We start from the raw sequence: 55,631 nt of genomic DNA, 5'->3' as shown, positions 1-55,631 counted from the left end.
ATATTCCTGAGCAGCATTGGTCACATTTGTGGCTCCGTTGATAACGTTATCAGCCACATCCTGTGTGGTGTTGCCAACCGCATTGAAGAGGTCGGAAAAAACGCCGTTGTTGTTTTCTGCCATAGCTGTATCTGTTAATGGTTTGAAATGCTGTTGAACCGAGCTATGCTGGAAATATAGCACAATTGGCCAAAGAAATTATGCGGATTTTTTCGTGTTGCCAAAACATCTTCCTGTATATTAATAAGATACCTCTAATCAGAGGTCAAAATCAGGGGATGAATCAGCTATGAGTGAAGATATTCTCGGATTGGATCCACAGGAAGTCTGGAAGTATTTCTACAGTCTGACAAGAATTCCTCGCCCATCCGGCCATGAAGAAAAAATCAGGTCGTTCATGGCTGATTTTGGTAAAAATCTCGGATTGGATACCATTGTTGACGATGTTGGAAACGTTGTCATCCGAAAACCCGCCACAACTGGCATGGAAAACCGAGAAAGGGTTGTGCTGCAAGCGCATCTCGACATGGTGCCTCAGAAGAGAAGTGGTATGGAGCATGACTTCGAGAACGATTCGATCAAGGCGGTAATCGATGGTGATTGGGTGCGCGCCGATGGAACTACTCTTGGAGCTGACAACGGCATTGGGGTTGCAGCAGCAATGGCAGTGCTCGCATCGACAACGCTGGAGCATGGTCCCATAGAGGCTTTGTTTACCTGTGAAGAGGAAACCGGTATGACCGGTGCTTTCGGTTTGAAGTCCGGACAACTGAACGGCGGGATCCTGATGAACCTCGATTCGGAAGATGAAGGTGAGCTTTTTACAGGTTGTGCCGGCGGCCTGGAGATTACGGTGGTACTCGATTACGATAAAAGCCCTGTTTCCGAGGATTTCACTGGACTTTCGATCAGGGTTTCGGGACTGAAAGGGGGGCACAGTGGCATGGATATCGATCTTGGGCGTGGCAATGCTAACAAGATCATGAACCGTCTCCTCTATTACGGTCATAAACGTCATGGCCTGAAGCTGGCCTCAATCGAGGGCGGCTCTCTCGGTAATGCCATTCCTCGTGAATCGATGGCTACCGTTGCTGTTCCTGCTCAACAATCCGGTGACTTTCTCGAAGACCTTGCGATGTTGTCTCAAAATGTACAATGTGAACTTGCGGTTGCAGATTCAGGGCTTCGTGTCACAACGGTTCCTGTCGAGAAACCCGAATATTGTATCGAAGCCTCTGCCGTTTCCCGCCTCCATAATATGCTTTATGCATTGCCGAACGGTGTGATGCGAATGTGCGACGAGATACCCGGTCTTGTAGAGACTTCCAATAACCTTGCTGTCGTTGCTTCTTGCGATGGAGTGTTGAAGGTTGACTGTTTGCTGAGAAGCTCGGTGGAATCAGCTCGGGATGATCTTGAGATGATGATCCGAAGTATTGCAGAGCTTGCCGGAGCCGAACTGGTGCCTGGTGGAAGCTATCCGGGGTGGAAGCCTGATCCTGAGTCAATGATTCTCAGGAGCATGCGTGAGGTCTATAAAGCGAAATTTGGAAAAGTTCCAAAGATCAAAGCGGTTCATGCCGGTTTGGAATGTGGTATTATCGGGGCGACCTACCCTGAGCTTGATATGGTTTCTTTTGGGCCGACAATTCGTTATCCTCATTCTCCGGATGAAAAGGTCCACATCACCTCTGTAGGGAAATTCTGGGATTTCCTTGTGGAATCGCTCCGAAACGTGCCGGGTGTGTGAATTGCTAAAAAATCACTGCCATTTTGGGAAAAGAAAGCTGGTTTATCGTTGAGAGGTAGTTAACTGGCATGTGATTGGATGGGAGAGGTTCTCTATTACTTTTCTCTCTATAAGCTTGTTTTATAACGGATTGCTTTTTTTGTTCTGTTGTTTCACCTGTTTTTTTACTAGAGGGTTGTTCTGTGGAGACGTAATTGCTCAAGAACCGGTTTTCCGTGCTGCTACTGCCGAGTAAAGGGTACGCTTCACTAAGGGACGAAAAAGGGCAAGGGGTTACAGCTCTGATTTTTTTTCAAAACCCAAAAAGGAGGCGTGCTATGTCACCAAGCGAAAAGAACAATTTCGAGAGCATGACAAACGAAGAGTTGGAAAGACTTCTCGAAACAACTGTGGCGAAAAGACTCGAGGATGGAAGCCGGAAATGTTCCTATACAGAGGGGCCGGTTAATCACAAGATTAAAGGTTCTCCCTGGTTTGAGTGGTTCAAGGATGTCCAGACCGCATGTCAATTATGTGGTAAGCCTGCGGTTGAAAAGCATTACAAGAAGATGTCGAAAGCAAACTGTTATCAGTGGCAATGCACTGAAACTCAGCCGCATGCAGATCATAACGTTGAGCTTGTTGTCTGGGATTGTGTCCAGGATCTTAACGAAAACAAAAAAGAACTGGAAAAGACGTGTAATTGCAAATGAACAAGCAAATTGATTGCTCAGAGGTGTTTTTTTCAGAACCTTCTTAGGAAACGGAGAGATTGAACATCCGGTTTGCTCGAAGTTATACCTGGCACAAAATGTGGTATCCAGACTTTGCGAAAGTCATGCCGGACTATATCCGGCATCCATAGTGAAAAACAGGGATGTCGCTGGATCCCCGGGTCAAGCCCGGGGATGACGAGAAAAGGGGCTTGTGCCAAGCATGATGCGGGTATCATTCGGTTCCCTCGAAGTCATGCCTGGCACATAATGAGGTATCCAGACTTTACGAAAGTCATGCCGGACTAGATCCGGCATCCATAGTGAAAAACAGGAATGTCGCTGGATCCCCGGGTCAAGCCCGAGGATGACGAGAAAAGGGGCTTGTGCCAAGCATGATGAGGGTATCCGGTTCCCTCGAAGTCATACCTGGCACATGATGAAGTATCCAAACTTTACGAAAGTCATGCCGGACTAGATCCGGCATCCATAGTGAAAAACAGGGATGTCGCTGGATCCCCGGGTCAAGCTCGGGGATGACGAGAAAAGGGGCTTGTGCCGTCCATAATGGAGGTAGTCAACTCCCTCCAGAGTCAGCCATGGAAGTAGCTGTGCTATTGAAAGAATGCTTAGTTTCGCCGGTTCATTATCGTAATGAAGTAAAGCAGTTGCATGATGGCCTGTGCCGCTGCGGCGACGTAGGTGAGGGCTGCAGCATCGAGCACGGCATTGACTCCTTTGAGCTCTTGTCTGGAAACAATGCCTTGAGAAACGAGGATTTCTTTGGCCCGTTTACTGGCGTCAAACTCGACCGGCAGGGTTACCAGCGCAAAAAGAGCCGTTGCTGCAAAAAGCAGTATTCCAGTCCAGGCAAGAGTGGTTCCGAAAGATCCTGCCATGAACATGCCGACAATGAAAATTATCGGTCCGAGGTTGCTGCCAATGGAAACAGCCGGAACCATTGCTGAACGTATTTGAAGAGGAATGTATCCTTTTTTGTCCTGCAATGCATGCCCTGCTTCGTGGGCGGCTACACCGACGGATGCAATGCTGGGAAGCTCGTAAACCTGTTCACTCAGGTGCAGCTTTTTGCTGCGTGGATCGTAATGATCGGAAAGCATGCCGCGAGTTTCTTCAACATCGACATTTCCGAGACCGCTTCTGTCGAGAATCATACGGGCAGCCTGCGCTCCGCTGATGCGGTTTGAGAGTGTGACCTGGGAATATTTATTGAATGCCGATTTTACTCTGAACTGTGCCCAGAGGCCCAAGAGCAAGGGTGGCAGCGCGAATAGAAAGTATAAAGGATCGAAATAAAACATATATCTGATATAGGTTATGTTATAAAATGTACTGCCTTATCTGATGCAATAATTCATTAAAAACTTTCCAAATTACTTTTAAATATTAGACGATGGAAAAGAGGTATTCCAGCGGCTCTTATATCGAGTCTATAAGGTTTGCAAAGGATCACTGGGTTGTGAGTGTTTAATCTTGGACTTTTTTCGTCTGGTCAATACCAAAGCAAATTTCAACATGACGGATCTTGGAAGAACTCGTCCGACATGTATCAATATCTTGTTTGCAAACCCTGGAACGGTATATGGCTTGTTTTTATTCAGAGCATTTATTGCTGTTTTTACGACCTGTTCGGGTGGCCCGACAGGCATGAACGTCTGGTGAGGATCGATCCCGGTTTTATCGAAAATATCGGTTTCGGTTAGACCGGGGCAGAGAGCCAAAACCCGTATACCCGAGTTTTTGAGTTCCTCTCTGATCGATTCTGAAAAGCTGAGAACGAATGCTTTTGTGGCGGCATAAACCGCGTTATACGGTACGCCCTGGAATGCAAGAACAGAAGAAAGGTTGAGGATTTCTCCCTGGTTTCTGAGTTTCATCTCAGGCAGAAAAAGATACGTAAGCTTGATGAGCGTGAGCGTGTGCAGCACGATCATCTTTTCGTGGCTTTCAAGAGGCTGGGCGTCAAATGTTCCGTCAAGAGCGAAGCCGGCGTTGTTTACCAGTGTTCTTACCATAAGCTGTTCACGTTTGCAGAAGTCAAAAACCTTCTCTGCGCTGTCTGGTAAGGAAAGGTCCTGTTGGCAAGTTCGGACATCAATCTCGTACGTGTTGCGGAAAGTGTTTGCCAGGGCATCGAGTTTTTCGCTCGATCTGGCGACAAGGACAAGGTTGTTTCCGCGAGATGCATACTCTTGCGCAAAAACTTTTCCAATTCCTGATGAGGCTCCGGTTATCAATATGTGTTCCATATGTTTTTTTGGTGTGACTCAGGTGTCGATACCCTGATGATATCAGGATGATAGGGTGCAAGCTAAAACAGATAAAAATGGAAGATAGCAAATATCCTAAAGCGGATGATAACATTTGCAGGAACAGAATGTGTGTACAAAAGGTTTGATTATATTTACATAGAGATTCACAGCGTTACTGCTGTTCAAAAGAGATAAAATCGTTTTTTCTGCCACCATGAGCCGAATTCTTTCACGAAAATTTTTTCTCTCGTTTGCGTTCATACTATCGCTTGGGGTTGTTTTCAGCAATAGCGATTTGTCTTACGCAGCAAGAGATGATGGCCGAAAGGTAGTGTATCTGCTCTCTCTTCAGGGAACGGTGAATCCTGGCAGTGCTGATTTTTTCGAACGTGCCATTGATGAAGCTGAAAAACAGGGGGCTCATGCAGTACTTGTGGAGCTCGATACACCGGGGGGGCTGGTTTCTTCTCTGCGAAGTATGATTCAACGTGTTCTTGCATCGCGTGTTCCGATAATCGTCTATGTTGCTCCCCAGGGAGCTCAATCAGCTTCAGCGGGAGCTCTACTGACTATTTCCGCGCATGTTGCTGCGATGTCGCCGGGAACGGAGATCGGCGCTGCAAGCCCGGTCGGTCTTGGAGGTGGCGGGGGAGACGGTGATGGTACCATGAAAAAGAAGGCGGAAAACGATCTGGCGGCATTTGCAAGAAGCATAGCCGAAGAACGGGGAAGAAATGCGGACTGGGCCGAAAGAGCGGTGCGCGAGAGTATTGCTTCCAGCGCGAATGAAGCGCTGAAAGAAGGGGTCATCGATTATGTTGCAGCCGACCGTAACGAACTTTTTACCATGCTGGATGGCAAGCAAGTCGAAACAGTCGCTGGCAAGGTGACGCTTGACTTGACGACCGTCGTTGTCGAAGCGTTCACACCTACCCTGCAGGAACAGATACTTATCAAACTGGCTGACCCTAATCTTGCCTATATTTTCATAATGGTTGGTTTGGCAGGGCTTTATTTCGAGCTTGCCAATCCAGGATCGATATTCCCTGGTGTGCTGGGTGCGATATCTCTTCTCCTTGCCCTTTTTGCGCTTCAGGCTTTGCCGGTCAATGTTGTTGGCTTGTTGCTTATTGTACTTGCAGTGGTGTTTTTCGGATTGGAGCTTTTTGTCGCAAGCGGAGGAATTCTTGCTTTAGCGGGTCTTGTCGCATTGTTTGTCGGATCTCTCATGCTTTTTAATACTGCTGAAACCGGTGTATCCATTTCCCTGGCGGTATTTCTGCCGGTGTATATCACCGTTTCGGTTGCTATGCTCGTTATTGTTTGGCTGGTGGCTAAATCAACGAGAATGAAGCTGACTTCCGGACCTGAACAGCTGCTTGGCGAAGAAGGTAGCGTGATTCACGGGATCTCTCCGGGTGAACCTGGAAAGGTTTTTGTTCACGGTGAAATTTGGGAAGCGGTAAGTGATGAGGCGATTCCGGAAAAGGAGGCTGTAAGGGTGAACGGCTTGAAAGGGCTTGTGTTGCAGGTAACCAAAAAACAGGAGAAGGCATAATGTCCACCATCAATCTTATACCAATCATTTTTCTTGCAGTGGCGTTTCTTGCTTCTGCAATCAAAATTCTCAGGGAATACGAACGCGCCGTTATATTCAGGCTCGGGCGTGTTATCGGTTCAAAAGGGCCCGGAATCATTATTCTCATTCCTTTTATCGATAAAATGGTCCGAATCGATATGCGTACCGTGACCCTGGATGTTCCTCCTCAGGACGTCATCACAAAAGATAACGTCACGGTTAAAGTAAGCGCTGTGGTTTATTTCAGGGTAATTGATTCCATCAAGGCTATTGTCGATGTCGAGGATTTTCATTTTGCGACCTCCCAGCTTTCTCAGACGACCCTCAGAAGCACATGCGGCCAGGGAGAGCTGGATCACTTGCTTTCTGAGAGGGATGAGATCAACGAACGGATCCAGACAATTCTCGACAAGGATACCGAGCCTTGGGGCGTGAAAGTGAGTAAAGTGGAGATCAAAGAAATTGATCTTCCGATAGAAATGCAGCGTGCCATGGCCAAACAGGCGGAAGCCGAGAGAGAGCGGCGTTCAAAGGTTATCAATGCAGAGGGTGAGTTTCAGGCTGCAAAACGTTTGAACGAAGCGGCTGGGATCATCGCTGAAAACCCGGGTGCTTTACAGTTGAGGTACCTGCAAACCCTCCAGGATATTGCGGCAGAAAACAACTCAACGACTATTTTCCCTATACCGATCGATCTTCTGAAACCTTTCATGGAAAATGGAGGCGGAAAGTGAAGAGTGGTATCGATTTGATTTTCCAACAATGAAAAACCTCTGACCATGATAAAAATCCGTAGAATTCTTTGTCCGGTTGATTTTTCCGATGCATCCCGTAAGGCTGTTCGTTATGCCCACGAGTTTGCTAAAGGGATGGGCGCGTCGCTTGTCCTGCTCAATGTTGTCGAGCCCAGGCCGATGGCGGTTGATATGTCTCTTTCCTATGTTCCGTTGGAAGAGGATCTTGAAAAAGCAGCCAAAGAGGACCTTGAAGAAATCATACGGACCGAGCGTGAGCAAGGTGTTGAAGTGCAGGCCGATGTGCAGATTGGAACGCCTTCCGAAACCATTCTTGAAAAAGCGGAGGAACTCGATGTCAACCTGATTATTGTCGGTTCTCATGGAAAAACAGGATTGAGTCGAATCCTTATGGGAAGCGTTGCCGAGTCTGTGGTGCGCAAGGCGAAGTGCCCTGTTTTAATTGTCAAGGCAGAAGAAAAGGAGTTTATCGAGGAGGGCGAATAACTTTTTCCACCAGCTTTTTTGCCCCGGTGAACGGACTGATACTTTGTTCTTCTACGGCTGCTGTAACCTTTCCAAGCCATGACTGGGTCTGCGGGTGGTTATGAAACATTTGTTTCAGTTGCAGGTCTACCTGTTCGTAAAAAAGCTGGCGGAGCTGTTTTTTGCGAGTTCCTTCAAAAATTCCGTTTCCCCTGAGTATTCGGTTAAACTTGAGAATATTGTTCCAGATATTCCCGATGCCTTCTCCTGTAACTGCGGAGGTAACCGCTACATGGGGTTCCCATGCGGTATTCTTTTTCGGTAGAAGTTTCAAGGCAGATTCACATGCAGCCTGAGAGTGAAGGACGCTTTTACGTGAAGCTTCATCGCTTTTGGTGATTGCGATGTCGTCAGCTATTTCCATTATGCCCCGTTTTATTCCCTGCAGTTCGTCGCCCGACCCTGGCAGCATAAGCAGCAAAATGTAGTCCACCATTGATTCGACAAGAATCTCCGATTGACCGACACCGACGGTTTCAACGATAATGATATTGTATCCGGCAGCTTCACAGAGGAGAATCGTTTCGTGAGTTTTTGGTGATGTTCCCCCAAGATACCCCGATGATGGAGAGGGGCGGATGAACACCTCTTTTCGTCCGGAAAGCTTTTCCATACGAGCCTTGTCACCGAGGATGCTTCCACCGGAACGTTTGCTGCTCGGATCGATGGTAAGAATGGCGATTTTATTATAGGGGCTGTTCAGGATTTCGAGACCCAAAGCTTCTATGAAGGTACTCTTTCCTGATCCGGGAGGACCGGTTATTCCTATTCGGAGTGATTGGTGCCCTGATTGAAGACAGTTGTCGAGGATCGTATAGGCCAGTTCCTGATGGTCGGTTTTTGTTGATTCAACAAGCGTAATTGCCCGGCTCAATGCATTGCGGTCGCCTTGCTTTATTTTTTCTGCAATCTTTTCGGCGGAAATATGTCTTGTCGGTTCTGACATTATTTCCTGTTTACTGTAGTGTGGACTCATCGACTGCTGAAGATCTGTCGATCAACATTTGCAGGATTGTTGCGGCTGCCTCGGTGATGACCGTGCCCGGTCCGAAAACTTTCGTGACTCCCGAATCGAGCAGAAATCCATAGTCTTTTTCCGGAATCACTCCTCCGGCAATTACGAGAATGTCGTTTCTTCCCGCTTTTTTCAGTCCATTGACTATTGCCGGGACGAGGGTTTTATGACCTCCGGCAAGACTTGAAATGCCGACAAGATGTACATCGTTGTCGAGCGCTTGCTGGACGACCTCTTCAGGTGTTTGAAACAGCGGACTGATATCGACGTCAAAACCAATATCGGCAAATGCAGCAGCAATGACTTTTGCGCCGCGGTCATGGCCGTCCTGGCCGACTTTTGCCACCAGGATTCTCGGTCTGCGGCCGGCATTGTGGGCGAATGCTTCTGCAAGCTCATGTGCTTTCATAAAGAGTTTGTTGTCGTTCATCTGAGATTGATAAACATTGGTACTGAGCCGGACGGATGAGCGATGCCTGCCGAAAGACTCTTCACAGGCGTTTGATATTTCACCGAGAGTCGCTCTTGCTCTTGCTGCAACCACAGCGGCATCGAGGAGGTTCCCCGTGCTGTTCCATGCAGCGTTCTTGAGCTGTTCAAGTGCAGCATCGACTGCAGTTTCGTCTCTATTCTGTCTGATTGTTGAAAGTTTGTCCAACTGGTTTGTGAGCACTTTCGTGTTGTCCACTTCCAGAATTTCTATGTCAGTGCCATCGGAGCTGTTTGTTTGGCAGTTGACTCCGACAATGAGATCTTGTACGCTGTCTATTCGAGCCTGGCGTTTTGTGGCGGCTTCCTCGATGCGTCGCATTGGTAGGCCTTGTTCGATTGCTTCGACCATACCGCCCATCTGTTCGATTTCCTCGATGAGGTTCCATGCTTTTCCGGCAAGCTCTGTAGTAAGGGTTTCGATGAAATAGGATCCTGCCCAGGGATCGATCGCTCTTGTAATATCGGTTTTTTTCTGCAGGAAAAGTTGTGTGTTTCTGGCAATGCGGGCGGAAAAAACCGAAGGCAAAGCGATAGCTTCGTCAAGGGCATTGGTGTGCAAGGACTGCGTATGGCCTTGCACTGCTGCAAGTGCCTCTATACAGGTTCGGGTGATGTTGTTGAATGGGTCCTGTTCGGTCAGGCTCCATCCTGACGTTTGACAGTGGGAGCGCAACATCAGGGATTTCGGATTCGAGGGGTTGAACCGTTTGACAATCTTTGCCCAGAGCATTCTTGCAGCTCTGAGCTTGGCGATTTCCATGAAGAAATTCATGCCGATACCCCAGAAAAACGAGAGGCGTGGGGCGAAGTCGTCTATGCCAAGTCCTGCCTCGATGCCGGTTCTCAGGTATTCAAGGCCGTCTGCAAGAGTATAGGCTAGTTCGAGATCAGCCGTTGCGCCGGCTTCCTGCATGTGATATCCGGAAATGCTTATGGAATTGAACTTCGGCATATTTTCGGCAGTATAGCGGAAAATATCCGAAACTATGCGCATTGACGGTTCTGGGGGATAAATATAGGTGTTGCGGACCATAAACTCCTTGAGTATGTCGTTCTGGATGGTGCCGCTGAGTTTGTCCGGAGCAACCCCCTGTTCTTCGGCTGCAACGATGTAGAATGCCATGATGGGAAGTACAGCGCCATTCATGGTCATCGATACCGACATCGTGTCGAGAGGTATCCTGTTGAAAAGAACTTTCATGTCTTCAACCGAATCGATGGCGACTCCAGCCTTGCCTACATCTCCTACTACACGGGGATGGTCCGAATCATAGCCGCGATGTGTCGGCAGGTCGAAGGCTACGGACAAACCTTTTTGCCCTGCTGCAAGGTTTTCCCGGTAGAACTCGTTCGATTCCTCAGCGGTCGAGAATCCTGCATATTGACGAATGGTCCATGGACGGACCGTATACATTGTTGTGTAAGGACCTCCCGTGTATGGCGGAAAGCCTGGAGCAAACCGGAGTTGTTCGGCTTTGCTTGTATCCTCCGATGTGTAAATGTTCTTGATCGGTATTCCTTCGAGGGTTGGTCGTTCGCTAACTCTGATGTGGTTACATGTCTTGGAGGAGTACTCGATGGTCGTCTTTTCGGTTTTCGTTGCCGTCTCATCGGTAAAGCATTTTTTTTCCGAAACAATCAGTTTGATCGGTAAACCTTGTTCCGTGGCGAGGCGCATGCCTCCGCATTCCTCGATAGCCGTAAAAACTTTCCAGGCTGATTCGGTGAGACTTGATGAGAGCGTTTCGATATATGCTGAACCTGCAGCAGGGTCGATAACCCGGCCGAGCATGCTTTCATGGTTGAGGATGTGATGGATGTTTCGCGAAAGGCGGGCGGCAAATGATCTGTCTGTGTTGTTTTGGCGATCGAAATGGCTTATGAACAGTGTATCGTATCCTCCCATGATTGCTGCCGCGGATTCGGTCGCGAGTTCTATGAGTGTGTTGTGAGGATCCCCCATGAAGGGTTTTTCGGTGAAGGTCGTTGCCGTTACGGTCGGCTCGGGAATGAATGAGCTCGAAACCTGCTGTGTTATTCTTTTCCAGAGAAGCCTGAATGCCTTGAATTTCGCTATTTCTGTGAAAAAGGAGCTGTTCGTGGTAAAATTGATGGTTAAAAACGACGCTGCGTCAGGTGGATCGATTGTCGGTTGCAGTTCCCTGAACAAATTGCATACAGATGCGGCAACCAATCCGATTCGCTGAGCTGTAGTCGCTCCTTTTTCTTGCCATTCGCGGTCACTTATCCCTAACGTTTTGAACTGCTCTGCATGCTGAGAATATTGAAAAAGGTCTGTAGCGACGGCATCGCCTTTATCGATCAACCCGCCTTTGAAATGATTGAACAAGGAGTGTTGAGAAAGTTTGTGGGCAAAATGCCGGGGGTTCGCAAACCCTGAAAAATGGAGAAAAACAGAGCGGGGATCGATATCGTGTAACAACAGGTTGAAAAATGTATCGTCTGGTTCAACGATACCGGATGTATCGAAAAGAAGGGAATGCATACCCTTTTCGATATGCTCTATCGCTTCTGCATTTGCCTGACGAGGATTTGATGCGTCTATTTCCACACCCGCTTTCCAACAGTTATCTTTTTTGCCGACGGCAGGAGGATGGCTGCATTGCGGCCTTTCTTCGGGGCTGTAGTAAGGGTCGAGGGAAAAACCGTCAGCATTGAACCATTCGATTGCGCTGTAGTCGGTTCCTCTGAGGTCTGTTTGAGCCTGCTTCTTCCACTGTTGCTTCGTTACCGGGTTAAAATCCTCGAACATAGTTTTCAAACGTGATGAATAGTTTTCTGAATAAACTGTAATTGGTGTTGGCAGTAAAGGGTTTCAAGCGTTCATAATGCAAAGGTTTTCCGATATTCTTCGATAATGAGCGAAAGTCGATGTCTCAGATTATCTGGTTTGACGATGTGCTTTGCATACCCCTTTTCTTCAAGCCATCGGGTTGTCTGGAACCCTCGGGAGGTTTTTTTTCCGGTGTATTGTTCGATGACTCGTTTACCGGAAAAACCGATGTTCCCTGCATTGTATTCAAATAACTGAATTCCTCTCGAGCCGATACCGATGGCGACACCTCCGAGGGTAGGGTCGGTAATGATGGTGATCACAGGAAGGGATGCTTTTTCAACCCGCGAAAGGGCTACATGCACTTTTGGGATGCTGACCATCGAGGAACAACCTTCATGCATTCTCGCCCCGCCGCCTGCTGCCTGGAGTATGATCGGGCACCTGCGTTGAATGGCGGTTTCACAGGCACGCCAGATTTTTTCTCCCGTTGACATGCAGAACGAGCCTCCCAGAAAGCCGAAATCAGTAGCACAGAACACAACGTCATGCCCGAAAATTGTCCCATCGCCCGTTATGAAAGCCGATGCCTGACCGGTCGCTGAGCGTGCTTCTTCGAGCTTCTCGCGGTATTTCGGAAAAAGGAGGATATCCCTGTCCACAATGTGGCGTGTGTTGGGATGTTCACGGAAAGAGTCTTTGTCGAGGGCATGCTTGATATAATCTTTTGCAGAAAGCCGGGTATAGCGATAACCGCATTCAGGACAGACATAGTTGTTTTCCTGAAGTTCAGGAAAAAAAACAGGGTCGTAGATCCTTTTCTTGTCATTGTTTCTGCACCCCTTATGGCGCTTGATGTACAATCCTCCGGCTGGTTTTTTCAAACATCTCGAGATGTTGCGTTCAAAAAGAGTCATATCGGATTCCTGCATCTCGTCCCATTGGCCAACTGCTTTCCACCGTTCTACTCTTTCTGAAAAAATCTTTTCGGAAGGGATGGTTGCAAGCTCCGTTGCATGAAAGATCAGCGACTGTTTTAGTGAGGCTATTGCGGCATTGGGAAATCGGTGTGCAGGTCCTTGCGGTTCGGTGACAAGTGCGTCGACAATGCCGTGAGAACGTGCTTCTCGGGCCGTGATTTGTGAAATTTCGGCAGCGTAGTTTGCTTTTGCTCGCGTTCGGAAAAGAATCGAAGAACAGGCCTCGGGAGAGATTACCAGGTATGTGGCGTTTTCCATGGCGAGAACCCTGTCGCAGCCGGTTAAGGCTATGGCTCCGCCGCTGCATCCACGGTTCATGATTACCGAGATTGTAGGGACGGGCGTTTCGGCAAGCGCTTGCATGCATCTTCCGATTTTCCAGGCAATGCCCCCTGATTCCGCTTCTTCAGTAGGGTCGGCTCCCGGAGTATCGATCAATGTGATTATGAGACGATTTTCACATTCGGCTGTCTCTATTGCTTTCAAAGCGCGTTCATAGGACGCCGGTGTGGGCATTCCCTGATTCCATTGTTCGGCAAACCCATTTTTCTGCATGAGTTCCTGGAGGTGCTCGAAATCGGAGGTGGGAGCAGATTGTTGGCCGATCAGCATGACTTTCAATGCCCCCTTTGGGGTATCGAGCATGGCTTTATGTGTCTGTATGAGACAACCGCCGTATGTGTCGGTTTGCAGATACTCCTCAACCTCTTCGAAAATGTCCAGATAATCGAGGTATTTTGGACGTTCGGGGTGAAATGATAACAGGTACTTCTCATATTCGCTCAGCTGTTCGATATTCTCGGCCGAATAGCTGAAACCTTGTTTTTTTTCGAAAGGGAGAAAAAAATGCTTCACAATGCCTTAATCCTGAATCTTCTGAATAAACTCGACAAGAACTTTACTGGTGTCTTTGGGGTTGAAAAATACAACTTTTTTTCCTCCTGCCCCTTCAGAAGGATTTGAAATCGGCAGGAGATTTTCCTTGACGGCTCTTTCAATTTCTGCTTCCAGATTTTCGGTTTCAAGCGCGATATGGTGGAGGCCTTCGCCTCGTTTTTCAAGAAATTTCGAGATTGGACCGGCTGTACCAAGTGGTTCAAGCAGCTCGATTTTCGAGTTTCCGACTTGAATGAACGCTACCCTGACTTTTTCGGAAGGAACCTCCTCGATAAGTATTTGTTCATCGGTTGCACCAATTAACGTTCTAAACCGTTCAAGTGCGTTTTCAAGATCGTGCACCGCAATGGCTATGTGATCGATATTCGAAATCATCAGAAAAAGTTTGTTTGATGATGGCCAGATGTCGACCGATTAGTTTGCGTATCCGATTGACTGTAGGGCTTCTTTGATTTCGTCGAGGATAGCCGGATCGTCGATTGTGGCCGGCATGGTATATTCCTCACTGTTCGCGATTTTTCTCATGGTACCCCGAAGTATTTTGCCGGAACGGGTTTTTGGTAAATGGTCGACGATGACCGCTTGCTTGAACGATGCGACAGGACCGATGTTTTCACGAACATACTCGATGACGTGCTTGATAATCTGGCCATGCGGAGTGTCGACACCTGATTTCAACACGAGAAATCCAACCGGTACTTCTCCTTTGAGTTCGTCTGCAGCACCGATGACGGCACTTTCAGCTACATCCGGATGAGCACATAGCTCGGCTTCTATTGCTCCGGTTGAGAGGCGGTGTCCGGCGACGTTTATAATATCGTCAGTACGTGACATGACGAACAGGTAGCCGTCTTCATCGATGTAGCCGGCATCGCTGGTAAGGTAGTAGCCGGGGTATTTCGACATATAGCTGTCGATAAAGTGATTGTCGGCTTTCCACAGTGTCAGCATGGTCCCCGGGGGTAGAGGATGACGGATCACGATGTCGCCCATCTGGCCGGCTGGAAGTTCTTCTTTGTTCTGGTTGATAACTTTGACGTTATAACCCGGGACGGCTTTGGAAGCTGATCCATATTTGATTGTACCGGGTTCTATCCCCAGGCAGTTTGCTGCGATTGCCCAGCCGGTTTCGGTTTGCCACCAATGGTCGATAACCGGTACATTCAGTTTTTCTTCAGCCCATCGAACAGTGTCGGGGTCGGCTCTTTCGCCAGCGAGGAAAAGCGAACGAAATCCTGACAGATCGTATTTTTCTATGTAGGAACCCTTCGGGTCCTCTTTTTTTATTGCCCGGAAAGCTGTAGGAGCGGTAAAGAAAACGGAGACACCATATTCATTGATGATTCTCCAAAAGACACCCGGATCGGGTGTTCCGACAGGTTTGCCTTCGAAGATGATGGTAGCGTTGCCGTTGAGTAAGGGCCCATAAACAATGTAGGAATGCCCTACGACCCAGCCGATATCACTTGCGGCCCAGTAGGTTTCTCCCGGTTTAACACCGTAAACATGCTCCATGCTCCATTTCAGAGCGACCATGTGTCCACCGTTGTCACGCACGACGCCTTTTGGTTTTCCGGTGGTTCCCGAAGTATACAGGATGTAGAGCGGGTCGGATGATTCTACAGGGACACAAGGAACCGGTTCGGCTCCGAGAAGAGCTTGTTTCCAGGTTAGATCACGGTCTTCGTTCAAAGGAGCCCTGAGTTTTTCCCGTTGGCGGATAATGCACATTTCAGGCTTGAAGTGAGCCAGTTCAACGGCAAAGTCCAGCAACCGCTTATAATCTATAACTTTGTCTCTTTCGATACCACAGGATGCTGAAATAATGACTTTCGGTTTACAGTCATCTATCCTGACTGCCAATTCATGCGGTGCGAAACCTCCAAATACCACCGAATGAATGGCACCGATCCTTGCACAGGCAAGCATGGCGATGACAGCTTCCGGAATCATCGGCATGTAGATGATGACACGGTCTCCTTTTCTTACACCTCTTGACTGTATGGCTCCAGCGAAAAGTGCAACCTTGTCACGGAACTCACGAAAGGTGAAACGCTCTTTTGTTCCTGTCACCGGGCTGTCGTAGATTATCGCAGTGTCATTACCGCGACCTTCATCGACATGACGGTCGAGAGCATTGTAACAGGTGTTTGTTTTGCCTCCGGCAAACCATCGGTAAAAAGGAGGGTTGGTATCGTCGAGCACCCTGTTCCATTTCGTGTACCAGTGGAGATTTTCCGCGGCATCCGCCCAGTATTGTTCAGGGTTGTCAATGGATTTCCCGTAGGCATTTTCATAAGACTGTTTCATGCTGGAGTCACGTTTAATAAGGTTTAATGCGGGCGTTGTGAATGTTTACAACGATATTTTCAGAGCGCCTTGACTGTGACAAGGAAATGAAAAAGATAGAAGATTAAGAAGGGTTGTTGTAAACTCTTATTTTACAAAATATCAATCGTAAAACCATGACTTTTACCCTGTGTCTTATGAGTGAAGGGGAGCGAGAGATGTTTGTGATGTGAGCGGTTACGGTGAATGTTGATATATAACGGTAAGTAGAAAAAAGTTATGAAGATTCTTCACACTGCCGACATCCATATCGGTTATAAAAATCATGGAATCATTGACCCGAAAACCGGTCAGCATTCAAGGCTTGGGGATTTCGAGCGTTGTTTTCGATACATGGTAGACCATGCCATAAAAGAAAACGTTGATCTGGTTCTGTTTTGCGGAGATGCTTATCGGGATATGAATCCGAGCCAGACAGATCAAAGAATATTTGCCCGCAGTTTGAAGCCTCTTCTCGATCGCGGCATTCCGATTGTGATGATCGTGGGAAATCATGATCATCCATATACGTTTGGTAAAGTGAACTCCATGGAGATATTCTCGCTTTTCTCTGACAGCATCCATCTCTTTACTACGTGTGAATCAAGGGATATCATGACGAAAAGCGGACCGGTTAGAGTCATCGGGCTGCCTTGGCCGATGATTCATGAATTGCGAACAAAAGAAGCGTTTACAGCATTGGCTAAAGAAAAACAGCATGAAAAAGTTCATGAGATCTATTCTGAATTTGTGACGGCTGAAACCAGGCGCCTGAGAAAAGAGCCGGCAAACTATCCGGTCGTTGTTGCCGGTCATTTGCACGTGGAAACGGCTGTTATGACAGAAGGTTCGGAGCGGGTGACCCTGGTTACAAGAGATCCTATTTTCTCGCTTTCCATGTTGAAGCAACCTGAGTTCGATTATGTTGCACTGGGACATATACATAAGCACCAGGAGTTGGGTAAAGAGAAAAAGCCGCCAGTCGTCTATTCTGGAAGCATTGAACGGATAAGCTTTGCCGAAGCCGGGCAAAAAAAGGGATTTGTAATGATCGACATCTCGAAGAATAAAGAGGTGACGTTCCGTCATATTCTTTCACCTTCGAGGAAGATGATACAGCTCGAGATCGATGTTCGGGAAGAAGAGGAACCGATGTCTCTCATTCTTGAAAAAATTGGTGACGAGATGCTGGAAGAGGCTGTTGTGAGGGTGGTTATAGCCTGTCGTGCCAGCCAGCGGAGTCTTGTGGAAATGAAAGAAATACGCCGGTCATTACGGTCAGCATTTGTTATTGGCGGTATACAGCTCCAAGTTGAGCAGGAATCTTCTCGGAGCAGGGTTCCCGAGTTACACCGTAACCTTTCGACAAAAGAAGCTTTGGAGATGTATATCAATCACAACAAACAGTTTCTTCCCCTTAAAAAGGCCATTCTAAATGCAGCGCACCTGCTGGAGGAAGAGTGCGAGCATGACTTAGCCGATAAGAGAACGGACTTCTCTGAAGAGTGAAGAGAAATCGTCGATCGAAAGGGATTCCGCGCGCCGTGTCAAATCAATCGAGGCGACTTTCGAGAGGTCGTAGTTTTTTTTGAGATTGTTCTGAAGAGTTTTTCTTCTCTGACCAAAAGCGGTTCGGACAAACCTTCTGAATGCTTTCTCGTTTACATCCAGGGGCGTGCTGCGTGGGATAATCTTCACCACAGCACTGTCAACCTCTGGTTTCGGTCTGAATACCTTTCGGCTTACCTTGAAAAGGTAGGTGACCTCGCAGAATGTTTGAAGCTGAACGGCCAGAATACCGTACTCTTTCGTATTGGGTTTGGCTGCGAGGCGTTGAGCCACTTCATGTTGCATCATCAAAGTTTCTGAGACGATGTGTTTGCGATTGTCGAGGAGTTTGAACAGGATCGGAGAGGTAATGGAGTAAGGTATGTTTCCCATTATCTTCAATGGTCCTTCGGCAGAAAGGTCAGTGATGTTTATCGTGAGAAAATCTCCTTCGATCATCTTGACAGAGAGAAATTCCTTGCGAATGAACGCTGCTAGTGCGCGGTCTTTTTCCACAGCGGTGAAACTTTCTGGAGACGCCTCGAGAATTGCACTGGTGAGTGCTCCGAACCCCGGACCAATTTCAAGAACACGGTCATTTTTTCCGATTCCAGCGGACTCAACGATTTTTCTGCAGATATTACGGTCGGTCAGGAAGTTTTGGCCAAATTTTTTTTTTACCGCTATTTCTGTATGCTTATATTCAACTTTTGTCATTTCGAGCGATTTGAGAGAAAAAAATAACAGCAGGGAAGTACTTTTAAAAATTTAAGTTATTCTTTGAATAATGGCTGAACAAAATACCCTTGCCGAAGCTGCACAATACATTTCTCGCGGGTCACATGCAACCCGTAAAGGATTTGGTGAGGCATTACTGGAAATCGGTGAAAAAGATGATTCAGTAGTGGCGCTGTGTGCCGATCTGACCGGTTCACTGCATATGCATCATTTCCAAAAGGAGTTTCCCTCCCGCTATTTCCAGACCGGTATTGCCGAGGCAAACATGATTTCCATGGCAGCAGGTCTTGCCACAACTGGTAAAAAACCTTATGCAGGGACATTTGCTGCATTTGCATCCGGCAGGGTATATGATCAGATCCGTCAGTCGGTATGTTACTCACGTCTCAACGTGAAGATTTGTGCATCACATGCGGGTTTGACGCTTGGCGAGGACGGAGCCACTCATCAGATGCTTGAAGATATCGGGCTCATGCGTGGCTTGCCTGGAATGACCGTGGTTGTTCCGGCCGATTACAGTGAAACCAAACGGGCGGTAAAGGCTCTTCATGAGCACCAAGGTCCGGTCTACCTTCGTTTTGGCAGACCGTCGGTTCCTGATTTTTCTCTTGACGAGGATGGTTTTGAGATAGGGAAATCTATCGAGCTGAATCCAGGAAAGGATATTACGGTTATCGCCTGTGGCATCATGGTCTGGAAAGCACTTGAAGCTGCAAGAGTCCTTGAAAAAGAAGGTGTGACCGTAAGAGTTATCAATATGCATACGATCAAGCCTATAGACAAACTTGCGATTGTTCGTGCAGCGAACGACACCGGTGCAATCGTTACGGCAGAAGAACATCAGGTACATAACGGGCTTGGTGATGCAGTCGCTCATGTTTGTGCTGAAAGCATTCCGGTTCCAATTGAGATGGTTGGTGTCGAAGATACTTTCGGTGAATCCGGGAAACCTGATGAGCTGATGAAGAAATACAAGCTTGCAACAGAAGATATTCTTGAAAAGATATATCTGGCTTTGCGTAGGAAGATATGAGGGATAATGGAAACGTGGTACACCGGTTTTATGTTGTGATTATTGGGCCAGGCAATGAACAAAGAGAACCGATTGCACGAGAGTTTCGGGAAAATGTTTAGCACAAGGAGAGAAAGGTTATGTCAATGCCTAATTTAAATGACATGATGAAGCAGCTCCAGCAGGCAGGAGCAAAAATGCAGGATGTTCAGAAGCAGCTAGAAAAAATAACTGCTGAAGGGGATGCCGGGGGTGGAATGGTAAAGGCCACGGTCAGTGGAAAACAGAGGGTGCTTTCCATAACCATTGATCCTGAAATCCTCGATGATATGGAAATGGTCGAGGATCTGGTTGTTGCTGCGGTAAACACCGCTCTTGAAAATGTAGGAGAGAAGGCTCGTCAGGAGTTATCGAAAGCCGCCGGTGATATGCTCGGTGGTGGAGATATACTGAAAAACTTCAATTTTGGCCAGTAGGACCATCAATGCGATACACTTCGGCGGCAATTGAAGCATTGATAGAAGAGTTTGCGAAATTGCCCGGAATTGGGCGAAAGACAGCCCAGCGACTCGCTATGCATATTCTTCATGAACAACAAGGAGAGGTCGGTAAACTTGCCAAAGCTCTTATGGATGTCAAGGAGAGGGTTATCAGCTGCTCAATCTGCCAGAATGTTACCGATCAGGGAGATGATCCTTGTTCCATTTGCAAGGGAAGTAACCGTGACAGGTCGGTGATCTGCGTTGTGGAGTCTCCTACCGATGTGCTTGCATTCGAAAAAACAGCTCAATATCGTGGATTGTATCATGTCCTTCATGGGGTTATCTCTCCGCTTGACGGCATAGGGCCGGACGATATACGGATAAGAGAGCTGCTTGCACGATTATCTCAGGAAGATGATAGGAAGGTCACTGAGGTTATTATGGCGTTGAGCCCTACAGTTGAAGGTGAAACAACGGTGTTATATATAAGCAGACTCTTAAAACCGCTGGGAGTTGAAGTGACAAAGATCGCTCGAGGGATTCCAGTGGGTGCGGAGCTTGAGTTTATCGATGAGGCAACTCTATCCAGGGCGCTTGAAGGGCGGTCGGTTTTGTGAAAAATAATAAAAAGAAGCCAGGTGGAGCTTCTTGATCAGTACGAAATAAACGTAACATTTTATTAGAAAATGCAAGGTAATAAGAAGTCTGTTGTAATACTTGGTGGAGGTCTTGCTGGGCTTACAGCCGCAAAGCGTTTGACGGATCAGGGCTTTTCAGTAAAGCTATTTGAAAAACGCTCCATATACGGCGGGAAGGTTTCGTCATGGAAGGATGAAGAAGGTGACTGGATCGAGTCTGGAACTCACTGCTTTTTCGGGGCGTATGATGTCCTTTATGATCTCATGCGCGAGATAAACGTCTATGATTCCGTCCTCTGGAAGGATCATAAGCTTACCTATACGCTTTCGGAAGGCAACAGATTTACGTTCAATACGTGGGATTTACCGAGTCCACTGCATCTTTTGCCTGCTATCGTCAAAAACGGGTATTTTTCATTTGGAGAAATGTTGTCGTTTTCCAAATCTCTGATCCCGTTGGCTCTGAAAAAAGATAAATACCCTCCCACACAAGATCATCTAACGTTTACAGAATGGGCAAAACAGCATAACTTCGGTAACCGTTTGCTTGACAAAATGTTCAGGCCAATGGCGCTTGCTCTCAAGTTTATCCCGCCGGAAAAGATATCTGCAAAGATCATTCTCGATGTTACTGAAGTGTTTTACCGTATTCCCAATGCATCGTGCATGGGTTTTCTCAAAGGTGCACCACAAGAGCATTTTATCGGTCCGCTTCAGGAATACTCTGAAGCAAAAGGTGCCGAATTTTTCCCCGGTACGACAGTCGAAAAACTGGTTTACGAAGGGGGCTCGGTCAAAGGTCTCCGGCTTGCGAATGGTGAAGTTCATTCGGCCGATTATTACCTTTCTGCCTTACCGGTTCATAACCTCAACGGGGTGCTTTCGGAATCGATGAAAAAAGACTGGAAGTTTTTTGGAGAACTCGAAAAGCTCGAAGGTGTTCCGGTGATCTCTGTCCAGATATGGTATGACCGAAAGATAACTGCCGAGGATAATGTGCTCTTCAGCCCAGATGGTATAATTCCGGTTTATGCCGATCTTGCCAATACGACACCCGATTACAAAATGCTTCGTGGAAAGCCTCATGAAGGGAAATCCCGTTTCGAGTTCTGTGTGGCACCGGCTGGAGAGTTGATGGCGTTGTCAAAAGAAGAAATTATTGCCAGGGTTGACCGTAGTGTTCGGAGCTGCTATCCGGAATCATCGAAAGGGGCGAAGATCCTGAAATCGACTCTTGTAAAAATTCCGCAATCGGTTTATGCGCCATTGCCGAATATGGAGCAGTACAGACCAACACAGAAAACACCTGTGCCTAATCTTTTCATTGCAGGAGGATTCACTCAGCAGCTTTATTACGATTCCATGGGAGGGGCGGTTATGAGTGCGAATCTGGCCTCGGATGAGATAGTTCGAGCTGCCAGAGGATAGTTTGAGGATATCGAGGGGATAATATGGTGGATTTTTAACTGAAAATGTTATCTTCACTCTCCCGAACCGACAGGGATGCGTACTGAATGAGAATGAGTTGGAGAAAGCGCAGAGTCGGGTTGAAACGCCCTTGTAGCTCAGTGGATAGAGCAGTAGTTTCCGGAACTAAAGGTCGGCAGTTCGAATCTGTCCAAGGGCACGATAAATGAAAATGGCATTCGGGGTGTGGCTCAGCTGGTAGAGTGCTGCGTTCGGGACGCAGAGGTCGTGGGTTCGAGTCCCGCCACCCCGACGAAGAGGTTAAATTATAGAGTGCCATGAAATGCCGAAACCCCTGTAAAATCAGGGGTTTTGCTTTTTGTGCCGTTCCGTGAAGTGCCGTGAAGTGCCTTGGAAACCCGATATTTTGAGGGTAAATTAGAGGGTAAAGAGGTAAATCGTATTTTTTGCCTGATTCTTTACCCTCTAATTTACCCTCATTTACCCTTATGCCAATACCGATCGTACCGCTTTCAGACACGCAGATTAAGCGCTGCAAGCCTCAGGACAAGCCGTACCGCTTGTTTGACGGCGGCGGGCTTTGCCTCTTCATTGCCGTCAAAGGCCGGAAGACTTGGCAGTACAGATACAAGTTCAACGGGAAAAGTGCAACGATGACACTGGGTGTTTATCCTGATGTCGGGCTTGCAAAAGCAAGAGAGTTGCACAGGAATGCGCGAGTACTTCTTGGTAACGGTATCAACCCTATCGAAGAGCGAAAACAGCAGGGTGAACCGGAAAAGCAGGGGACATTGTTTTCCACTGTGGCACGAGAGTGGTTCGAGATAGCGAAAAGCGAGTGGACTGAGGGACACGCGATGAAGATCTACCACCGCTTGGAGAAAGATGTGATGCCGGTGCTCGGGAATATGGTTATCGGTGACATTACGGCACAGGATGTGTTGCGGACCCTGCGTTTTGTCGAGGACAGGGGAGCTATTGACACGGCACATAGGGTGAAGGGGATCATAAGCCAGGTTTTTATCCATGCGCTTGTTACAGGTGTCGAGGGGATCGCGGCGAACCCGGCAGCCGGGTTGAGCAGGGTACTGCGGAAACCGAAGGTCCGGCACATGCCGGCGATTACCGAAGCTTCCGAGCTGGCCAGGCTCTTGCGAAGCATAGATTCCTATAAAGGCGCTTACATCACCAAGTGTGCCCTTCGGCTTGCCCCGATGCTGTTCGTTCGGCCGGGGGAACTGCGGTCTGCAGAATGGGAGGAGATCAATCTCGATGAAGCGGTGTGGAGAATACCTGCAAATAAGACCAAGACAGGGGAGTTCCTGATTGTTCCGCTGGCAAGGCAGGTGATCGCTATTTTGCAGGACTTAAAACTCTTTACCGGTGACGACCGGTATGTTTTCCAAGGCAGGGTGGATAATTCGTTCATGAGCGACAATACTTTGCTCAAGGCGTTGCGAACACTTGGGTGGAGTGCGGATAAGGTGACGATCCACGGTTTCCGGGCAACGGCAAGGACGTTCCTGCACGAACGGCTTGGATTTTCTCCTGACGCTATCGAGGCCCAACTTGGACACCGAGTTCCTGACCGGCTTGGCGGAGCGTACAATCGCACCAAGCACCTCGAGGAGCGCATCCGCATGATGCAGGCATGGGCGGATTATCTGGATGAGTTGAAGTGATTTACGTATCTTTCCCGTAAATACACATCCTTTCCAAACTCAAAGCGGTAATCTGGCTATGGCGAATCCTGAGCATATGGAGATTCTTAAGCAGGGGGTGGAAGTTTGGAATCGATGGCAGGAGGAGAGGAGGGAGAAAAACCCATTATTAATTCCTGATCTCAGCAATGCTAGTCTCAGGAAAGCTGATCTCAGAGGAGTGGATTTCGAAGGGGTTGAACTTAAAGGAGCCGATCTCAGTAAGGCTTATCTTGGGGAAGCCATTCTCGCAAATGCCGGTCTCAGTGGGGCTAATCTTAGTGGAGTGTTTCTACAAGGAGCTGAGTTCACGGGTGTTGACCTCAGTGGAGCTAACCTCAACGGAGCCAATATTGAAGCAGTTTATCTCAGCTATGTAGATCTTAGTTGTGCCAATCTCAGTAGAGCTAATCTTGCCTTTGCCATTTTCACGCAATCTGATCTCAGAGACTCAGCTTTTAATGATGCAGAATGTTTAATGTCAGTATTCGCTGATGTTGACCTCAGTCAAGTTAAAGGCCTTGAAAGCATTAAGCATGATGGCCCATCAATCATAGGACTCCCCACTCTTTATAATTCTGAAGGAAATATCCCTGAAGCATTTCTCCGTGGCTGTGGTGTGCCGGATCAGATGATCGAATATGCCCGGTCGTTGACGGCAAATCCCATCGAATACTATTCCTGCTTTATCAGCTACAGCCATAAGGACGAAGAGTTCGCAAAGCGGTTGCATGCTGATCTGCAGGCGAAAAATGTTCGGTGCTGGTATGCGCCGCATGATATGAAGATTGGTGACAAGATACGGCCGACGATTGATGATTCGATCCGCATTCATGACAAGCTGCTTCTAATCCTTTCGGAGCATTCGGTTGAGAGTGACTGGGTTGAGCATGAGGTTGAGCATGCCCTGGATATCGAGAAGGAGAAAAAAAAGAACGTTCTCTTTCCGGTGCGGGTGGATGAGGCTGCTATGGAGAGCAAGACCGGCTGGGCGGGAAATGTTCGCCGGCATCGGCATATCGGCGATTTCACCCAATGGAAGGATCACGATGCTTATTCGAAGGCCTTCGAGCGGTTGTTGCGGGATTTGAAAGCGGGGTTATAATTTGATGGAAAGATATAAGACGTTTTAAAAATTACAGTTAGGAGAAAAACACGGAAGCCTCGATTTTTTGCTGGACGGAACAACACGTAAGAAAGATGTATTGTCTTATAGAATAATGGGTTACGCCTATCCGTACAGGTAAATAAGCCTTCCATCTTGTATAACTCGTTCGAATTATGTAAGATACAGATGAACAGAATCGGTACATTCAGCACGTTGTCCTTTGACATCACTGATTTTCACACGAGCCATCCATTGTGCTCCGGGAGCCCTTGCCAGACAAGCGTTACCAGAGGTACCCCTTTTGATCTAATCGTACTCATGGAGTATTGCGACCTTCAACTTCATAGTAATACCGTGCGTGTTGCATGAACAGCTTTTGATCTAATCGTACTCGTGGAGTATATAGGGCGTTGGGAGTTGCGGAGGTAGTGATTCGTTGGTGCGCTCTTGTGTTAAAAGGAAACTGAAAAGCCCGGTTTATCGCTGGGCTTTTGTGTTTACGGGGGAAAGGTTGTTGCTAATAGTTGTTTGGCTTGCTGAACAACGCCACCGATAACCTATAATTTTAATATTGATAAAGACTGTTAATGGAAGTATAATTGTATTGAACAAGCTTTGTTAAAGTTTATTGGATTCGGTGAATGTTATCAATAGTTGAACAAAATAGACAGCAACTTTCAAAAAACACTGAGATTTCTAGAAAGTCGAGATTTGGTCAATATCTCACACCAGAGCGTGTAGCATCGTTCATGGCGGGCCTGTTTCCGAACGGGAAAGGTCATTGTTTTTTATTGGATGCTGGTGCTGGTATCGGTTCTTTGTCTGCTTCTTTCATGGAGAGGTGGAGATCAGGCGATTTGAATTTTGAAAGTGTTGAAGTGGATGCTTTCGAGATCGATCAAGCATTACATCCTTATTTGTTGAATACGTTTGAACGATTTGACCATAATGGGAAGTTTGCCACGCATATTTATCGTGATGACTTTATAACTGCCTCTGTTGAGACGTTGACCAATGGTCATATCTCAAATTCAAAATGGTACACCCACGCAATTCTTAACCCTCCTTACAAGAAAATCAATAGTAACTCGGCTCATCGTCTTGCTTTGAGAAGGGTTGGGATAGAAACTGTAAACTTATATTCAGCATTTGTTGCTCTGGCTGTAGCTCTTTCAAAAAAAGGAGGACAGATTGTAGCAATTATCCCTCGAAGTTTTTGTAATGGCCCTTATTATCGACCATTCCGAGAATTCATTTTTAACAGAACAGCGATCCAAAATTTGCACCTTTTTGAATCGCGTAAAAAAGCGTTCAAAGATGATCAAGTGCTTCAGGAGAATATTATAATCCGGCTTGAGGTTGGCGGTAAGCAAGGGCCCGTAACTGTATCGACATCGACAGACGATACATTCTCCGATCTTTCTACTCATGAGTATCCATTTGAGCGGATCGTATCCCTTGATGATCAAGAAAGATTCATCCATGTTCCTACATCTCCAGAAAAAAATACAATCGAATCATCTCAAGCTATTCATTATTCATTAAACGATCTTGGTATCAATGTGTCGACCGGGCCGGTAGTTGATTTCCGCTTGAAAGCACACCTGCGCGATATGCCGGGGCCAGGTAATGTTCCCCTGCTCTATCCCATTCATTTCAGTAACAAGACCACTGCATGGCCCATTAAGGGTATGAAGAAGCCTAATGCTATTGAGCGCAATGCTGATACCGAAAAGTGGCTTTACCCAAGCGGATTTTATTGTGTGGTGCGGCGATTCTCGTCCAAGGAAGAAAAGCACCGGATAGTGGCAAGTGTGGCTGAACCCAGAGCATTTGGTGACGTACCCCTTTTGGGCTTCGAGAACCACCTAAATCTGTTCCATGAAAATAAACGTGGTCTGCCCGAAAGGCTTGCCCGAGGATTGGCTGTGTTTTTAAATACCACTGCAGTAGATGAACATTTCCGTCGCTTCAACGGTCATACACAGGTCAATGCAACCGACCTCAAGCTGATGAAGTACCCGAGCCGTGAATCACTGATTCAGCTGGGAGAGTGGGCTATGCAACATAAAGAGATAAATCAGGCGGAGATTGACGCAAAGCTGGAAAACCTAGCCAGATGAAAAATAGCAGTGAGTACATAGAAGACGCAATACAAATTCTTAAATCATTAGGGCTACCAAGGGCTCAGCAAAACGATCGTTCTGGGCTGTGTTTGTTGGCTTTGCTTAATCTTACACCAGGAAAGCCATGGGCTGATGCAGAAAAACCACTTATGGGTATCACTCCGATCATGGATTGGACTCTGGAGCATTACAAAAAAGCATATGCTCCTAATAGCAGGGAGACTTTTCGTCGTTTTACAATGCATCAGTTTTGTGATGCAGGTATTGCTCTTTATAATCCGGACGAACCCGATCGACCAGTGAATAGCCCCAAGGCAGTGTATCAGATAGAGCCCGATACACTTAAGTTATTGCGATCATTTGATTCTTCCCTCTGGCATGACAACCTTACTGCTTATTTGGCTAAGCGTGAGACCCTTGTTGCAAAATATGCAAAGGAACGAGAACAGAATCGGATCCCGGTAGAAATTGCACCACACAAAAAGATTACTCTAAGTCCAGGGGAACATAGCGAGCTAATCCGAGAGATAATTGAAAATTTTGCCCCACGGTTTGCTCCAGGTAGTGTGCTTGTATATGCTGGTGATACAGGTGATAAGTGGGGTTATTTTGATGCACCTCTTCTTGCAAAGCTGGGTGTAGATGTAGATTCACATGGAAAAATGCCAGATGTTGTGCTTTACTTCAAAAAAAAGAACTGGCTCCTTTTGGTTGAGTCTGTTACCAGTCATGGCCCTGTTGACGGAAAGAGGCATAATGAACTTGCTGAACTTTTTAAAGGAGCAAAAGCAGGCCTTGTCTATGTGACTGCATTTCCTGATCGCGCTATTATGGGACGTTATTTGGGTGAAATAGCATGGGAAACAGAGGTGTGGGTTGCTGATGCGCCTTCACACCTGATTCACTTCAATGGGGAGCGCTTCCTTGGGCCTTACAATTATTCTTGATTTATATGTAGATTTTGCTCTGTGTTTTGCTTGCTGAACAACGTCCCCTATTCCACGATAAGCAAAAATCCATTAACTGCACTGCTGAAGCTCTGAATATCCTGAAGCCGTTAACAAAGAAGCTCCCTTATCTCAAAAAGTATCAAGAAGCAGCTCTTCAGGTTATGGATTCGAGGAGGGATGAATGTTGAATCCTGCATTAATAAAATTTTACCTGGTATTCCGAATCACCTATGTCACCACTCCCTGAATATCGAGCTTTGTAAGTTCGGTGATTTCGATGGGATTGTAGTTAAGATTACCGATTATGAGCATGATCCCTTTAACTGATAAAATCTTCATATGCCAAAAAACATATGCGTATATTTTGAGCAATATCAAACTCGAAATAAATGTGACATGGTAACAGTTCGGTGGATTTTAGGGGTGCTTTTGTTGCTTGTGGTGGTGGCTTTCGCATCTGGTATACAGCAGAAAGCTGAGGCGCAATCTAGTAGCTTCAGAGAGGTTGGCTATTTCAAGGCAGCCAACAAGGATCGTATTTTCTCCGTTCAAATGATCGGGAGCGTGACAGCAGCAGAAGCAAAAGCTTATGCGAAACGAAAAATGAACACTCCAGGAAGGATGACGGCCGTCTATTTTTATGCGCCCGGCAGCGTAATTCCTGCAGATGGGTTAACTCTTGCGAATAATCTATATGCAGCTAATACCGTTTTGTATGATATGCCGGGACTCAGCAAGTGGCGGTATGCTTATATGAATTACGGTAACGGTAAAGAGGAGTTTGTCGATTGCCGTGTTCCCAACAATAGCGGTCTTTGCCGATAGTTTTATCAAAGAGCTTTTGGCGTGTCGTACAAAACATCGCCTTCTTCAAATCGGCAAGCTGCTAATGCATCGGAAAAAGCAAGCGGCACTGCCCAGGCGAAGTTTGAAAAAAATTTCATCGTTTTTTTAAATTCTTTTACGCTGTCTGTCTAATCACCCAAGTTACAACCCCTTGAACCCGGAAATCCATGTCTTTGGTGATTTCGATTGGTTCGTAATGGTGGTTGCTGGGCATTAGTGAAACTTGTTCATCTTTAATGTACAGTTTTTTTACAGTCTGCTCGCCGTTGATCGAGGCGATAACGATATTTTTATGCAGTGGCTCGACTGCTCGGTCAACGATCAATATGTCCTCTTCTTCTATCCCCGCCAATATCATGCTATCTCCCCGTGCTTTTACTGCATATGTTTGTGAAGGATGTGTAATCATGTGCCGGGGAAGGTCAAGGTATTCCTCAACTGGACATGTGGAGTCGGATGGAGGTCCTGCTGCGATAGCGTATTGGTAGAGGGGAATAGGTGTTGTTTTTTCGTCAGTACTTGTGTGGTTTCTTTTTATCAAGGAGTCAATCTTTTTTTCCACACTATTTAACTGTTCTGAAAAATATCCAAGGGAACCTTTTTTCTTTTCCATTGAACCTTCCCCAGTTAAAAGCCATAAAGCATCGACATCGAAATTTCGATAAATCGAAGCAAGGATATTTGCTTTCGGCGGATCACCTTTTGTCTCATATTCGGATAGCCGATTGCCTGAAACGCCTATTTTTCTGGCAAATTCGGTCTGTGTAAGCCCTTCTTTAAGTCTAATAGCTCGTATTCTTTCTCCTACATTCTCGACATTTTTCACGTTTTTTCGATTTATTTGTTCGAAATATTTGGAATATTCTCGATATATCGAGATATTTTGTTTGAACAGCACATTAAACAAGGTTAATCAAAAGTAACAAAAGCGCACATGATTAACACAAAATCGATGAAACGGGGCATTTACGCAGAGGTTGCCGAGCGGCTGAAAGAAAAAGGGATCGAGCTCAAGGTTCCTACTCTGCGGATGAGGATTGTACGAGGTATCGACCCAGTCGCTATGGAGATTTACGCGGAGATCCTCCACAAGCGGATTGAGGATCATGCCCGTGCTGCCGATAAGCTGAGCAAGGCTGCCAAGAAGCTTGAAGAGGTTTCGTGATGGATGAAGGGTGGATTACGGTAATCGGTCGGCGATTGCTTTCACGGCCGTATAGATTTTATCGTGTTGTTTCTGGTGCTCTTTAATGTAGCGTAAGAAAACAAAGTAAAAGACTTTAAAAACCATCATGCAAACGAAAAACGATACAAAGAGCGGATACAGTAAGCCGAGACTTTCGGCATTTAGAACGGAAAGTACAATCCCTACAAAGCTCAATGATAAGACAATGATCATTGAGAAAACGCGAAAGATTCTCTGGGTTGCGATCATCTTCTCCTTGTTGCTAACAATATCAAGGATGGCGTTGGCTATTGTCACGATAGCTATGATGGCAGATAATAGCAGTCCCCAAGAAGTCGCATCCATGTTCGATAAGTCTTATTTGATGGAATCTATTACGTATCCGTTTATCCTCACTCTTGTAGCAATCAATGTGTTGCTTGCCCAGTGGGCGTATAAAGAATGAGGGTGTAAAAAATGTACAAAAAAAAGCTTGAAGAGGTTTCATAACGCAAACAGGAGGTTGATTGATGGACACAAGCAACACAGAAACAAAACAACTTCGGTTCTATCGACTCAGGGATATTGTCGGTGACGTTAAAAACGGCATCCCTGCGATCATACCGGTAAGTAAGACGTCGTGGTACAGGGGAATCCGGGAAGGGAAGTTTCCAAAACCGGTCATGCTGTCGGAACAGACATCGGCATGGCGGTCGACGGATATCGATGCTTTGGTTGAGAAGTTGAGTAAGGGGAATCACGATGAGGAGGATTTACCATGACGATCATTCTTCAGCAAGGGGATGTTTTGCATGCCTTGATAACAGCGGAAGGCAACATTATCAAGCGTGAGGATATGCGTGAGTACAGGCTTTCGGACGGGCGGGTCGCTCTGGATTGCGGTGAGTGTAACGAGCGGTCGGTCGCGTCCAGGTTCGTCGTTGATGCCGATGGTATTATCAGCGAGTGGAGGACGTGATGATGTATTCGAGAGCTTTGATCGCGGTTGCCGCTATCTCGGTTATGGGCATGGGGTGTGGTGTTGAGTTCCTGTATGCCTTTGCGTTCGGGGTGCTCATAACTGGCGGGCTGAGCATCATGGCTGTCATCGGGCGCGTGAAGACGTTTCCGCGTGATTATTGGTAGGTGTGTGGGAGAGCTAACAATAAAAAGGATGGTGACTATGGGTGACAAGAGCAAAATAGAGTGGACGGATGCGACGTGGAACCCTGTTATTGGATGTTCCATGGTCAGTGGTGGGTGTCAGAATTGTTATGCTCAAAGGGATGCTTCAGGAAGGCTGAAAAACCACCCTGATTATTCTCGGGTGATTCACCGAAAATTGTGGAACGGCAAGTTTGTTTTTAGGCATAATGTTCTCGATCAACCGCTCAGGTGGCAAAAGCCTCGGACGATTTTTGTGTGTTCGATGGGTGATCTCTTTCACGAGAGTGTACCGGACGAGTGGATCGATGATGTGATGGCTGTTACCGCGATGGCCCCTCAGCATAGGTTTATGGTGTTGACAAAGAGGCCGGAAAGGATGATGAAGTATTTTTCTGTCGGCGCCATGTGTGTTCGTATAGGCATTCGACAATCTATCGAAAAACTTGGTGGTGAAGATATAGGTGCAAGATGGAAAAACGAAGCTCTTCCAAACCTTGCTCTTGGCGTGTCGATCGAGGACCAAAAAACAGCAGACGAACGAATTCCGATACTTTTGCAAACTCCGGCGGCATACCGGTTTGTGAGTTACGAACCTGCCCTTAACGGTGTGAATCTCCAAACTATCGTTCTAAAAAAGAAAGAACACGGCCCCGATGTTTCCATAAATGCTCTTTATGGTTGGCACGGTGGTGCTGATTCTGATCGGACAATGATTGATCTGGTCATCATGGGGGGCGAGTCCGGTCCTAACACTCGACCGATGCACCCCGATTGGGCGCGGTCAATCCGGGATCAGTGCGCAGCCGCACGTGTGCCGTTTCATTTCAAGCAGTTTGGGGAGTGGCATGAAGTGCCTATTGGCTTTACCGAAGAGTGCCCGGCAGAGCCAAAACATTGTTGTTGGTTAACACCTGACGGCACGTTTAGCGCTATCGGAAGGGGCAGGTATAAAGATGATTCGATGCTGATGTTTCGTGTCGGCAAGAAACGAGCTGGCCGTTTACTGGATGGTAAGGAGCATAACGGGAAAATAAGGTGGAGGTGATAGGATGAATCCCGACCGCTACTACTATCGCAACCAAGCCTGTATTGTCTACCGACAGCCGGTGGGTAAGCCCTTCGCCGAGGCTGATTTAACAATTTGGACTGCAAGCTGTGAAGCGGCGGAACGGCTTGTGGCAGAGCTGGAGCGGTTACGGAGGGAAAATCTGACGCTGTTTAAACGGCTTGGTAAACACGATATAACAGAGGAGGGAGCATGCCTTTGACTTGCGGTTGCGGGGATTATGAGGATTATGACGAGGTGTTTTACGGGCCTGACGAATATTCAGTTATGCCTCAAAGGAGAAGGAGAGCCCGGTGTGCTTCTTGCAAAAGTCTTATCAACGAAGGTGATACGGTTACGGTGTTTTCGCGTTCCCGCAGGCCACGTAACGATGTCGAGTCGCGGATTTGCGGTGACGATCTGTCGTATGACATTTACGCCGTCCCGCTCGCTTCTCTGTATCTCTGTGAATCGTGTTCAGACTTGTTTTTCTCGCTTGATGCGCTGGGTTTCTGTGTCGGCCCGTATGAGGATTTGCGGGAAACGGTGAAGCAGTATCACCGGGAATACGGGCCGGGGAAGGTTGCGCTAAGACAGTAAGGCAGATGTCTATTTCTCAAGGAAACTGGATTCCGATGTCTGATGCTCTGGCTTCTGAATTGCCTCGAGGAAGAGCGTTCAGCAAGATCGAGGCCATTTACAGCCTGCAGCTTGACTATGACAGGGGAAGCAGGGTTACCATAGCAGGTATGGCGGCACGATGGGGCTGGAGCAGAAACAAGGTGACACGGTTTCTCGACGAGGTCGGGGTGGTGATTTTGTATCCGGAAACGACCTCAAAAAAGCAGAATCAAAAAGGACAGATCGCGATACAGATACGGGACAGATGCAGGGCAGATAATGAGCAGATTAAGATTATAGATAATAAGGGTTTGGCGGACAAGAAAAGCAGAAAAAGAGCAGATACGGGACAGATAAAGGACAGATCGCGAAACACTACTAACCAAACTACAAACCCAAACCCAAAGAAAGAGAGGGGAGAGAGTGCTCAACGTGGGAGTAAGAGGGGAGCGCCGGAGGTGCCGAAGTCACTGACGCTCAAGAATCCGGGATTTTCGGATCATTTCATGGTGGAAGTGTGGCCGCACTACCTGAAGGTGAAGGCAGGAAAACCCTACAAAAACCGCGAGTCCCAGGAGGTGGCTCTCCGCCAGCTCTACAAATGGGCGGGAGGAGACGAGCAGGAGGCAGTAGAGGCTCTTGCTTACGCAGTAGCAAACAGTTACCAAGGGATGAAGTGGTATTTCAGTGACAAGCAAAAGGGAGGAACACGTAATGCAGCAGACACCAAGCACAACGGCAACCCGCATGCAAAGGCGAACGCAGCAGCAATCCAGGCACTGCAGCGAAGCGATTTTGCAGAAAGCCCGGCGGGTGCTGGTAGCCGGTCAGGCTGATGACGAAGAGCAGAAGCAGAAGGCTGCCGAGTGGGCATTGCAGCTCGCGAGCCCTGAGCTGATCGTGGAGATGGTCAAGGAGATGCAGGGTCTCAAAGGCCGGTTCTACTCGGAAGTGGCAGAGCGTTTGTACGGTCAGGATCTCGAACCGGAGCAGATGGCGCATGTGGAGCGGTCGATCTGTGAGATGCTTCATCGAAGAAAGATCACGGTTGCCGGACTCGCAGAGTGGTACCGGCTCGCGATCGAGACGCTGTTCGACGGAGACCGGTTCACGCCGTTGCCGGATTATGCAGACTGTGTCAAACTCGCAGAGCTGGCACAGGATTCGACGAGAAGGCTCAGGGAAGCAGCTCAGGAGATTGTTGAGCCTGCGGTTCTGCCTCATGAGATACGGCGGTTGGCCTCCCTCACAACGGTGAAAACGCTCCCGGAACTGTTCGAAGAACTCAAAAAGAAGTTTGAATGAAGAAGGCGGATATTATGGCAATGAACGATGACGAGCTGAGGGTGCTTGCGATAGAACAGCAGCGCAAGATCGAACGGCTCTACAAAACACAGGTAAAGCTCAAGCGTAACATAGAAGCCAAGCAGGCGGTCATTGTGCACCTGCAGAACAAAAGTACGCGTCACATTGTCGAGGCAGTCCAGCGGCTTATTCCATTAAAACCGAGTGGACAATGAAGCGCTATCAACCTGATGTGTCGCGGGTCCTTCCCGGAGCGTTCGACCGTGATTGGTTTCGTGAGCGCGGGATTTTTTTAGCCTGACGGGGTTGGATGAGGGGTTCGTTTTCGCGTGAATTATTTCGTAAATGATTATGATGAATGAATTTAAAGAACAGGAAAAACTATTTGGACCGGACAGGGATTACTTGAAAAGGCGGGTTTCGACGGGGGAATTATCCGTCTTGATGGGGATCACTCCGCGCCGGATTCAGCAGCTGGCTAATGAGGTTCCGGCTTTTGGGAAGGCGAGTGTCGGGCATGGGATTTGGGTATGCTCGAAAGCGATTACAGCCTATATCGATTACAGAATACAGGAGAACGAGAACAAGGAGCGGAAAGGAGAATCATCAAAGGCGCGGTTGGAGCGGGCGAAGGCTGACATGGCTGAGTTGGAGCTGCAGGAACTCCAGGGAAAATTGGTGCGTATCGATACTGTGCATTCTGTATACGAGGAGGTTCTGATGAATGTGAAGGCGCAAATTCTGACACTTCCGCGTCGGATAGCTATGATGAAACTACCGAACGGTGTGCGAGAGAGAGAGGTGTTATTGGTTGGGGAAACTGAAAAATCATTACAGAAATTATCTGAATATGGAAACGTTCGGCACGATGACGCCAGGAATGGTAAGGAAGCGCGCGAAATCGCTTTATCGCCTCCTTGCGCCACCACCAAATGAGACAATATCTGAATGGACGGACTTATTTCGGTGGTCGAACAACGGGAAGTATTATGTGGACACGGCCGCGTATCAGCGCGGCATTATGGATGCCGTAAGCAATCCGCTTGTGGAGGAAGTGGATATAATGTCATCGGCTCAGATTGGTAAAACTGAGATCATCCTGAATATAATCGGTAGACACGCCCATCGCGAACCTTGCTCTATAATGTGGCTACTACCGTCGCTAATGATGTCAAAGCAGATTACGAAATCGAGGCTGGAGCCGATGTTTGAAGTCACACCGGTTTTAAACGGAATCCTTGCTGATAAGCGTGTTCGGGACGGCGGGAACAGTCTTGACTTTAAAAAATTACCGGGGGGCAATTATCTGATTATGGCGGGAGCAAATTCACCAGCATCACTGTCGTCCTGGCCGATCCGCATTCTGCTCGGTGACGAAATCGACCGGTGGGGAAAGCTGATCAAGAACGAAGGCGATATCCTGATGTTGGCAAGAAAGAGAACCACAAGCTTTGCGAGTAATAAGAAGATTGTACTTGTCAGTACGCCGACAGAAAAAGGGGAGAGCAGGATTTACCCGGCGTTCACGGAGACAAATCAGCAATATTACCATGTTCCATGCCCGCATTGCGGAGGCATGCAGGTGCTGAAATTCGGGAACCTTAAATTCGAGTATGATCGCGAGGCGATCAAGGGCTTAACGCAAGGCGCAGAAGAGGCCGAAGAGTTCGAGTGGAAGCGGAAAGCAATAGCGGAGCACATCCACGCTTGGTTCGCCTGCGAGCATTGCGGGTCGGTGATCGAACACGAGGATAAGCATGATATGGTGCAGTCAGGGGAGTGGCGGGCGAAGTTCCCGAAGATCGTCAAACGGCATGGCTTTCATATCTGGCAAGCCTACAGTCCTTTTGTTACCTGGGCGGAAACGGCCGCCGAGTTTCTCTATGCGACAGGGTATCCGGACCGTATGCGGGTGTTTACCAATACGGTGCTCGGTGAACTGTTCGTGGAGAAAGGGCAGGGACTGGAGGATGTGCCGCTGATGGAACGCCGTGAACGGTATCCGGCAAAGTTGCCGGAGAAGATCGAGATGGTGACAGTCGGTGTCGACGTGCAGGGTGACCGGCTTGAATGCGAGATCATAGGCTGGGCGGCTGACGGGGAGAACTGGAGCCTCGATTACCGTGTCTTGTGGGGCAACACGCAGTTGATTGACACTTACGAGCAACTTGAGTATGTCTGGGAACTGGAATGGGAACGCCAGGACGGGGCGCTGCTCAGTGTCGATGCACTCGGCATCGATGTGGGTTACAATCCTTCAGAGAAGGGCAACACCGAGAACGTCGATTCAAACGTGATCTATGATTGGGTCGAGTCTGCTTCGAAGCTGCACAGGGTCTTTGCCGTCAAGGGCAGTTCGACTCGTGTCGAGGGTGTCGTCAAATGGACACGTGCCGGGAAACGGCGCTTGAAACTGTGGCTTGTCGACGGTGAGCAGATTAAGAATGTTGTGCTCAAGCGTTTGAGGATCGAGCCGGGTAATCCGGGTAGCGCTCATTTCCCTCTGGATTACGAGAAGCAGTTTTTCATGATGCTGACGGCGGAGGAGAAGAAGCTCAAGGCCGGCCGTCGCGTTTGGACGAAGATCCGGGAAAGAAATGAGGCGGTCGATACCCGGCAGTATTCTTATGCTTCGCTGCTGATCCTGAAGCCGAAATGGGGCTGCATCAAGCGGCGCGTGGTTGAGCGGGAAGTGAAAGAGGAACCAGGCGAAGAGGGAAGAGGCACAGAGAAAAAGCAACGGCTCAGGGTTAAAAAACGGTTAAAAATGAGGCGCAGGTAATGCAAATTTCTGTTCGAAGCAACATAAAGGAGGTTACTCGTAACCTGAGCAGGTTGGAGAAGAAGCATATACCTAAAGCCACTCGAAATGCGATTAACGAAACATTGTTTGGGTTAGGCAAGGCGTTGTCGCGAGAGATGCAGTCTGTATTTGATGAACCAACAGTGTTTACAACGGGAGGTGAAAAAAGGTCTCCATTTATTTACGAAAAAGCTGATCTGAAAAAGTTGGCCGGTGAAATTCGGTTCAAGAAAAAACAGGCAAGTTATTTGCGATGGCAGATATATGGGGGAACTCAAAAACCAAAAAGAAAAGCGATTCCCATCCCCGCAAAAGTCATAAGGAATAAATATGGCAACCTTACAAAAGGCTGGAAAAAAATTCTTAATAAACCACATCATTTCAGCGGTAAACCAAAGGGGCATCCGACTGCACCACCAGGTATTTACAGGAGGTTAGGGGCGAAGAAGAAGTTTCCTGCAGGGCATAAGCTACAGTTACTCGTTTCATGGGAGGAGAAAACCGAATATCAGAAGCAGTTTCATTTTCATGAGTTTTCGCAGAGGTATGTTCGGCGGCATTTTGCAAAGAATTTCCGGGAGAAATTGCGTTGGTACGTCCAGAACAGAAAATGAGAACTCTTTCACGCAGCTAACATGCTATGCAGTCCAATTTTTTAAAACCTATTCCTCGAAGATTTTATATTGAGAAGATTTACCTTATTAATCATGTCTTTTTGAATCACAATCGTAAGTTTTGCTTGGTACTTAAATCTCATTTCGCTGATTCGGAATGTCCACAGCATGATTTTTAAGAGATCTTCATCGTTTGTAGCCTTGTGCCCTTTAATTCGAGTGATTCCTCATCCAAATCTTGGGATTGATACACTTCGCCGGCAGTACACATTATCATACCTTATCCAAAAGGTTTAATGTAACTCTATGCACTCTGGCATAGTAAACAATGCCTTGTTATGTTTTTTGGCATGCTCTATCCAAATCGAATGATATTCTTCTCTGTAGCAATCCCGTAACCATACTTAATGCTTTGGGTTCGCCTTTGATTTTCTGGGAAAAAATGGACGTGAACTGGAAATCCCTCAATTGGTTGAATTTGCCTATTACAGAGGAATGCAAGCATAACCTCAACAATATCCACTATCGAATTCACAGCCTGACTCATGAATTCCACAACAGGCATTGGTGGTTGATGCGTTTTGGGATGAACAACTTCAATTGATGGTGGGAGAAGTTGATTTTCTGGATTAATACGGAAATCTGTTGTAACAATTCTTTGGTCGGCTCTCGGGTGCTCAACACAATTTCTTGAGTTGCGAACAAACTGAAGAAAAGGAAGTATATTTTCTAACGTTGCTAAAAAATTATCGATTTTATTATGCTCTTTCTCTACCTCTTCCTGCAAGCTTTTCCACCCACCTTTACCAACATTTGGATTGAACAATTTTACAATTTTAAATAATCCATCGAGGGCATGATCAGATTTTTGAAAAAACTCTTTGCATTTATTCGCAACCCCGTTAACCGAAGGCAACACGATTGAACGGTTTTTACTGACCTTGAGGTCGTATTTTTCGATTTCTGAACGCTGAGAATCGCTGAAGACCTCAAGCACCTCTTTTGCACTTGCAATATTCTGAGCAATTTCTAGTACGATTAACATCGCTTTGTCTAAGTCAATACCATTATTCAGTATCTCCTTCTTTAGTAGCTCGTGACCTGTTAGAAACACAGCACCAACCCATGGCTCCGCTGATCCATATGGAAGAACACGTTGGATGGTATTTGGAACATGAATGTTTTTACGCTCGGGATCTATTTGATCTGCGAGTTTAATTTCATAGATCCCTTTTTCCTTCACGACATATAAACCGTTACCGAATGTAAGCATGCCTGTGATGGCACTATCATCATCCGGTGTGGTGACTTTTAACGATCCTGCTCCGTCTCTAACACGATCGATAGGCTGGTTATTCGCTTTGTCTTTTTTACTCATAACATTAATTACTATCTGTAATACAGATTCTATTTCTCATCGCAAGCAATATACCTCATAAACACTTTCTGTTAAACCTGTCATTGTGCTTAAAGTATATTGTCTAGTAGGTTATGCTGTTTTCAATGCCCGAATTGATTTTTTATGTCTGTTTTATCGAGCTGTTCACCATCTCAAACCCATGAAAATCGAAGTTTGAGAAAATATCCGTTCCATATGGAACGACTTTCTTTTCTCCTTATTGCCCACTTTTCCGCCGTTTCGGAATTTGCTGAAAAGCAAAAACTGGAATGGCGGCACTTCTTACACATACACCATCAACACTGACCGCGGGCGATTCTGTCGAGTGGACGATCAGTTTACCGGATTACTCGGCTCCCACATGGACGTTGACATATTACCTGGTCAAGAACGGCAAACAGATCGTCATCACCGGCAGTCAGTACAGCTCGACCGATGAGCATCATCTCATCGTCAGCGCCTCGACGACGGCAGAATGGGAGCCAGGTACCTACAGCTACCAGGCAAAGGTATCCAACGGGATCGACCGAAAGGACGCAGGATCGGGCACGGTGCTGATCGAGCCGGATTTTGCACAGAAAAGTTCTGGTTATGATGATCGGAGTACCGCTCGCGTAGCACTGGAAGCGGTCGAGGCCATTATGAAGAACGGACTCTTTACTCCACACAAGCAGTATCAGATAGCTGGCCGGGCAATGGAGTTCCGGGATTTTGAGGAGCTGCTTACCGCTCGTGACCGGTTCCGGGCCGAAGTGCGGACAGAGGAACGCAGGAAGGCGGGTAAACCGGCGTTCGGGGCCGTGAAAGTGAGGTTCATATGAGCGAGTTACTCCAGAACGGCAGGATCGCCGAGCTGCTCGCAGCTGGCGGGAAACAGCGGCAAGGAGCGTCACAGCAGTCACAGCATTCCTTGTACGGCCCGGCGGCGAAACGGCAGTTTTTGGCTGCGGCGCAGAGCCGTTTGTCGATGGACTGGCCGTCGGTCACGCTGTCGAGCGATGAGGTTGTCGCGAGGAACCTCCGCGCTTTGCGCGGCCGGTCTCGCTGGCTCGCCTCGAACAACGGATACTACCTCCGTTACATCAATCTGAACGTGCAGAACATCGTCGGGCCCCGCGGCGTGAAGCTCGATGCGAAAGTCAAGCTTTCGGATACGCTCTTCGATAAACGGACGAATGCCGAGATCGAAAACGGCTGGAAGCGGTGGGGGAGGAAAGGCGTACCGATGCGGCGGTCGCAATGGACGAAAACCGATATGGAACGGGTTATTGTGTTCAGCGTTGTCCGTGACGGCGAGGTGTTCATCCGCAAATGGTTCGGCACGGGTGACTTCGGGTTCCAGCTGGAGCTGATCGATCCGATGCGGGTTTCGACAGAGATGAGCAAGAAACTGTCCGGAAGATCGGAGATCATCAACGGCATCGAGTACGAGGACGGACAGGTTGCCGCGTACTGGATCAGTGAACGCGGGATGCAGAGCGATTATTCGGGCGGCCGGGCCGAGCGGGTTCCGGCGCGGTTCATCGAGCATCTCTACTTCCCTGTAGAAGCCGAGCAGAAACGCGGTTTTCCATGGATGGCAGCCGGTATGCAGCGGGTGCACATGCTTGAGCGGTATGAAAACGCCGAGGTGACACAGGCGCGGATTGCCGCTGAAAAGGGCGGGTTCTTTACGAAGAATCCCGCAGCTGAGGGAGATTACGTCGACGGGACTGGAGGAGCTAAAAACAGCAATGACGATTCGGGTGAAGTCGAGTACATGGATTCGGAGACAGCCAGCTTCGCGACGCTTCCTGAAGGATGGGATTTCAAGCAGTTCGACCCGACGCACCCTACGACGGCGTTCGATCCGTTTTCGACGAAACTGCTTCGAGGCATCGCTTCTGCCGGCAACATCAACTACACCAGCCTTGCCAATGACCTCAGTGACGTGAACTACAGTTCCGCCCGGATCGGGATCCTCGAAGTGCGTGACAACTGGCAGGAAAAGCAGCAGTGGCTCGTCGGCTGGTTCCATGAGGTGATTTTACCGGACTGGCTGCGTATGGGCATCACGTCGGGACAGCTGCGCCTCGACGTGTCGCGGTTCCGTGAGTACCTCAACGCGGTGAGCTGGGTGGCGCGGTCCTGGGCGTGGGTCGATCCGCAGAAAGAGGCGGTCGGCAACCGGGAAACGGTCGGACTGCGCGCAAAGAGCCTGTCCGAGATTGCAGCTGAGCGGGGCGTCGAATTCGAAGAGGTGATCGATTCGCTCAAGAAGGAACGGGAGTACGCCGAGAACGCGGGTATCGATATGAGCGCCATCTTCGGCGACGGAAAGTCTGGAAGTGGTAACAGTGACCGCAGCGCTCTTTTGAGTTTGCTGCGAAGAATAGAGGTGCTTGAATCTGCAATTGAAGAACGTGAATCGAAACATAAACTCAACGGCCATGCCAAAGAGTATCAGTACTGATAATTACGAACAGGTCCGTGTAAAAACCGGCATTCACTACCGGCAGGCCGAGGTGACGGTTAGAGTAGCCGGCGAGGACGGCGCAAAAGTGTACGAATTTGATTTCTCGTCCGAAGCTCCGGTCGAAGGTCGCTGGATGTGGGTGGAAGAGCAGGAGCGTTATGTCCAGGGCACAGAGGTGCTTCTGCACGGGAAAGATAACGTTGATTTGTCGTTCATCGGCTCCGGCAGGGCTCCGTTCCTCAAGGATCATGACTGGGGCCTGCAGGCGGGTGTGATCGAAGCGGTTGCGCTCGATGATGAACGGCGCGTACTGAAAGTGACGGGCCTGAAGTTCAGCCGGTCAAGGGATGGACAGGATCTGCAGGCCGATATCGACGACGGGATCCGCAAGAACGTCAGCGTCGGCTACGTCATCGAGGAGGTGATCGAGGCCGAACCGCCGAAACGGGACTCCCCAGGCGTTTATCACGTTACCAAATGGCGTCCCTATGAGGTATCGAGCGTGAGTATCCCGGCGGATGAAGGCGTCGGGTTCCGCCAGCGGGCAGAGAACGCGGAGTTCGACACCGTAGTCTATCGCAGTAAACAGTTTTTCAATCATAACGAGAAGGAGGAACGGGAGATGGAACCCGAAAAAAACAACAGAGCTGGTGAACGCGGGGAACAGACTCCCGCACCAGCGCAGACTGTCGAAGTCAAGATGGAAAGCGACCACACGAGGATCAGCCTCGTGGCCGACCTGAACAGTGATATTTTCACCGGTGGACGGCGTATCGCCTCGGACGCTATTGCCGACAATTTGTCGTTTGACGAGTTCAAGGAACGGTATTTGCCGGAGCTGAAGAAAGCGCAGGACGAAGCCGAAAAGCGAGCGATCGAGGACGCTACAGTCGATCTCTCTATCGGCTTGTCGGAGAAGGAGATCAACAGGTTCCGGTTCATGAACCTCGTCAACCTGCTCGCAAACCCGAACAGCAGGGATGCCAGAGAGAAGGCCGCTTATGAACTGGAAGTTTCAGACGCTGCGGCTGCGAGATCGAACAAGGCTCCGCAGGGGGTTTTGGTGCCTGTCGACGTCCTGCGCGGTGCGTTCAATCCTTTCAGGAACCGGCGTGAGCTGACCGTGGCCGGCGATGGCGGCGTGTTCAAGCAGACCAGTGTGCTTGCCGGCAGCTTCATCGATTATCTCGACGCGCAGAGCCGGGTTATTCAGGCCGGTGCTACGGTGCTCCGGGATCTGAGCGGCAGCGTCTCGATTCCCCGCCGTGATGAAGAGATGATCGGCGGCTGGGTCGGTGAATCGGGCGATACTCCGGAAAAAACCCCGAGCTACGATTCGGTGACGCTCTCCGACAAGACCTACGGCATGCACGTCAAGATTAGCCGGCAGATGCGGCTGCAGGCTTCGGGCGATGTCGAGATGCTCGTTCGCCGTGACATGGCTCGCGGTATGGCTATCGGTATCGACCGGGGCGCTCTTTCCGGCACGGGATCGAGCAATGAACCGACGGGCGTGATCAATCAGACCGGCGTCAATTCCGTGACGCTTCTCGGCGCGCATGCCCCGATCTACGCCAACGTTATCGACATGGAGACGGCTGTCGCCGAGGACAACGCCCTCGTTGACGGCGCTGATCTTGCATGGATCCTGCATCCGACGCTCGTCGGCGTCTGCAAGAAGACCAGCATCGAGAGCGGCGACGCCTCGAAGATTATCGCTCCGGGTGAAAGCGGCCTGATCGGCTATCCGCGCTACCCTTCAACGAACGCGGTCTATAACTCGGTGAAACGAATGATTCTCGGCAACTGGGCGGATCTGTTGATCGGGTTCTGGTCGGGGCTGGACGTGATTGCCGATCCGTACAGTTCGGCGCAGGACGGTACGCTGAGGATCGTCATCCTGCAGGATTGCGATGTCGCGCTGCGCCATCCGGAGAGCTTCTGTGTTTCCGAGAATCCGTAAATGAGAGCGTGATGCTAACCACGAAAACCGGCAGCGCCTTGTTCGGCAAGGTTTCTGTCCATAAACAAAAAACCATGAAAATCAGGATTCAGAAAGACTGCATTGCCGGGGGCAAAAGCGTTAAAGCGGGAGCAATTATCATAGTGACAGCCATGGACGCGAAACTCCTGATCGGCATGAAGAAAGCCGAACCGGTTGTCGAAAGCAAGAGTGGCCGGACAGGAGGCAAGGGGCAGAAGGTTGACAACCCCGAAGCCGGTCTGCTAACGAAAATGACGGAACGATAATGGCTTTTAACGAGGACATCGGCCTGTTTTTCGATACCGATTACGGTTTCGCGGTGTTGGCGACGTTCAAAGGGGAGACGATCAGTGCGATCGTCGAGGATGATTACTATGCCGTGCCGGGGGAAGAGGTCGATATCTCGTCGTCCCAACCGGTCGCGCATTGCCGGACCGAGGATGTCGCCGCGGCTGTACAGGGCGACGCGCTGACGATCGAGGACGGTGAACACGCCGGCGAGTACGTCATCACCAACGTCAGGCCGGACGGAACGGGTGTCACGGTACTCTCGCTCGAGGAGGCTCCATAATGGCGCACGTGAGAACGCAGATACGCGACCGGTTGGCCAAACGTGACGGTACGGGCATTCTCTTCGGCCTCCCGACGACTGGCGACCGGGTCTACCGTTCGAGGGTTCATCCGGTGACTGCCGGTTCCATGCCGGGGATCTGCGTGTATTGCGGCAGGGAGCGGTCGGTCGGCGGTACGCTGCAGGCGACCGAGAAGGCGGTGGACATCGTCATCGATGCGTATGTCGCCGGGGTTGAGTACGACGATACTGCTGACAGGATCCAGGTTGAAGTTGAGGACGCGCTGTACGGCGACTTCGAGAATCGCCGGTTCTTCGGCGGTTTGGTGACGAATCTCGCCTATGCGACGGCCGAGAGCAAGTATTTCGGCAATGCGGCGGTGAGTCACGGGATCCTGAGGATGGTTTACGAAGCAACTTATAAAACGGAGGACGGCGATGCCGAAACAGCACTCTGACAAGTACGTGGTGATCACGCATCCGATGTACGGTGAACAAAAAACCCTCGACTGGGTGGCGGATTCGTTGCTCCGGAAGGGATGGAAATTAAAAGATGAACAGAAGAAAACTGAAACTGCTAAACCGGAGAAGGTAAACAATGGCAACATCAACCAATACCGCTGAGGTCTATGTCGGGTCGAACGAGATTGCCGGAATCGTCGACGCAGCCCTCATTCCGCCGCAACGTCAAACGATCGTTTCGCACCCGCTCGGTGCGGAACCCCAGGCGATAGACCTTGGTACGGCCGAGGAGCTGTGGCGGCTCGAGATCGACGTCGAGATCGACAAGACCGACACGAACGGCCAGCTGGCTCTCAACACCGCGTATGAAAACGCTTCCACCGTCACGGCCGGGTATTACCCTGAAGGGCATACCTCCGGCAATGAGAGCCAGACGGGCACGGCGTATGTGACCCAGACGCCCACGTCGGGAGGCCAGGGCCGCAACCAGGTGAAAGAAGGGAAATACATTCTTGAATTTACAACCAGGCCGACCGAAGGGGTCGTTGCCTAAATGAGAAAACCATGGCTTTTATCGATGAATTGAAAGAGAAGGCGTCGCTTGTTCCCCTCAAATCCCATTATGTGGCCGGGTTCGGGCGCCGGGTCTATTTCAAACCGACGACGCCGCATGAGACTGCAGTCGTCAAGAAAATGACTCACGACGATGATCCTGCCGTGTTTTTCATGGTGAACCTTGTCGTGCTGAAGGCGCTGGACGAGAACGGAAAGCGCCTGTTCAAGAACGCAGACGCTGAGGCGCTCCGGAAACTTCCTTTCCAGCCGGACCTCACGGAGCTCGCGTCGAAAATGCAGGAACGTATTTCCGTTGAGGATGCGGAGGGAAACTCAGATCCGAACCAGAACTGAGGAACTGGTTCGGTCTTGCCCGTGAGCTCGGTATGCCGGTGGCCCGCGCGATGCGGGAGATAAGCTACGACGAGTTCGCTCACTGGATTGCGCTGTACAGGATAGAATTTGAAGAACGGGAAGAACAGAAACGAAATCATGGCCGTTACCGCTGAAGACATAAAAATGAGGATTGTCGCCGAGAATGCTGCCGACAAGGCGGTCAAGCAGTTTGCGACTTCCATTAAGAACGTCGATAAAAACGTCGGCATACTGGGCGGTAGCCTGAAAGCTCTCGGGGGTATCGCTGTGGGGGCTTTCGCGGTTCAGGGTATCCGTAAATTCAATGATTTTGTTACCGACTCCATCAAGCTTGCACAGACACAGCAGGACGCTGAAAAGAAGGTTGCCGACGTCATTCGCGCGACCGGGGGTGCGGCAGGGTATGCAGCCGAGGAGATCAAGGCGATGGCTTCTTCGCTACAGAACCAGACAGCGTTTGGCGATGAAGCCATACTTGAAATGCAGTCGATCCTTTTGACGTTCAAGAACGTTTCTGACGATGTTTTCAGCGGGGCGTCCATGGCCGTTCTTGATATGGCGACTGTTATGCAGACCGACCTTAAAAGCGCAGCGATCCAGCTCGGTAAAGCGCTCAACGACCCTGTTCTTGGTGCATCGGCGATGAGCAGGGCAGGTATCCAGTTTACTGAGGCCCAGAAGAAGATGATGAAGAAGATGGTCGCAACAAACCGGATTGCCGAAGCGCAGAAAATGATCCTTGATGAAATTGCCGGACAGATGGGAGGCTCAGCGGCAGGAGCCGCCGATACCTATTCAGGCAAAATCGACCAGCTGTCTAATCGATATGGCGACATGAAGGAGCAGATCGGGTTTGCCGTCATGGAGTCCGGCGCGTTCGACCGTGTGCTCGATACCCTTAATCCTGCCGTCGATGAGCTTACCAAATATATCGTCGATCACAAGGATGATATTGGTGATTTCGCGGAACATCTTGCAAAGATGGGCAGCGATGTTGTCAAGAATGCTCCAGGCTATATCGATGCAATTGCCAAATCTGCTGAGGGGGTCTACGACAAGGTTAAGCCGTTGATTGATTTTGCCCTGGAAAACCCGGACGTCATCGAGTACGGGATTATCGGAGCGCTGGTGTTCGGTAAGAAGGGTGCTGCTATAGGAGGTTTCATTGCGTCTTTGGATACGTTTGTCGATTCCGATAAGGGTGATAGGATGAAGGAGAACTGGGCAAGAAAACAGCAGGGGCTGAAACCCATGACAGATGAGGAGTGGGATCGAGAAATTAATTGGCTGGAGTACAGGGAAAGCGAATCGAAATTCAAATCGCCGTTTAGAGGTGATAGTGCGATTAAAGAGATGATGGGGCTTTCCTCGAAACAGATTATGACACGCTTCAGAACATCTTTTGAAGAAGCAGCAGAAGCGTCTGCCAAAGTGGCGGAGGAGCAGAAAAAACTTAGCAAGGCTTCGGGCAATACCGCAGGGAAAGTAAATGATCTTGGGTCGGTTACGGGCGATGCGGAAAAGAGGCAGCGCGAAGTAGCCAAGGCGTTGGAAAGTGCAGAACAGTGGTACAGGAAAGAGTATGAGGCGATCGAGGGATTGACGAGTGCCAAGGATGCGGAAAAGCTTGCGGTTGACAATCTGACGCTGCTCTACGGTAAAGGAAAGATTTCGTTCGATGAGTTCATCGGTGGGTTGGATGATGCAGCGTTCAAGCTGGATTATTTCAAGGCGTCGATGGACGGTACGTTTCAGGCGGACATTGATTCGATGATCAAGAACAGGCCGGATCTTTTCGGGACACAGCAGTATGAGGTTTTCGGCAGTTCTTTTTTCGGCACCGAAGCTAACCGGGAATCGGTTGAGGAAGGGCTGTATAAAGCAGATAAGCAGATCGAAGCGCTCTATATGATCGGGGATTCGCTCGATGTGATGGGCTACGATCTGCAAGGTGCGGGTAACTTCGCAACGGCCATCGAGCAGCTGACGCTTGCTTCAAAACTTGATGAGATTCCCGGGGCCGATCCGACAAACGCAAGAGTGAGGGCAATCGGCAATCTGCTGATAGGGACGGGACAAACTATTGGGGGAGATGTTGGCGATGCTCTTTCGAGTACTGCCGGTATGGCGTTGGCTGGTATGGAGATTGCGGGTGGTAATCCTATCGGCGCTGTGATCGGCGGCGTGATCGGGCTCGCAGGGTCTCTATTCGGCGGCGATGACGAAAGAGAGCAGGCACGGCAACAAAGAGAACAGGCGAGAATGCAGGTGTACGATAGCATTGTGCAGTCCGCTCTGTCCGGGGGTACATTTTCTGCCGAGCTTCTGTCGAAAGCAGACTATACGTATGCAGGTGTCGCCAATCTCCATGATCCGGGGTATCCCGGGCATGACAGTACCTACGGCCGTTTGCTAAAAGACAGGTCGCAGGAAGAGTTGCCCGAATTGACTGAGTTCATCTCTTCGATGGACGAGATTGGTATGGCTATGGACGCTGTGACAAAGACGTCGCTCGAATCATCTCTTGAAAGGCTGTCGATCAAGTACGAGTACCTGGCAAAACAGGTCGAAGGGTATGCAGATGTATTGGATGCACAGTGGGCTGAGACGGCTGCAACTCTTCTCGGCATTACCGCTGATAGCACGGCTTCGATGTTTGCGTCTGCCATCGAGACCGCCGAGGATGCTGACCATGCCGGGCGGTTGATCGCCGAGTCGCTCGAGGAACAGATTGTCGAAAGCATCAAGCAAATGGCGATCAGCCAGGCGGTTAACGAGGCTGTCATGCCGATGATGCAGCCTATTTTGAATGAGCTGGTCGCCGGCGCGTTGTCAGGCGGGCTTACCGCAAAAGAAATGGCTGATCTGGTTTTACAGGCGCAGGATGTAGCGGCATCGGTCGCCCCGGCGGTAAGTGCGCTGTACGGCGCGTTCGATGCAGCGGGTGTGATGGAGGCGTCTTCGTATGCCGGGTCTTCCTATAACGCCGAAACACCTGCTACCATCGAGTTTCGGGAAAAAGGAGGGCCGGTGTCGGCCGGGCAGTCTTACATTGTCGGGGAACGTCGGCCAGAACTGTTCATACCCCGGTCTGACGGGTATATTACGCCGTTTGTGCCGACTGCGGCGGATATGTCGCACGTGGTCGCGGAGCTTCGAGCGTTACGCAATGAACGGCAATCGGTGACTTTAACCATCGACGGGCAGCAGTTCAGGGCCTTTCTGGAGAAAAATCGGGTAAAGGCTGAAAAGCGTATCGCCGCAGGATTGAGCAGAACGTTGCGGCAGGAGTTTTAAGCGTATGCTGTTACTCACTATACCATACAATGGGGAAAAGGTGCGATGCTCGACAAGGACCGAGGCGCTCGAGCATCAATGGCACGGCGTTGTTGAACGCATCGATCCTGTGACCGTCCGGAGCAATCAGCTGCACGGCGGTTATTTGCGGGTGTCCGCTCCTACTCTTGTCTTTACTCCCGAATTGTTCCGTTTGATAGGGACGTATCCGCCTCTGAGGCAGCTGCAGGCTGAGATGCAGGTTACCGGCAGTGATGAAACAAGTGCTTCGGCTCTGTGTTCGGGGGTCTTGATGTTGCAGGAGTTCGACGAGTTCGGAGCCGAATACGAAATGTATTCCGATCCTTATCTGCCGATTCCGGGAGACGGCAAGACGCTTACCGTGCAGTACAGCGTGAACGGGTCGTCATGGCACAATTCTTATCAAGACAGCGACAAGTATTTGCGTGTGTCTTTCGATGGCGGCAGTTCTTGGGAGCCGGACGTTCAGTTCGTTATCGCCGGGGGGACGTCGCTCGCTACCTGGGGAAATACAAATACCTTGATCGGTGGGTTCTTTACAAAGCTGTGCGCCAAGATGGGTTTGACGCTTGACAGTTCTTTGGCAGTGAGTCCCGATCCTGCAATAGCCGGTTCAGTGAGTGGTGATTCTTTGCTGCTCGATGTGGCCGATCTGGTGGCCGCGTATTTTGGGCATTTTTTCTACATCGATGGTGGGACGCTTTACCTGTTGGATGCGGATTCTGAATATGGTTCTGCGTATAGCTTTGGCAGGTTTGATTTTCTCCGGACGCCCAAATATTCCTACAATCCGCCGCTCAACAGCGTGTACGACAGCGCTTCGAAAAAGTATATCGTTGGGAACACTCTTTTCGGTCAGGAGCTGAATGCGGGTCAGTCATTTTTTTCGACGGATAACAGGTATTTGCAAAAGGCTGCCGAGTATCACGGGTTGCCGCAGGTCGGCATCGGGGCGATGGAGTTGCACGGTGAGTTTGTCTGTGGCCGGCATCTTACGTGGATCGATGATCGTCAGGTCGAACAGGTAAACGGTGAAATGGTTATGCGATCGGTACAGTATGAATTCGGGGCCGCTGCCGATAAGGTAACGGTTGTCGGGGAGGCGGCGCTGACACTATGAGCAGGGTTATTTACAATGATACGGTGGGTGCGGTCAGTTTGCAAAGTGGTGTGGCGGATCCCGGTTACCCACTTTCTAATCTCCAAAACGATCATCCGAGGAAACCGTTTCGGACCGTAGGGGGGAACTCCTGTGTTTTGCGAGTCGAGGAACCGGGCCTGGCGTCTGCTTTTGCAATCATCAAGACCAACGCGACCTCTGTCACCCTGGAGGTTATTGTTCCGGCCACTTACGAATGGGGGGAAGACGAGTCCGGTTTTACTATTACTGCCGGAGAAGGCTATGACGGCAGTACGGTTGCCTGGGTTGACGAAGAGGGCGTTCAGGAGGCGTGGAGGCAAACCTATGACAACTGGTCCGGCCAGGACGGTATTCTTTTTGCCGAGTTCGATCCGACCAGTATGTCGCGGACGATCGACATCACGTTGACCGCTGCCAATGATGAATACGTCAGCGTTGGTCTTTTGAAAGGCGGGGAAACCCTCTATTTCAGGGATTTCGAGCACGATTCTTTCAAGTGTTCTTCCGATGACCACGCGACGGAAGTCGAACTGAACGACGGAAGCTTTTACTATCAGTCGGCAAGGGTGTTGCGTAAGCCTTCCGGATACATGGTTATGTATTCCGGACTGCAGGCCAAAGACCCTAAAGGGTTCGACCATTACTATGATTTTATGGAAAAGCTCTGGCTACCTTTCGGGAAAACTCCCATGGTATGGGTGTTGTCTGAACAGGGGTTTGAGAAAAATATGTTTATAGGCCTCGATAGTGAGCCTATTGCAGTTATGCACGGCAGAGAGCACAAAATTGTATCACTGAATTTCAAGGAGCGGACATAAATGGCAAACCTGAATATTAAAACAGCGTTGACGGGCGGATCGATCAACTGTGTTGACCGGAACGTCGCCGGAATGAAGGTCGGCGGCTCCGTATGCTGGGCCTTTGTTTCCGGCATAATGATGTGCTACAAATTCGACTCGTCATCGACTGTGACCGCGGATGGCGTGAATGTCATTATCCCGTTCGGGCAAAGCCTTGGTACGCCAGGCAGGTGGGTTCATTACCCGACAAAGTATCTGCAAAATGCGGTGTCTGATACGGACATCACTCTATCGGCGGACGGGAAGGGCATTAAGTTTTCGGACGGTACGAAGATCATCTTCACGTCCGGGGCCGGCTTGAAGGTTATCCCGAATAACGACAACTACCCCCTGTTGATCCGCAATAGTACCGACAGCGAAACCGTTGCACTGTTCAAACCGGACGCTGTCGAGATTACAGGGCTTGTGCCTCCCGCAGCCAATCGGGATGCCGCCACCAAGGAGTATGTCGATGATCATGAGCCGGCAGAACTGAACACGGCAAGCGGCTCTGCTCCTTCTTTCAGCGCCAGGGCGTGGGTTAGTTTTAATGGAGTCGGCACGGTATCTATTCGCGGATCGGGCAATGTTGACAGCATTACGGACAATGATACCGGAGATTATACGGCACATTTTGAAACGGCCATGCCTGACGCGAACTATTGCGTTTGCCCTGGTGTGTCTCGCAATGATCGTAACCAGAAGATAGTCATCGATGAGAGTGGTGTCCTGGCTGCATCAGTAACCGTTTTTACGGGAAAGAGCGATGGGGGCAGCCATAATGTAGCCATCAACCCTGACCATGTTTTCTTGGCAATATTCAGATAATCGGACAATGAAAATCATATACCCGACAGACAAAGGCATTGCGGTCATTACCCCAGCAACCGGTAAAAATCCTGTTGTTATCGCCAACAAAAACGTTCCGGCGGGTGTGCCGTATAAGCTTGTTGAGGATGCCGATATGCCGGACAGGGGAACTCGCGAGACGTGGACAGCGGATTTCATGGATCCTGACGGTTATGGAGCTGACTACGGAATCGGTTCAGAATGGGAGGTTGTCGGTTACGATACGGCAGGGAATCCCCGCGTTATGCACAAAAACGTTGGAGGCAGACTTGATCCTTTACAGGTTAAGCTGATCAGTACTGAAGATGCACGGAGGCTGCGAGCGGTTGTTGCAAAGGGTGGGCATGATTTGAGAGTGAAAGCAGAAACTTCTTAATGATAAAGCGCTAACACGCTATGGCAGAAGATTATACATGGATCGTAAGCCCAAGAGGAGACGTGCGTTTGACGTTGACATGGGTTGCCGAGGTTCTTGTGGCGCGGGGGTGGGTTTATAAGTACGATGAGGATAATCAAATAACAAGAAACTTTAAAGATGGGGTAATTATGGTTGAAAAAGTCATTTTCGACGATCTTCTCGTTCCCGCAGCAACAACTTCACAGGGCATCGAGGTTAACATCAAAAATCTTGGTGCGAGCGGGAGTTTCGGCCTTGAGGTCGTGAGCGATAATCCCATCACTCTCACGTATAAGGCAAGTGGCCAGGACGATACTCCTGGTATTGTCGATGACGGCAGCGATGGCAAGCTGGCGGAACATCCCGGCGGAGGGAAAAGGTTTTTCTGGCCCTCGATCGCTCCCGCCTCTAAAATCTGGATATACGCTACGGCTGGCGGTTCTGCAGCAACTGTATCAGCAATCTTAAACGTTTACTAACATGGGCTGGGAAAAAAGACGGATACTAAACCAGGTTGAGCAGCTGATAAACTCTACCTCTGCCGCCCTCGAGCGCCTGGGCTACAGCAACGAGTGGACCTCCGAACAGCTGTGGGACGCGGTGTTCCGTGGCCGCACGGGTGTCGAGTGCATGAGCCTCGACAGCATGTACGACGAAGGCCGGCTCTACCAGGACGCGAACGGCACGACGCCGGTGACCGGTGTTGAACAGCCAGTCGGCCTGATGCTCGACGGCAGCCAGCGCCAACGCCTCGGTCCGGAGCTCGTGACGAACGGGGACTTTAGCGACGGGGCTACGGGATGGAGCACGGCGGGAACGGTGGAAAGCGGAAGGGTAACCGTCGAAGCGACAGGAGTATCGAGGGCTTTATTTAAGCAGGAGATACAAAGTAACAGTGCACCGGTTGGATCCCTGTACTGGCTGCAGTATGACGTTGTAGAAAATACATTACAGCCCAGCACAGGCAATATAATAGCTGTTCACAATGATTCGGACTTCCGTCTCTTGAGAAGCACACAATTACCAAGCGCCGTGGGGACGCACCGTGCACTGGTTAAACGAGTAGGCGATACCTCAGGTGGTTTATATGTGTTTTTATCATCACAGCAAGCATCGGGCTCGATAACCGTTGACAACATCTCACTGCGTGAAACGTATGGCTACCACCCTTACCAGCCTGCTGACATCAATAGTCCGGTATTGAGCGCAAGGGTGAACGGGTTTAAAAATACGGAGGATATAAGTGCGAATACTTGGGGTAAATATAGTAACGCTACAGTAACGGGAACCAATGTACTTAATTTGCCTGATGTAAATTCGAGATTAAGTTACTATTGGTATACTCCTGCGCCAGTTGGGACAACTGCAAAATTGAGTATGGTTTTGTCAGGTACGGGTAGCATTACTTTACGCTTGGCAAGAAATTACGCAGATGGGCCATTGGAATTTACTGATCGTAAAATCGATTTAACATCAACGCCAACACGTTATGATGTCGAGCACACGATGCAATACGAAAACCAAACGGGCTATCAGTTACAATTAGTGCGGCTTAGTAACGACACCGCAACTCAGGTCACCGTGACAAAAGCCGACCTCCGCTACACCAACGACGGCGTTGACCTGCCGGAATACCAGCGAGTAGGTGACGTCGACGCAAATCCCGCTGATTACGATTGGCAGAACTTCCCGCTGTACCTCGCCTTCAACGGTACGAATCAGTACCTGAAAGTCACCGGCATGCAACCGGAAGTCGATGAAGTGTTTGTGAGTGCAGCGATAAGGAAAGAAAGTGATGAATCTAATACAGCGTTGATTGAGTTGAGTAATAACTATATCACTAACGATTATGTTTTTCAATTAGCAGCGCCGTCATCTTCGGTTAATAGATCATACAGAATGGCAAGTAAAGGGACGATTGGCGAAAATTCCGGTCCTATTTTAAGTAAGTATGCGGCACCAACCTCTAATGTTGTAACAGGTATCAGTAGTATATCTGGAAATATATGTCTCGTGCGTGTAGATGGGGTACAGGAAGCTTTGGGTACTGACGATCAAGGAGTTGATGGTAATTACGGTAACTATAACCTCTACATAGGTTCGAGAGCGGGAACGTCGATGTTCTACAAAGGCCGCCTCTACGGCATCCTGCTTGTCTTCGACAATCCCGCGGACACCATCATCACGACAATAGAACGTGAACTCAACAGAAAAGCGAAAATCTATGCATGATCAACGTTGCATAATAATTCCATGCCCGCATGACACTGTCGGGAGGACGCTGGCAAATTTGATGCCGAACGGAAAAGGAATGTTTGGAACCGGGCTGTCACCCGATGGCAGTGAACTGGCAACTCATTACGTCTCTGAAGGCATGTTACCACTGCCTGGGATGGCATCTTACTTCCCCCTGCAGCACTGGCAGCAGGACGACGAAACCGGTGACTGGACGCTGCAGGAAAGCATACCAGGCGATGCACAGCAGGTATACGACCGTATCAGCGCCCACCTCGACGAAGGCGAAGCCATGCCCTGCACCGTTGCCGACATCGAAGCGATGTTTGTAGCAGCAGATGTAACCAAGCAGCCTGTGGCCGTCGCTATGCGGAGGCTGGGGCTGAAGCTGGTGCAACAACAGGAAGAGGAGAGTGGACCTATAACGTGATGATGGTAAATGAGATTATTCCGGGAGATTGCTTTGACATATTGCCATCTTTTCCGGACAAAAGTGTTGATATGGTGTTATGTGATTTGCCTTATGGGATAACCGCATGTGTCTGGGACGTGAAACTGAATCTCGATCAGCTATGGAAAGAATATGAACGCATTCTGAAGCCGGGAGGGGCAGTCGTATTGACGGCGACACAGCCCTTTGCGAATGAGCTGATCAACAGCAAACGCAAGTGGTATAGGTATAAGTGGGTGTGGCGAAAAACAAGAGCGGTCGGGTTTCTCAATGCAAAGAAAATGCCGCTTCGCATTCACGAAGACATTCTTGTCTTCGCGAGGGGGAGAACAAAGTACAACCCGCAGTTTTCGGAAGGTAAGCCATACGTGTCAAAACGGTCAGCGAAGTCTAAGCCGGGTGTGTACCGTGAGCTGAAGCGGTCACAAACTGTCAACCCAGGCGTGAGGTATCCGAAGGATGTTATTGATTTCGCAAATACGACAGAGAAGATCTATCACAGCACGCAGAAGCCGGTTGCGTTGTTTGAGTACCTCATCAAAACATATACCGATGAAGGAGATGTAGTATTGGATAATGCAAGCGGCAGCGGTACAACCGCAATAGCCGCGAGCAATACAAGGAGGAATTACATTTGTATCGAGAAAGATTTGGTGAACTATCGTGTGTCTGTCGAAAGGTTATCTGCAACAGTTAAATGACTGAAGATGAGCCCTCATAATCAAATGCCGATTTTCGCGCACAATGTTTTAACTGGACTGATAGCCAGCGGTGCAGCGGTGAGTACAACGATAGGGGGCTGGGTTGCGGGAGCGCTTGAGTTAGTACCGGGGTACATATCGAATGCGGTAACGATTACAGCTGCAATAGCGGGTATTTATGTGAGCATTCGGACAGGGTTGATGTTGCGGCAGCGGGAAAAAACACTTGCTGCAGATGAGCGTTTGAAAAATGCCGAGGCACATCGTGTCGAGATAGAGAACGCGGATAAGACAATGATAATCGAAATTGAACTGGAGAACAATAATGGCTGATTTTGTAAAAGCCTATCTCGAGACAATCGGAGACGAAGGAGGGTTTACGCTACACAACGTTAGCGGTGATGCAGGTGGAGACACCTTTGCCGGCATAGCGAAAAACTACCATCCGGAATGGCCGGGATGGGCGCTCGTCCATGCAGGGAAAGGGCAAACCGAAGAATGCAGGGAACAGGTCAGAGCGTTT

General features: G+C 49.1%; 60 protein-coding genes, 2 tRNA genes and 2 pseudogenes (1 of these 64 running past the window's edge). 51 read left to right on the top strand and 13 right to left on the bottom strand.

The window, feature by feature from the left end:
- Nucleotides 1-123, bottom strand: the 5' portion of a protein-coding gene (locus tag QZ209_RS08250) for a hypothetical protein (protein WP_294346838.1). Its footprint begins 105 nt before the window's first position; 123 of the gene's 228 nt are visible here — the first part of the coding sequence; it begins with the start codon at nt 121-123; its stop codon lies off the left edge, out of view.
- A gap of 166 nt (nt 124-289) precedes the next feature.
- Between QZ209_RS08250 and QZ209_RS08245 the strand changes: the two genes are divergently transcribed.
- Together QZ209_RS08245 and QZ209_RS08240 are read left to right on the top strand one after the other, a co-directional pair.
- Entirely contained in the window at nt 290-1,750 is a 1,461-nt protein-coding gene (locus QZ209_RS08245; RefSeq protein ID WP_294346836.1) for an aminoacyl-histidine dipeptidase, read from the top strand.
- A gap of 317 nt (nt 1,751-2,067) precedes the next feature.
- A complete protein-coding gene (locus QZ209_RS08240) occupies nt 2,068-2,442 on the top strand; it encodes a hypothetical protein (RefSeq protein ID WP_294346834.1) in 375 nt (124 codons plus the stop codon).
- Between the two features lie 629 nt (nt 2,443-3,071).
- Here QZ209_RS08240 and QZ209_RS08235 read toward each other — a convergent pair.
- Both QZ209_RS08235 and QZ209_RS08230 read right to left on the bottom strand, forming a co-directional pair.
- Nucleotides 3,072-3,764, bottom strand: coding sequence for a zinc metallopeptidase (locus QZ209_RS08235; protein WP_294346832.1), 693 nt, complete (start codon nt 3,762-3,764; stop codon nt 3,072-3,074).
- A 129-nt stretch (nt 3,765-3,893) separates the two neighbouring features.
- Nucleotides 3,894-4,712, bottom strand: coding sequence for an SDR family oxidoreductase (locus QZ209_RS08230; RefSeq protein WP_294346830.1), 819 nt, complete (start codon nt 4,710-4,712; stop codon nt 3,894-3,896).
- 217 nt (nt 4,713-4,929) lie between these two features.
- Between QZ209_RS08230 and QZ209_RS08225 the strand changes: the two genes are divergently transcribed.
- From QZ209_RS08225 to QZ209_RS08215, 3 genes are read left to right on the top strand one after another with little or no spacing between them, the layout of a single operon-like run.
- Nucleotides 4,930-6,273 (top strand): nodulation protein NfeD, encoded by a 1,344-nt coding sequence (locus QZ209_RS08225; RefSeq protein ID WP_294346828.1) that lies wholly within the window; start codon nt 4,930-4,932, stop codon nt 6,271-6,273.
- Nucleotides 6,273-7,028, top strand: a complete 756-nt coding sequence (locus tag QZ209_RS08220) for a slipin family protein (protein ID WP_294346825.1) — start codon at nt 6,273-6,275, stop codon at nt 7,026-7,028. The genes QZ209_RS08225 and QZ209_RS08220 overlap by 1 nt, the downstream gene beginning before the upstream one ends.
- A gap of 45 nt (nt 7,029-7,073) precedes the next feature.
- A complete protein-coding gene (locus tag QZ209_RS08215) occupies nt 7,074-7,535 on the top strand; it encodes a universal stress protein (protein WP_294346822.1) in 462 nt (153 codons plus the stop codon).
- Here the strand turns inward: QZ209_RS08215 and meaB are convergent.
- The 6 genes and pseudogenes from meaB to QZ209_RS08185 form a co-directional block, all read right to left on the bottom strand.
- Nucleotides 7,516-8,520 (bottom strand): methylmalonyl Co-A mutase-associated GTPase MeaB, encoded by a 1,005-nt coding sequence (meaB, locus tag QZ209_RS08210; protein WP_294346820.1) that lies wholly within the window; start codon nt 8,518-8,520, stop codon nt 7,516-7,518. The genes QZ209_RS08215 and meaB overlap by 20 nt on opposite strands.
- Nucleotides 8,521-8,530: 10 nt before the next feature.
- Nucleotides 8,531-10,660, bottom strand: a complete 2,130-nt coding sequence (gene scpA / locus QZ209_RS08205) for a methylmalonyl-CoA mutase (protein ID WP_294346857.1) — start codon at nt 10,658-10,660, stop codon at nt 8,531-8,533.
- A 21-nt stretch (nt 10,661-10,681) separates the two neighbouring features.
- Nucleotides 10,682-11,587: pseudogene (locus tag QZ209_RS08200) on the bottom strand (methylmalonyl-CoA mutase family protein); the annotation flags it as partial.
- A 338-nt stretch (nt 11,588-11,925) separates the two neighbouring features.
- Nucleotides 11,926-13,710 (bottom strand): carboxyl transferase domain-containing protein, encoded by a 1,785-nt coding sequence (locus QZ209_RS08195; protein ID WP_294346818.1) that lies wholly within the window; start codon nt 13,708-13,710, stop codon nt 11,926-11,928.
- Nucleotides 13,711-13,716: 6 nt separating this feature from the next.
- Complete coding sequence (gene mce, locus QZ209_RS08190; RefSeq protein WP_294346816.1) at nt 13,717-14,127, bottom strand: methylmalonyl-CoA epimerase; 411 nt, start codon at nt 14,125-14,127, stop codon at nt 13,717-13,719.
- A 39-nt stretch (nt 14,128-14,166) separates the two neighbouring features.
- Nucleotides 14,167-16,080 carry a propionyl-CoA synthetase gene (locus tag QZ209_RS08185; protein ID WP_294346855.1) on the bottom strand — a complete coding sequence of 638 codons (1,914 nt, stop codon included), beginning with the start codon at nt 16,078-16,080 and terminating at the stop codon, nt 14,167-14,169.
- A gap of 240 nt (nt 16,081-16,320) precedes the next feature.
- Between QZ209_RS08185 and QZ209_RS08180 the strand changes: the two genes are divergently transcribed.
- Nucleotides 16,321-17,589 (top strand): exonuclease SbcCD subunit D, encoded by a 1,269-nt coding sequence (locus tag QZ209_RS08180; protein WP_294346814.1) that lies wholly within the window; start codon nt 16,321-16,323, stop codon nt 17,587-17,589.
- Here the strand turns inward: QZ209_RS08180 and rsmA are convergent.
- The gene (gene rsmA / locus QZ209_RS08175; RefSeq protein WP_294346812.1) at nt 17,554-18,345 is read right to left on the bottom strand and encodes a 16S rRNA (adenine(1518)-N(6)/adenine(1519)-N(6))-dimethyltransferase RsmA; all 792 of its coding nucleotides are present in this window, start codon (nt 18,343-18,345) and stop codon (nt 17,554-17,556) included. The two genes, QZ209_RS08180 and rsmA, sit on opposite strands and share 36 nt — an antisense overlap.
- 70 nt (nt 18,346-18,415) lie before the next feature.
- Between rsmA and QZ209_RS08170 the strand changes: the two genes are divergently transcribed.
- From QZ209_RS08170 to QZ209_RS08120, 11 genes are all read left to right on the top strand, one after another.
- Nucleotides 18,416-19,399, top strand: coding sequence for a transketolase family protein (locus tag QZ209_RS08170; RefSeq protein ID WP_294346810.1), 984 nt, complete (start codon nt 18,416-18,418; stop codon nt 19,397-19,399).
- A gap of 119 nt (nt 19,400-19,518) precedes the next feature.
- Nucleotides 19,519-19,854, top strand: coding sequence for a YbaB/EbfC family nucleoid-associated protein (locus QZ209_RS08165; protein WP_294346808.1), 336 nt, complete (start codon nt 19,519-19,521; stop codon nt 19,852-19,854).
- An 8-nt stretch (nt 19,855-19,862) separates the two neighbouring features.
- Entirely contained in the window at nt 19,863-20,477 is a 615-nt protein-coding gene (gene recR, locus QZ209_RS08160; protein WP_294346807.1) for a recombination mediator RecR, read from the top strand.
- A 69-nt stretch (nt 20,478-20,546) separates the two neighbouring features.
- A complete protein-coding gene (locus tag QZ209_RS08155) occupies nt 20,547-21,926 on the top strand; it encodes an FAD-dependent oxidoreductase (protein ID WP_294346805.1) in 1,380 nt (459 codons plus the stop codon).
- A gap of 126 nt (nt 21,927-22,052) precedes the next feature.
- Nucleotides 22,053-22,125 (top strand) — tRNA-Arg (locus tag QZ209_RS08150).
- A gap of 20 nt (nt 22,126-22,145) precedes the next feature.
- Nucleotides 22,146-22,218 (top strand) — tRNA-Pro (locus QZ209_RS08145).
- Nucleotides 22,219-22,414: 196 nt separating this feature from the next.
- Entirely contained in the window at nt 22,415-23,608 is a 1,194-nt protein-coding gene (locus QZ209_RS08140; protein WP_294346803.1) for an integrase arm-type DNA-binding domain-containing protein, read from the top strand.
- Between the two features lie 58 nt (nt 23,609-23,666).
- Nucleotides 23,667-24,731 (top strand): toll/interleukin-1 receptor domain-containing protein, encoded by a 1,065-nt coding sequence (locus QZ209_RS08135; protein ID WP_294346801.1) that lies wholly within the window; start codon nt 23,667-23,669, stop codon nt 24,729-24,731.
- A 644-nt stretch (nt 24,732-25,375) separates the two neighbouring features.
- Nucleotides 25,376-26,857 (top strand): Eco57I restriction-modification methylase domain-containing protein, encoded by a 1,482-nt coding sequence (locus QZ209_RS08130; protein ID WP_294346799.1) that lies wholly within the window; start codon nt 25,376-25,378, stop codon nt 26,855-26,857.
- The gene (locus QZ209_RS08125; protein WP_294346798.1) at nt 26,854-27,807 is read left to right on the top strand and encodes a BsuBI/PstI family type II restriction endonuclease; all 954 of its coding nucleotides are present in this window, start codon (nt 26,854-26,856) and stop codon (nt 27,805-27,807) included. The genes QZ209_RS08130 and QZ209_RS08125 overlap by 4 nt, the downstream gene beginning before the upstream one ends.
- Nucleotides 27,808-28,149: 342 nt before the next feature.
- Nucleotides 28,150-28,635: a hypothetical protein gene (locus QZ209_RS08120; protein WP_294346796.1), complete on the top strand. Its 486-nt coding sequence runs from the start codon at nt 28,150-28,152 to the stop codon at nt 28,633-28,635.
- 136 nt (nt 28,636-28,771) lie between these two features.
- Here QZ209_RS08120 and umuD read toward each other — a convergent pair whose 3' ends face one another.
- Nucleotides 28,772-29,482 (bottom strand): translesion error-prone DNA polymerase V autoproteolytic subunit, encoded by a 711-nt coding sequence (gene umuD / locus QZ209_RS08115; protein WP_294346794.1) that lies wholly within the window; start codon nt 29,480-29,482, stop codon nt 28,772-28,774.
- A gap of 108 nt (nt 29,483-29,590) precedes the next feature.
- On the opposite strand from umuD, the gene QZ209_RS08110 reads away from it, so the two are divergent.
- From QZ209_RS08110 to QZ209_RS08050, 13 genes are all read left to right on the top strand, one after another.
- Nucleotides 29,591-29,821, top strand: a complete 231-nt coding sequence (locus QZ209_RS08110; protein ID WP_294346792.1) for a hypothetical protein — start codon at nt 29,591-29,593, stop codon at nt 29,819-29,821.
- A gap of 127 nt (nt 29,822-29,948) precedes the next feature.
- Nucleotides 29,949-30,287, top strand: a complete 339-nt coding sequence (locus QZ209_RS08105) for a hypothetical protein (protein WP_294346790.1) — start codon at nt 29,949-29,951, stop codon at nt 30,285-30,287.
- Between the two features lie 64 nt (nt 30,288-30,351).
- A complete protein-coding gene (locus QZ209_RS08100) occupies nt 30,352-30,603 on the top strand; it encodes an AlpA family phage regulatory protein (RefSeq protein ID WP_294346788.1) in 252 nt (83 codons plus the stop codon).
- On the top strand, nt 30,600-30,800 hold the full coding sequence (locus tag QZ209_RS08095) for a hypothetical protein (RefSeq protein ID WP_294346786.1): 201 nt from the start codon (nt 30,600-30,602) through the stop codon (nt 30,798-30,800). The genes QZ209_RS08100 and QZ209_RS08095 overlap by 4 nt, the downstream gene beginning before the upstream one ends.
- Nucleotides 30,800-30,967 (top strand): hypothetical protein, encoded by a 168-nt coding sequence (locus tag QZ209_RS08090; protein ID WP_294346785.1) that lies wholly within the window; start codon nt 30,800-30,802, stop codon nt 30,965-30,967. The genes QZ209_RS08095 and QZ209_RS08090 overlap by 1 nt, the downstream gene beginning before the upstream one ends.
- A 37-nt stretch (nt 30,968-31,004) precedes the next feature.
- On the top strand, nt 31,005-32,033 hold the full coding sequence (locus QZ209_RS08085; RefSeq protein WP_294346783.1) for a phage Gp37/Gp68 family protein: 1,029 nt from the start codon (nt 31,005-31,007) through the stop codon (nt 32,031-32,033).
- Nucleotides 32,034-32,246: 213 nt separating this feature from the next.
- A complete protein-coding gene (locus QZ209_RS08080) occupies nt 32,247-32,633 on the top strand; it encodes a hypothetical protein (protein WP_294346780.1) in 387 nt (128 codons plus the stop codon).
- Nucleotides 32,634-32,638: 5 nt separating this feature from the next.
- A complete protein-coding gene (locus QZ209_RS08075) occupies nt 32,639-33,490 on the top strand; it encodes a hypothetical protein (protein WP_294346778.1) in 852 nt (283 codons plus the stop codon).
- Nucleotides 33,450-33,959, top strand: a complete 510-nt coding sequence (locus QZ209_RS08070) for a hypothetical protein (protein WP_294346776.1) — start codon at nt 33,450-33,452, stop codon at nt 33,957-33,959. The genes QZ209_RS08075 and QZ209_RS08070 overlap by 41 nt, the downstream gene beginning before the upstream one ends.
- Entirely contained in the window at nt 33,956-34,174 is a 219-nt protein-coding gene (locus QZ209_RS08065; RefSeq protein ID WP_294346774.1) for a hypothetical protein, read from the top strand. The genes QZ209_RS08070 and QZ209_RS08065 overlap by 4 nt, the downstream gene beginning before the upstream one ends.
- Nucleotides 34,175-34,310: 136 nt before the next feature.
- Nucleotides 34,311-34,895: a hypothetical protein gene (locus tag QZ209_RS08060; protein WP_294346772.1), complete on the top strand. Its 585-nt coding sequence runs from the start codon at nt 34,311-34,313 to the stop codon at nt 34,893-34,895.
- Nucleotides 34,810-36,741 (top strand): terminase gpA endonuclease subunit, encoded by a 1,932-nt coding sequence (locus QZ209_RS08055; RefSeq protein ID WP_366515761.1) that lies wholly within the window; start codon nt 34,810-34,812, stop codon nt 36,739-36,741. Before QZ209_RS08060 ends, QZ209_RS08055 begins: the two co-directional genes overlap by 86 nt.
- Entirely contained in the window at nt 36,741-37,376 is a 636-nt protein-coding gene (locus QZ209_RS08050) for a hypothetical protein (RefSeq protein ID WP_294346771.1), read from the top strand. The genes QZ209_RS08055 and QZ209_RS08050 overlap by 1 nt, the downstream gene beginning before the upstream one ends.
- A gap of 41 nt (nt 37,377-37,417) precedes the next feature.
- Here the strand turns inward: QZ209_RS08050 and QZ209_RS12635 are convergent.
- Nucleotides 37,418-37,720 (bottom strand): annotated as a pseudogene (locus QZ209_RS12635) (macro domain-containing protein); the annotation flags it as partial.
- Nucleotides 37,721-37,731: 11 nt separating this feature from the next.
- Nucleotides 37,732-38,754, bottom strand: coding sequence for a hypothetical protein (locus QZ209_RS08045; protein ID WP_294346769.1), 1,023 nt, complete (start codon nt 38,752-38,754; stop codon nt 37,732-37,734).
- Between the two features lie 290 nt (nt 38,755-39,044).
- On the opposite strand from QZ209_RS08045, the gene QZ209_RS08040 reads away from it, so the two are divergent.
- The 21 genes from QZ209_RS08040 to QZ209_RS07940 all read left to right on the top strand — a co-directional run.
- Entirely contained in the window at nt 39,045-39,596 is a 552-nt protein-coding gene (locus tag QZ209_RS08040; RefSeq protein ID WP_294346768.1) for a hypothetical protein, read from the top strand.
- Complete coding sequence (locus QZ209_RS08035) at nt 39,593-41,227, top strand: phage portal protein (protein ID WP_294346767.1); 1,635 nt, start codon at nt 39,593-39,595, stop codon at nt 41,225-41,227. The genes QZ209_RS08040 and QZ209_RS08035 overlap by 4 nt, the downstream gene beginning before the upstream one ends.
- A complete protein-coding gene (locus QZ209_RS08030; protein WP_294346766.1) occupies nt 41,205-43,193 on the top strand; it encodes a phage major capsid protein in 1,989 nt (662 codons plus the stop codon). Before QZ209_RS08035 ends, QZ209_RS08030 begins: the two co-directional genes overlap by 23 nt.
- 11 nt (nt 43,194-43,204) lie before the next feature.
- Nucleotides 43,205-43,480 (top strand): hypothetical protein, encoded by a 276-nt coding sequence (locus tag QZ209_RS08025; protein ID WP_294346764.1) that lies wholly within the window; start codon nt 43,205-43,207, stop codon nt 43,478-43,480.
- On the top strand, nt 43,480-43,785 hold the full coding sequence (locus QZ209_RS08020; protein ID WP_294346762.1) for a hypothetical protein: 306 nt from the start codon (nt 43,480-43,482) through the stop codon (nt 43,783-43,785). Before QZ209_RS08025 ends, QZ209_RS08020 begins: the two co-directional genes overlap by 1 nt.
- Nucleotides 43,785-44,243, top strand: a complete 459-nt coding sequence (locus QZ209_RS08015) for a hypothetical protein (RefSeq protein WP_294346759.1) — start codon at nt 43,785-43,787, stop codon at nt 44,241-44,243. Before QZ209_RS08020 ends, QZ209_RS08015 begins: the two co-directional genes overlap by 1 nt.
- Nucleotides 44,224-44,409, top strand: coding sequence for a hypothetical protein (locus QZ209_RS08010; RefSeq protein WP_294346756.1), 186 nt, complete (start codon nt 44,224-44,226; stop codon nt 44,407-44,409). Before QZ209_RS08015 ends, QZ209_RS08010 begins: the two co-directional genes overlap by 20 nt.
- On the top strand, nt 44,384-44,800 hold the full coding sequence (locus QZ209_RS08005; RefSeq protein ID WP_294346755.1) for a hypothetical protein: 417 nt from the start codon (nt 44,384-44,386) through the stop codon (nt 44,798-44,800). The genes QZ209_RS08010 and QZ209_RS08005 overlap by 26 nt, the downstream gene beginning before the upstream one ends.
- An 11-nt stretch (nt 44,801-44,811) precedes the next feature.
- Complete coding sequence (locus tag QZ209_RS08000; RefSeq protein WP_294346753.1) at nt 44,812-45,156, top strand: hypothetical protein; 345 nt, start codon at nt 44,812-44,814, stop codon at nt 45,154-45,156.
- Between the two features lie 32 nt (nt 45,157-45,188).
- Nucleotides 45,189-45,311: a hypothetical protein gene (locus QZ209_RS07995; protein ID WP_294346751.1), complete on the top strand. Its 123-nt coding sequence runs from the start codon at nt 45,189-45,191 to the stop codon at nt 45,309-45,311.
- Nucleotides 45,295-48,474, top strand: a complete 3,180-nt coding sequence (locus tag QZ209_RS07990) for a hypothetical protein (RefSeq protein WP_294346749.1) — start codon at nt 45,295-45,297, stop codon at nt 48,472-48,474. Before QZ209_RS07995 ends, QZ209_RS07990 begins: the two co-directional genes overlap by 17 nt.
- A gap of 4 nt (nt 48,475-48,478) precedes the next feature.
- Nucleotides 48,479-49,615, top strand: coding sequence for a hypothetical protein (locus QZ209_RS07985; RefSeq protein WP_294346747.1), 1,137 nt, complete (start codon nt 48,479-48,481; stop codon nt 49,613-49,615).
- The gene (locus tag QZ209_RS07980) at nt 49,612-50,454 is read left to right on the top strand and encodes a hypothetical protein (RefSeq protein ID WP_294346745.1); all 843 of its coding nucleotides are present in this window, start codon (nt 49,612-49,614) and stop codon (nt 50,452-50,454) included. Before QZ209_RS07985 ends, QZ209_RS07980 begins: the two co-directional genes overlap by 4 nt.
- The gene (locus QZ209_RS07975) at nt 50,455-51,303 is read left to right on the top strand and encodes a hypothetical protein (protein WP_294346743.1); all 849 of its coding nucleotides are present in this window, start codon (nt 50,455-50,457) and stop codon (nt 51,301-51,303) included.
- 7 nt (nt 51,304-51,310) lie between these two features.
- On the top strand, nt 51,311-51,700 hold the full coding sequence (locus QZ209_RS07970; protein ID WP_294346742.1) for a hypothetical protein: 390 nt from the start codon (nt 51,311-51,313) through the stop codon (nt 51,698-51,700).
- Nucleotides 51,701-51,720: 20 nt separating this feature from the next.
- On the top strand, nt 51,721-52,200 hold the full coding sequence (locus QZ209_RS07965) for a hypothetical protein (protein WP_294346740.1): 480 nt from the start codon (nt 51,721-51,723) through the stop codon (nt 52,198-52,200).
- 1 nt (nt 52,201) lies between these two features.
- Nucleotides 52,202-53,953, top strand: a complete 1,752-nt coding sequence (locus QZ209_RS07960) for a hypothetical protein (RefSeq protein WP_294346738.1) — start codon at nt 52,202-52,204, stop codon at nt 53,951-53,953.
- Nucleotides 53,954-54,014: 61 nt separating this feature from the next.
- Nucleotides 54,015-54,386, top strand: a complete 372-nt coding sequence (locus QZ209_RS07955) for a hypothetical protein (protein ID WP_294346737.1) — start codon at nt 54,015-54,017, stop codon at nt 54,384-54,386.
- Nucleotides 54,386-55,108, top strand: a complete 723-nt coding sequence (locus QZ209_RS07950; protein WP_366515762.1) for a site-specific DNA-methyltransferase — start codon at nt 54,386-54,388, stop codon at nt 55,106-55,108. The genes QZ209_RS07955 and QZ209_RS07950 overlap by 1 nt, the downstream gene beginning before the upstream one ends.
- A 6-nt stretch (nt 55,109-55,114) precedes the next feature.
- Entirely contained in the window at nt 55,115-55,441 is a 327-nt protein-coding gene (locus QZ209_RS07945) for a hypothetical protein (RefSeq protein ID WP_294346735.1), read from the top strand.
- The coding region (locus QZ209_RS07940; protein ID WP_294346733.1) for a glycosyl hydrolase 108 family protein at nt 55,434-55,631 on the top strand (198 nt) is incomplete at its 3' end. The genes QZ209_RS07945 and QZ209_RS07940, both read left to right, overlap by 8 nt.

The sequence above is a fragment of the Prosthecochloris sp. genome, from assembly GCA_015482705.2.
Lineage (GTDB): Bacteria > Bacteroidota > Chlorobiia > Chlorobiales > Chlorobiaceae > Prosthecochloris.
Note: the sequence above shows the minus strand (reverse complement) of the source record. Positions and strands in the feature narration are given on the sequence as shown.

Bases quoted from the DNA above. Each gene is read 5' to 3' on its own strand.
- QZ209_RS08015 (WP_294346759.1), top strand. From the start codon at position 43,785: ATGGCGCACGTGAGAACGCAGATACGCGACCGGTTGGCCAAACGTGAC.
- QZ209_RS08140 (WP_294346803.1), top strand. From the start codon at position 22,415: ATGCCAATACCGATCGTACCGCTTTCAGACACGCAGATTAAGCGCTGC.
- QZ209_RS08105 (WP_294346790.1), top strand. From the start codon at position 29,949: ATGCAAACGAAAAACGATACAAAGAGCGGATACAGTAAGCCGAGACTT.
- QZ209_RS08085 (WP_294346783.1), top strand. From the start codon at position 31,005: ATGGGTGACAAGAGCAAAATAGAGTGGACGGATGCGACGTGGAACCCT.
- QZ209_RS08095 (WP_294346786.1), top strand. From the start codon at position 30,600: ATGACGATCATTCTTCAGCAAGGGGATGTTTTGCATGCCTTGATAACA.
- QZ209_RS07995 (WP_294346751.1), top strand. From the start codon at position 45,189: ATGCCGGTGGCCCGCGCGATGCGGGAGATAAGCTACGACGAGTTCGCT.
- QZ209_RS08020 (WP_294346762.1), top strand. From the start codon at position 43,480: ATGGCTTTTAACGAGGACATCGGCCTGTTTTTCGATACCGATTACGGT.
- QZ209_RS07965 (WP_294346740.1), top strand. From the start codon at position 51,721: ATGGCAGAAGATTATACATGGATCGTAAGCCCAAGAGGAGACGTGCGT.
- QZ209_RS08075 (WP_294346778.1), top strand. From the start codon at position 32,639: ATGTCTATTTCTCAAGGAAACTGGATTCCGATGTCTGATGCTCTGGCT.
- QZ209_RS08030 (WP_294346766.1), top strand. From the start codon at position 41,205: ATGCCAAAGAGTATCAGTACTGATAATTACGAACAGGTCCGTGTAAAA.
- QZ209_RS08080 (WP_294346780.1), top strand. From the start codon at position 32,247: ATGCCTTTGACTTGCGGTTGCGGGGATTATGAGGATTATGACGAGGTG.
- QZ209_RS08230 (WP_294346830.1), bottom strand. From the start codon at position 4,712: ATGGAACACATATTGATAACCGGAGCCTCATCAGGAATTGGAAAAGTT.
- QZ209_RS08155 (WP_294346805.1), top strand. From the start codon at position 20,547: ATGCAAGGTAATAAGAAGTCTGTTGTAATACTTGGTGGAGGTCTTGCT.
- QZ209_RS08035 (WP_294346767.1), top strand. From the start codon at position 39,593: ATGAGCGAGTTACTCCAGAACGGCAGGATCGCCGAGCTGCTCGCAGCT.
- QZ209_RS07945 (WP_294346735.1), top strand. From the start codon at position 55,115: ATGAGCCCTCATAATCAAATGCCGATTTTCGCGCACAATGTTTTAACT.
- QZ209_RS08000 (WP_294346753.1), top strand. From the start codon at position 44,812: ATGGCTTTTATCGATGAATTGAAAGAGAAGGCGTCGCTTGTTCCCCTC.
- QZ209_RS07950 (WP_366515762.1), top strand. From the start codon at position 54,386: ATGATGGTAAATGAGATTATTCCGGGAGATTGCTTTGACATATTGCCA.
- QZ209_RS08110 (WP_294346792.1), top strand. From the start codon at position 29,591: ATGATTAACACAAAATCGATGAAACGGGGCATTTACGCAGAGGTTGCC.
- QZ209_RS07955 (WP_294346737.1), top strand. From the start codon at position 54,015: ATGCCGAACGGAAAAGGAATGTTTGGAACCGGGCTGTCACCCGATGGC.
- QZ209_RS08060 (WP_294346772.1), top strand. From the start codon at position 34,311: ATGATGAATGAATTTAAAGAACAGGAAAAACTATTTGGACCGGACAGG.
- QZ209_RS08220 (WP_294346825.1), top strand. From the start codon at position 6,273: ATGTCCACCATCAATCTTATACCAATCATTTTTCTTGCAGTGGCGTTT.
- QZ209_RS08025 (WP_294346764.1), top strand. From the start codon at position 43,205: ATGCTAACCACGAAAACCGGCAGCGCCTTGTTCGGCAAGGTTTCTGTC.
- QZ209_RS08135 (WP_294346801.1), top strand. From the start codon at position 23,667: ATGGCGAATCCTGAGCATATGGAGATTCTTAAGCAGGGGGTGGAAGTT.
- rsmA (WP_294346812.1), bottom strand. From the start codon at position 18,345: ATGACAAAAGTTGAATATAAGCATACAGAAATAGCGGTAAAAAAAAAA.
- QZ209_RS08180 (WP_294346814.1), top strand. From the start codon at position 16,321: ATGAAGATTCTTCACACTGCCGACATCCATATCGGTTATAAAAATCAT.
- QZ209_RS08040 (WP_294346768.1), top strand. From the start codon at position 39,045: ATGGCGGCACTTCTTACACATACACCATCAACACTGACCGCGGGCGAT.
- QZ209_RS08215 (WP_294346822.1), top strand. From the start codon at position 7,074: ATGATAAAAATCCGTAGAATTCTTTGTCCGGTTGATTTTTCCGATGCA.
- QZ209_RS08165 (WP_294346808.1), top strand. From the start codon at position 19,519: ATGTCAATGCCTAATTTAAATGACATGATGAAGCAGCTCCAGCAGGCA.
- QZ209_RS08100 (WP_294346788.1), top strand. From the start codon at position 30,352: ATGGACACAAGCAACACAGAAACAAAACAACTTCGGTTCTATCGACTC.
- QZ209_RS08005 (WP_294346755.1), top strand. From the start codon at position 44,384: ATGGCAACATCAACCAATACCGCTGAGGTCTATGTCGGGTCGAACGAG.
- QZ209_RS08235 (WP_294346832.1), bottom strand. From the start codon at position 3,764: ATGTTTTATTTCGATCCTTTATACTTTCTATTCGCGCTGCCACCCTTG.
- QZ209_RS08090 (WP_294346785.1), top strand. From the start codon at position 30,800: ATGATGTATTCGAGAGCTTTGATCGCGGTTGCCGCTATCTCGGTTATG.
- QZ209_RS08065 (WP_294346774.1), top strand. From the start codon at position 33,956: ATGAAGAAGGCGGATATTATGGCAATGAACGATGACGAGCTGAGGGTG.
- mce (WP_294346816.1), bottom strand. From the start codon at position 14,127: ATGATTTCGAATATCGATCACATAGCCATTGCGGTGCACGATCTTGAA.
- QZ209_RS07980 (WP_294346745.1), top strand. From the start codon at position 49,612: ATGAGCAGGGTTATTTACAATGATACGGTGGGTGCGGTCAGTTTGCAA.
- QZ209_RS08240 (WP_294346834.1), top strand. From the start codon at position 2,068: ATGTCACCAAGCGAAAAGAACAATTTCGAGAGCATGACAAACGAAGAG.
- recR (WP_294346807.1), top strand. From the start codon at position 19,863: ATGCGATACACTTCGGCGGCAATTGAAGCATTGATAGAAGAGTTTGCG.
- QZ209_RS07985 (WP_294346747.1), top strand. From the start codon at position 48,479: ATGCTGTTACTCACTATACCATACAATGGGGAAAAGGTGCGATGCTCG.
- QZ209_RS08170 (WP_294346810.1), top strand. From the start codon at position 18,416: ATGGCTGAACAAAATACCCTTGCCGAAGCTGCACAATACATTTCTCGC.
- QZ209_RS08125 (WP_294346798.1), top strand. From the start codon at position 26,854: ATGAAAAATAGCAGTGAGTACATAGAAGACGCAATACAAATTCTTAAA.
- QZ209_RS08050 (WP_294346771.1), top strand. From the start codon at position 36,741: ATGCAAATTTCTGTTCGAAGCAACATAAAGGAGGTTACTCGTAACCTG.
- QZ209_RS08010 (WP_294346756.1), top strand. From the start codon at position 44,224: ATGCCGAAACAGCACTCTGACAAGTACGTGGTGATCACGCATCCGATG.
- QZ209_RS08245 (WP_294346836.1), top strand. From the start codon at position 290: ATGAGTGAAGATATTCTCGGATTGGATCCACAGGAAGTCTGGAAGTAT.
- QZ209_RS08120 (WP_294346796.1), top strand. From the start codon at position 28,150: ATGCCAAAAAACATATGCGTATATTTTGAGCAATATCAAACTCGAAAT.
- QZ209_RS07975 (WP_294346743.1), top strand. From the start codon at position 50,455: ATGGCAAACCTGAATATTAAAACAGCGTTGACGGGCGGATCGATCAAC.
- QZ209_RS08055 (WP_366515761.1), top strand. From the start codon at position 34,810: ATGGAAACGTTCGGCACGATGACGCCAGGAATGGTAAGGAAGCGCGCG.
- meaB (WP_294346820.1), bottom strand. From the start codon at position 8,520: ATGTCAGAACCGACAAGACATATTTCCGCCGAAAAGATTGCAGAAAAA.
- QZ209_RS08225 (WP_294346828.1), top strand. From the start codon at position 4,930: ATGAGCCGAATTCTTTCACGAAAATTTTTTCTCTCGTTTGCGTTCATA.
- QZ209_RS07990 (WP_294346749.1), top strand. From the start codon at position 45,295: ATGGCCGTTACCGCTGAAGACATAAAAATGAGGATTGTCGCCGAGAAT.
- QZ209_RS07970 (WP_294346742.1), top strand. From the start codon at position 51,311: ATGAAAATCATATACCCGACAGACAAAGGCATTGCGGTCATTACCCCA.
- QZ209_RS07960 (WP_294346738.1), top strand. From the start codon at position 52,202: ATGGGCTGGGAAAAAAGACGGATACTAAACCAGGTTGAGCAGCTGATA.
- QZ209_RS08130 (WP_294346799.1), top strand. From the start codon at position 25,376: ATGTTATCAATAGTTGAACAAAATAGACAGCAACTTTCAAAAAACACT.
- QZ209_RS08045 (WP_294346769.1), bottom strand. From the start codon at position 38,754: ATGAGTAAAAAAGACAAAGCGAATAACCAGCCTATCGATCGTGTTAGA.